The organism is Nocardiopsis salina YIM 90010, assembly GCF_000341025.1.
Classification (GTDB): domain Bacteria; phylum Actinomycetota; class Actinomycetes; order Streptosporangiales; family Streptosporangiaceae; genus Nocardiopsis; species Nocardiopsis salina.
In genome coordinates, this window is the sequence record NZ_ANBF01000034.1 from 1 (window position 1) to 56,656 (window position 56,656).

General features: G+C 68.5%; 54 protein-coding genes and 1 pseudogene (1 of these 55 cut by a window edge). 23 read left to right on the forward strand and 32 right to left on the reverse strand.

Annotated features, from left to right (window positions below):
* The 3 genes from D474_RS27520 to D474_RS0103585 form a co-directional block, all read left to right on the forward strand.
* Positions 1–1,483 (forward strand): AAA domain-containing protein (locus D474_RS27520; RefSeq protein WP_017612226.1); only part of this gene is annotated, 1,483 nt, incomplete at its 5' end.
* A 76-nt stretch (positions 1,484–1,559) separates the two neighbouring features.
* Positions 1,560–2,444, forward strand: coding sequence for an Fpg/Nei family DNA glycosylase (locus D474_RS0103575; protein WP_017612227.1), 885 nt, complete (start codon positions 1,560–1,562; stop codon positions 2,442–2,444).
* A gap of 493 nt (positions 2,445–2,937) precedes the next feature.
* Complete coding sequence (locus tag D474_RS0103585; RefSeq protein WP_017612229.1) at positions 2,938–3,141, forward strand: cold-shock protein; 204 nt, start codon at positions 2,938–2,940, stop codon at positions 3,139–3,141.
* Positions 3,142–3,225: 84 nt separating this feature from the next.
* On the opposite strand, the gene D474_RS0103590 is transcribed toward D474_RS0103585, so the two are convergent.
* The 6 genes and pseudogenes from D474_RS0103590 to D474_RS27525 form a co-directional block, all read right to left on the reverse strand.
* Positions 3,226–3,978 (reverse strand): MIP/aquaporin family protein, encoded by a 753-nt coding sequence (locus D474_RS0103590; RefSeq protein WP_017612230.1) that lies wholly within the window; start codon positions 3,976–3,978, stop codon positions 3,226–3,228.
* Positions 3,979–4,082: 104 nt separating this feature from the next.
* Positions 4,083–5,597, reverse strand: a complete 1,515-nt coding sequence (gene glpK / locus D474_RS0103595) for a glycerol kinase GlpK (protein ID WP_017612231.1) — start codon at positions 5,595–5,597, stop codon at positions 4,083–4,085.
* Between the two features lie 249 nt (positions 5,598–5,846).
* Positions 5,847–6,602: an IclR family transcriptional regulator gene (locus D474_RS0103600; protein ID WP_017612232.1), complete on the reverse strand. Its 756-nt coding sequence runs from the start codon at positions 6,600–6,602 to the stop codon at positions 5,847–5,849.
* Between the two features lie 56 nt (positions 6,603–6,658).
* Entirely contained in the window at positions 6,659–7,669 is a 1,011-nt protein-coding gene (locus D474_RS0103605; RefSeq protein WP_017612233.1) for a threonine aldolase family protein, read from the reverse strand.
* Between the two features lie 110 nt (positions 7,670–7,779).
* Entirely contained in the window at positions 7,780–8,241 is a 462-nt protein-coding gene (locus D474_RS0103610; protein WP_017612234.1) for a MarR family winged helix-turn-helix transcriptional regulator, read from the reverse strand.
* A pseudogene (locus D474_RS27525) lies at positions 8,238–8,869 on the reverse strand (DJ-1/PfpI family protein). The gene D474_RS0103610 and the pseudogene D474_RS27525 overlap by 4 nt, the downstream one beginning before the upstream one ends.
* Before the next feature lie 514 nt (positions 8,870–9,383).
* Between D474_RS27525 and D474_RS0103625 the strand changes: the two are divergent.
* Positions 9,384–10,766, forward strand: coding sequence for a GntP family permease (locus D474_RS0103625; RefSeq protein WP_017612237.1), 1,383 nt, complete (start codon positions 9,384–9,386; stop codon positions 10,764–10,766).
* Positions 10,767–10,790: 24 nt separating this feature from the next.
* Here D474_RS0103625 and D474_RS0103630 read toward each other — a convergent pair whose 3' ends face one another.
* Positions 10,791–11,525 (reverse strand): FadR/GntR family transcriptional regulator, encoded by a 735-nt coding sequence (locus D474_RS0103630; protein WP_017612238.1) that lies wholly within the window; start codon positions 11,523–11,525, stop codon positions 10,791–10,793.
* A gap of 140 nt (positions 11,526–11,665) precedes the next feature.
* Here D474_RS0103630 and D474_RS0103635 point away from each other — a divergent pair, with 140 nt between their 5' ends.
* From D474_RS0103635 to D474_RS0103665, 7 genes are all read left to right on the forward strand, one after another.
* A complete protein-coding gene (locus D474_RS0103635) occupies positions 11,666–12,181 on the forward strand; it encodes a gluconokinase (RefSeq protein WP_017612239.1) in 516 nt (171 codons plus the stop codon).
* Positions 12,182–12,226: 45 nt separating this feature from the next.
* Positions 12,227–12,742 carry a hypothetical protein gene (locus D474_RS27530; protein ID WP_026118135.1) on the forward strand — a complete coding sequence of 172 codons (516 nt, stop codon included), beginning with the start codon at positions 12,227–12,229 and terminating at the stop codon, positions 12,740–12,742.
* Between the two features lie 423 nt (positions 12,743–13,165).
* A complete protein-coding gene (locus tag D474_RS0103645) occupies positions 13,166–14,833 on the forward strand; it encodes an ABC transporter substrate-binding protein (protein WP_017612241.1) in 1,668 nt (555 codons plus the stop codon).
* A 100-nt stretch (positions 14,834–14,933) separates the two neighbouring features.
* A complete protein-coding gene (locus tag D474_RS0103650) occupies positions 14,934–15,938 on the forward strand; it encodes an ABC transporter permease (RefSeq protein WP_017612242.1) in 1,005 nt (334 codons plus the stop codon).
* Entirely contained in the window at positions 15,938–16,927 is a 990-nt protein-coding gene (locus D474_RS0103655; protein WP_040703032.1) for an ABC transporter permease, read from the forward strand. Before D474_RS0103650 ends, D474_RS0103655 begins: the two co-directional genes overlap by 1 nt.
* Before the next feature lie 2 nt (positions 16,928–16,929).
* Positions 16,930–17,994, forward strand: coding sequence for an ABC transporter ATP-binding protein (locus tag D474_RS0103660; RefSeq protein ID WP_017612244.1), 1,065 nt, complete (start codon positions 16,930–16,932; stop codon positions 17,992–17,994).
* Entirely contained in the window at positions 17,991–19,094 is a 1,104-nt protein-coding gene (locus D474_RS0103665) for an ABC transporter ATP-binding protein (protein WP_017612245.1), read from the forward strand. Before D474_RS0103660 ends, D474_RS0103665 begins: the two co-directional genes overlap by 4 nt.
* 66 nt (positions 19,095–19,160) lie before the next feature.
* On the opposite strand, the gene D474_RS0103670 is transcribed toward D474_RS0103665, so the two are convergent.
* On the reverse strand, positions 19,161–20,591 hold the full coding sequence (locus D474_RS0103670; RefSeq protein WP_017612246.1) for a PQQ-binding-like beta-propeller repeat protein: 1,431 nt from the start codon (positions 20,589–20,591) through the stop codon (positions 19,161–19,163).
* Between the two features lie 120 nt (positions 20,592–20,711).
* A complete protein-coding gene (locus D474_RS0103675) occupies positions 20,712–21,179 on the reverse strand; it encodes a hypothetical protein (protein WP_017612247.1) in 468 nt (155 codons plus the stop codon).
* 135 nt (positions 21,180–21,314) lie between these two features.
* Here D474_RS0103675 and D474_RS0103680 point away from each other — a divergent pair, with 135 nt between their 5' ends.
* Positions 21,315–22,955 (forward strand): serine hydrolase domain-containing protein, encoded by a 1,641-nt coding sequence (locus D474_RS0103680; RefSeq protein WP_017612248.1) that lies wholly within the window; start codon positions 21,315–21,317, stop codon positions 22,953–22,955.
* A 53-nt stretch (positions 22,956–23,008) separates the two neighbouring features.
* Here D474_RS0103680 and D474_RS0103685 read toward each other — a convergent pair whose 3' ends face one another.
* Positions 23,009–23,683, reverse strand: coding sequence for a response regulator (locus D474_RS0103685; protein WP_017612249.1), 675 nt, complete (start codon positions 23,681–23,683; stop codon positions 23,009–23,011).
* On the reverse strand, positions 23,680–24,948 hold the full coding sequence (locus D474_RS0103690; RefSeq protein WP_152476623.1) for a sensor histidine kinase: 1,269 nt from the start codon (positions 24,946–24,948) through the stop codon (positions 23,680–23,682). Before D474_RS0103690 ends, D474_RS0103685 begins: the two co-directional genes overlap by 4 nt.
* A gap of 167 nt (positions 24,949–25,115) precedes the next feature.
* Here D474_RS0103690 and D474_RS0103695 point away from each other — a divergent pair, with 167 nt between their 5' ends.
* Positions 25,116–25,628 carry an SdpI family protein gene (locus tag D474_RS0103695; protein WP_051050912.1) on the forward strand — a complete coding sequence of 171 codons (513 nt, stop codon included), beginning with the start codon at positions 25,116–25,118 and terminating at the stop codon, positions 25,626–25,628.
* A complete protein-coding gene (locus D474_RS0103700; protein ID WP_017612252.1) occupies positions 25,625–25,993 on the forward strand; it encodes a hypothetical protein in 369 nt (122 codons plus the stop codon). The genes D474_RS0103695 and D474_RS0103700 overlap by 4 nt, the downstream gene beginning before the upstream one ends.
* 984 nt (positions 25,994–26,977) lie before the next feature.
* Here D474_RS0103700 and D474_RS30340 read toward each other — a convergent pair.
* The 5 genes from D474_RS30340 to D474_RS27540 form a co-directional block, all read right to left on the reverse strand.
* Positions 26,978–28,948, reverse strand: coding sequence for an HNH endonuclease signature motif containing protein (locus D474_RS30340; protein WP_020480269.1), 1,971 nt, complete (start codon positions 28,946–28,948; stop codon positions 26,978–26,980).
* A gap of 799 nt (positions 28,949–29,747) precedes the next feature.
* Positions 29,748–30,332, reverse strand: coding sequence for a type I-E CRISPR-associated protein Cas6/Cse3/CasE (locus D474_RS0103710; protein WP_017612253.1), 585 nt, complete (start codon positions 30,330–30,332; stop codon positions 29,748–29,750).
* A gap of 154 nt (positions 30,333–30,486) precedes the next feature.
* A complete protein-coding gene (locus D474_RS0103715) occupies positions 30,487–31,638 on the reverse strand; it encodes an outer membrane protein assembly factor BamB family protein (RefSeq protein WP_040703029.1) in 1,152 nt (383 codons plus the stop codon).
* Between the two features lie 410 nt (positions 31,639–32,048).
* Positions 32,049–32,177 (reverse strand): DUF397 domain-containing protein, encoded by a 129-nt coding sequence (locus tag D474_RS33140; RefSeq protein WP_338045266.1) that lies wholly within the window; start codon positions 32,175–32,177, stop codon positions 32,049–32,051.
* Positions 32,137–33,054 carry a helix-turn-helix domain-containing protein gene (locus D474_RS27540; protein WP_338045267.1) on the reverse strand — a complete coding sequence of 306 codons (918 nt, stop codon included), beginning with the start codon at positions 33,052–33,054 and terminating at the stop codon, positions 32,137–32,139. The genes D474_RS33140 and D474_RS27540 overlap by 41 nt, the downstream gene beginning before the upstream one ends.
* 110 nt (positions 33,055–33,164) lie before the next feature.
* Here D474_RS27540 and D474_RS31625 point away from each other — a divergent pair, with 110 nt between their 5' ends.
* The 4 genes from D474_RS31625 to D474_RS30345 all read left to right on the forward strand — a co-directional run bounded on the left by D474_RS31625 (position 33,165) and on the right by D474_RS30345 (position 35,094).
* Positions 33,165–33,500, forward strand: coding sequence for a hypothetical protein (locus D474_RS31625; RefSeq protein ID WP_152476625.1), 336 nt, complete (start codon positions 33,165–33,167; stop codon positions 33,498–33,500).
* Positions 33,501–33,529: 29 nt separating this feature from the next.
* Positions 33,530–33,655, forward strand: a complete 126-nt coding sequence (locus tag D474_RS33820) for a hypothetical protein (protein WP_017612257.1) — start codon at positions 33,530–33,532, stop codon at positions 33,653–33,655.
* A gap of 185 nt (positions 33,656–33,840) precedes the next feature.
* Positions 33,841–34,212: a hypothetical protein gene (locus D474_RS31630; RefSeq protein ID WP_152476627.1), complete on the forward strand. Its 372-nt coding sequence runs from the start codon at positions 33,841–33,843 to the stop codon at positions 34,210–34,212.
* Positions 34,213–34,464: 252 nt separating this feature from the next.
* Positions 34,465–35,094, forward strand: a complete 630-nt coding sequence (locus D474_RS30345) for a hypothetical protein (protein WP_017612259.1) — start codon at positions 34,465–34,467, stop codon at positions 35,092–35,094.
* 57 nt (positions 35,095–35,151) lie between these two features.
* On the opposite strand, the gene D474_RS0103745 is transcribed toward D474_RS30345, so the two are convergent.
* The 13 genes from D474_RS0103745 to D474_RS0103805 all read right to left on the reverse strand — a co-directional run bounded on the left by D474_RS0103745 (position 35,152) and on the right by D474_RS0103805 (position 45,728).
* Entirely contained in the window at positions 35,152–35,853 is a 702-nt protein-coding gene (locus tag D474_RS0103745) for a hypothetical protein (RefSeq protein ID WP_017612260.1), read from the reverse strand.
* Between the two features lie 109 nt (positions 35,854–35,962).
* Entirely contained in the window at positions 35,963–36,319 is a 357-nt protein-coding gene (locus tag D474_RS0103750) for a hypothetical protein (protein ID WP_152476629.1), read from the reverse strand.
* A gap of 58 nt (positions 36,320–36,377) precedes the next feature.
* Entirely contained in the window at positions 36,378–36,899 is a 522-nt protein-coding gene (locus D474_RS27550) for a hypothetical protein (RefSeq protein ID WP_017612262.1), read from the reverse strand.
* Between the two features lie 105 nt (positions 36,900–37,004).
* Positions 37,005–37,304 carry a hypothetical protein gene (locus D474_RS33145; RefSeq protein ID WP_017612263.1) on the reverse strand — a complete coding sequence of 100 codons (300 nt, stop codon included), beginning with the start codon at positions 37,302–37,304 and terminating at the stop codon, positions 37,005–37,007.
* Positions 37,305–38,082: 778 nt separating this feature from the next.
* Positions 38,083–39,096 carry an ECF transporter S component gene (locus D474_RS0103770; RefSeq protein WP_017612265.1) on the reverse strand — a complete coding sequence of 338 codons (1,014 nt, stop codon included), beginning with the start codon at positions 39,094–39,096 and terminating at the stop codon, positions 38,083–38,085.
* Between the two features lie 140 nt (positions 39,097–39,236).
* Positions 39,237–40,265 (reverse strand): hypothetical protein, encoded by a 1,029-nt coding sequence (locus D474_RS0103775; protein WP_017612266.1) that lies wholly within the window; start codon positions 40,263–40,265, stop codon positions 39,237–39,239.
* Positions 40,266–40,345: 80 nt separating this feature from the next.
* Positions 40,346–40,726 (reverse strand): hypothetical protein, encoded by a 381-nt coding sequence (locus D474_RS0103780; RefSeq protein ID WP_017612267.1) that lies wholly within the window; start codon positions 40,724–40,726, stop codon positions 40,346–40,348.
* Between the two features lie 162 nt (positions 40,727–40,888).
* Positions 40,889–41,824: a hypothetical protein gene (locus D474_RS0103785; protein ID WP_017612268.1), complete on the reverse strand. Its 936-nt coding sequence runs from the start codon at positions 41,822–41,824 to the stop codon at positions 40,889–40,891.
* A 123-nt stretch (positions 41,825–41,947) separates the two neighbouring features.
* Positions 41,948–42,340 (reverse strand): hypothetical protein, encoded by a 393-nt coding sequence (locus D474_RS0103790; RefSeq protein WP_017612269.1) that lies wholly within the window; start codon positions 42,338–42,340, stop codon positions 41,948–41,950.
* Positions 42,341–42,575: 235 nt separating this feature from the next.
* Positions 42,576–43,142 carry a hypothetical protein gene (locus tag D474_RS0103795; RefSeq protein WP_017612270.1) on the reverse strand — a complete coding sequence of 189 codons (567 nt, stop codon included), beginning with the start codon at positions 43,140–43,142 and terminating at the stop codon, positions 42,576–42,578.
* A 45-nt stretch (positions 43,143–43,187) separates the two neighbouring features.
* Entirely contained in the window at positions 43,188–43,679 is a 492-nt protein-coding gene (locus D474_RS30830) for a hypothetical protein (RefSeq protein ID WP_083931727.1), read from the reverse strand.
* Between the two features lie 7 nt (positions 43,680–43,686).
* A complete protein-coding gene (locus D474_RS0103800; RefSeq protein ID WP_040703041.1) occupies positions 43,687–45,369 on the reverse strand; it encodes an alpha/beta hydrolase in 1,683 nt (560 codons plus the stop codon).
* A 35-nt stretch (positions 45,370–45,404) separates the two neighbouring features.
* Positions 45,405–45,728, reverse strand: a complete 324-nt coding sequence (locus D474_RS0103805; protein ID WP_017612272.1) for a hypothetical protein — start codon at positions 45,726–45,728, stop codon at positions 45,405–45,407.
* Between the two features lie 267 nt (positions 45,729–45,995).
* Here D474_RS0103805 and D474_RS0103810 point away from each other — a divergent pair, with 267 nt between their 5' ends.
* A complete protein-coding gene (locus D474_RS0103810) occupies positions 45,996–46,820 on the forward strand; it encodes a VanZ family protein (protein WP_017612273.1) in 825 nt (274 codons plus the stop codon).
* Positions 46,821–46,824: 4 nt separating this feature from the next.
* On the opposite strand, the gene D474_RS0103815 is transcribed toward D474_RS0103810, so the two are convergent.
* The 3 genes from D474_RS0103815 to D474_RS0103825 form a co-directional block, all read right to left on the reverse strand.
* Positions 46,825–47,682: a hypothetical protein gene (locus D474_RS0103815; protein WP_017612274.1), complete on the reverse strand. Its 858-nt coding sequence runs from the start codon at positions 47,680–47,682 to the stop codon at positions 46,825–46,827.
* Positions 47,683–47,731: 49 nt separating this feature from the next.
* Entirely contained in the window at positions 47,732–49,519 is a 1,788-nt protein-coding gene (locus D474_RS0103820) for a hypothetical protein (protein ID WP_017612275.1), read from the reverse strand.
* Positions 49,520–49,722: 203 nt separating this feature from the next.
* A complete protein-coding gene (locus D474_RS0103825; RefSeq protein ID WP_017612276.1) occupies positions 49,723–50,778 on the reverse strand; it encodes a trypsin-like serine peptidase in 1,056 nt (351 codons plus the stop codon).
* Between the two features lie 128 nt (positions 50,779–50,906).
* Here D474_RS0103825 and dxr point away from each other — a divergent pair, with 128 nt between their 5' ends.
* The 4 genes from dxr to D474_RS27560 form a co-directional block, all read left to right on the forward strand.
* Positions 50,907–52,151, forward strand: a complete 1,245-nt coding sequence (gene dxr, locus D474_RS0103830; RefSeq protein ID WP_017612277.1) for a 1-deoxy-D-xylulose-5-phosphate reductoisomerase — start codon at positions 50,907–50,909, stop codon at positions 52,149–52,151.
* Between the two features lie 68 nt (positions 52,152–52,219).
* Positions 52,220–53,593: a M50 family metallopeptidase gene (locus D474_RS0103835; protein WP_017612278.1), complete on the forward strand. Its 1,374-nt coding sequence runs from the start codon at positions 52,220–52,222 to the stop codon at positions 53,591–53,593.
* A 225-nt stretch (positions 53,594–53,818) separates the two neighbouring features.
* Positions 53,819–54,973, forward strand: coding sequence for a flavodoxin-dependent (E)-4-hydroxy-3-methylbut-2-enyl-diphosphate synthase (gene ispG, locus D474_RS0103840; protein ID WP_017612279.1), 1,155 nt, complete (start codon positions 53,819–53,821; stop codon positions 54,971–54,973).
* Positions 54,974–55,594: 621 nt separating this feature from the next.
* Positions 55,595–56,656 carry the 5' portion of an amino acid permease gene (locus D474_RS27560; protein ID WP_239646995.1) on the forward strand. The gene runs 387 nt beyond the window's last position, so only the first 1,062 of its 1,449 coding nucleotides appear in the window; its start codon is at positions 55,595–55,597; the stop codon falls past the right edge of the window.

A 56,656-nucleotide genomic window follows, 5' to 3' on the forward strand; every position in this document is an offset into this window, starting at 1 on the left:
CCGCAACCTCGTCCGGCGCGAACTCGGCGTCCGAACCGACCCCGAGTCCCTCGCCCAACTGCGTGAGGTGGCGCTGCTGGAGAGCCGGTGGCGCACGGCCGTCGACCGCCGTACCCGCTGCGCGCCCCTGGGAGAACTCTCCACGGCGCTCACCGAGGCTCTCGACCAGCACCGCCGCGCCGGCACCGACTGCCTGACCACCGTCTCCGAGGCACGCCTGCGCCGCGGCCGTGCCGCCGTGGAGAACCGGTTGGAGACCCTCAACTGGCACCGCGGCGACGGCCGGCCCGGACTCTCCGCGCTCATGGACACCCTGCCCGCCTGGGCCTGCCGCACCGACCAAGTGCGGTCCCTGCCGTTGCGGGCCGGGCTGTTCGACCTGGTGATCGTGCTGGGCGGAGAACGCACCCGCGTGGGCGAGATGGTCCCGGCGCTCTACCGGGCCACGCGCGCCGTCGTGCTCGGCGACCCCGCCCACGCCGGCCCGCCCTCCGCACTCGAGCCGGAGGAGGAACGCCGTGCCCTCACCGTGGCCGGACTCCTCGGCGACCAGCTCGACGAACGCGGCCTGCGCTACGGCGAGGGTTCGGCCCTGACCGCCGCCTTGCGTGCCGCCCCGTCGCCGATGTGGCTGTCCGAACACGACGGTGCACCGCCCCGGCTGGCCCGCATCGCCTCACGCCACTGCTACGCCGGGCACCTGTCCCCCCGCACTGTGCCCGACCCCGACCGCGGTCCGTGTTTCGAGTGGCGCGACGCTCCCGGGACCTGCGAGGCGGCACCCGGGGCCTCCTACGTCAACCGGGAGGAGGCCTACCGGGTCGCGGTGGTGGTCAGCGAGATCGATGCCGAACTTCCGCCGGGCGAGGGGATCACCGTCGTCGCACCCACCCAGCCCCAGGTCGTGCTGTTGCGACGTCTGCTCCTACGCCGTCCGGCCCGGCGTGAGATCCGCGTGGGCGGCCCCGACCTGTTGAACGCGCACGGGGCCGACGTCACCGTGCTCTCACCGATCCTTGCCGACGGTGCCCCGGGTATCGCCGAACGCCGTGTACGCCGCACGACCCACCTGTGGTCGTCGGTGCTCACCCGCACCCGGAGCCGCCTCGTCGTCGTGGGTGACCGCCATCACTGGGCCGCGGGGGAGGGGCCCCTGAGCGAGCTCGCCGCCGACGGCACCGGCACACCTGTGGTGCCCGATGCTGCACTGACCGCGCTCGCCGACACCCTGCGCGCCGCCGGAACCCGTGTGACACTGCACCGGGAACCCGACGTCTGGAGCGCCGACCTTGTGGTGCGCTTCGGGGCCCGCCGCCTGCGCCTGCTCCTCGACCGCGAACCGGACGGCGTTGCCCTGCGCCACCTCATGGTCCGCGGTGAGCACCTCAACCGCACCAGCGGCGATCCCGTCGTGGTCGTGCCTGCCTGGCGCTGCCTCGCCGACCGCCGCGCCCTGGTGTCGGAGATCCTCTCCGCCCACTGACCGGCCCGCCCGGTGTCCCCTTTACCCTGGATGTCCCCGGTGTGCGCCGATCCGGGACGGGACGAGAGGAGAACGGGTGCCTGAGGGCCACACGCTGCACCGACTCGCGGCGCACTTCGACAAGACCTTCGGCGGGGGAGCGGTCCGCGTCTCCAGCCCGCAGGGCCGTTTCGCCGACGGTGCCTCGCTCCTCGACGGACGTGTGCTGACCGAGAGCGAGGCGCACGGCAAACACCTCTTCCTGGGCTTCGACTCCGGCGCGTGGCTGCGGGTGCACCTGGGCCTCTACGGCGCCTGGACCTTCGGTGACGCCGACGGGGAACGCCACCTGGGCGCTCCTCGTGCCGCGGGAGCCACCAGCGTGGAGCTGGACCGGGACCCCGACGGTTTCGTCGTGCCCCCGAAACCCGTGGGCGCGGTGCGGGCACGCCTGGTCAACACCTCCGGCTGGACCGACCTGCGCGGGCCATCGGCCTGCGAGGTCGTCACCGAGGACGAGAAACTCGCCGTGCAGGACAAGCTCGGTCCCGACCCCCTGCGCGCCGACGCCGAGCCCGACCGCGCGTGGGCACGGCTGAGCCGGTCGCGCACCACCATTGCCGCCCTGCTCATGCGTCAGGACATCGTGGCAGGCATCGGCAACATCTACCGGGCCGAGTCCCTGTTCAGGGCCGGGATCGACCCGATGACCCCGGGCCGCGAGCTCACCCGCGCCCAGTGGGACGCCCTCTGGGACGACCTGGGCGGACTCCTGCGCGACGGTGTCCGCGACGGCTACATCATCACCACCCGCTCCGAACACCGCCCCGACCCCGACGCCCACCCGGTGCCCAGGCCCGACACCCTCTACGTCTGTTACCGCACCGGCGACCCCTGCCGGGTGTGCTCCTCCCCGATCTCCGCCACCGAGCTGGCCGGTCGCACCCTCTACTGGTGCCCGGGGTGCCAGCCCGCGCGCTGACCCGCACGAAGGCCGGTGCGTAGGAGCCCCGACACCCCTACAGCCGCCACCTGCTCTCGTGTGTGCTCCGGCCCCACCGGGACCTGGGCCGAGATCGACGCCGACCCGGCCCGTGAACGCCCCGATCCCGTGATGCCGCCGACGCCCGCAGGGGAAGGCGGTCCGCTGCCCGTGATCGAGGTCGCGGGAGGGCATTTCGTCGGTGCCGACCAAGGCTGAACGGGCCTTCGCGGTGACCGCGTCCGAGCTGGTCAGCGCGGTTCGGGACGGGGTGCCGGATATTCCCCCGGACACCGTGCGCGTCCCCACACCGAAACCCCGGTCAGACCCTGATCCCTGTGGTAGGTTCGGAGAAGATTGTTAGTCGTTGAATTTCGCAGTTGGTGACACGCCCGCGGAGTTTGTGACCGGCGGGCGGTTCGGTATGGGCCGGCTCGCGGCAATTGGCGGGTGTGAGTGACGCGCCCGCGCCCGAAGAGCTGAAGGAGAGAACATGGCTCAGGGAACTGTGAAGTGGTTCAACGGCGAGAAGGGCTTCGGCTTCATCTCCCCCGACGACGGCGGCCCGGACGCCTTCGTCCACTACAGCGCGATCCAGGGGACGGGCTTCCGTAACCTCGAGGAGAACCAGCGCGTGGAGTTCGAGATCGTCCAGGGCTCGCGTGGCCCGCAGGCGGACAACGTCATCGGCATCTAAGACGCCGTCGCGTTCGACGCGAACTCGAAGCGCCCCCGGTAGGACCGTTGGTCCCGCCGGGGGCGCTTTCATGTGCGGGGGCGCTCAGCCGCCGAAGCCGGTGAGCTTCCAGATCCAGGCGCCGATGACACCGCCGACGATCGGGCCCACGACCGGGATCCACGAGTAGCCCCAGTCCGAGGACCCCTTGCCCGGGATGGGGAGCAGCGCGTGTGCGATGCGCGGGCCCAGGTCACGGGCCGGGTTGATCGCGTACCCGGTGGGGCCACCGAGCGAGAGGCCGATCGCGAAGACCAGCAGACCGGCCAGCAGCGGCGCGATGCCGTTGGCGAACAGGTGGGCCAGCTCGACCCCGCCGTCGGCAGAGACCGCTCCTTCGTTCGCGCCGATGCCGAGCAGACCCAGGACCAGCAGGGCCGTGGCGATGATCTCGGTGGTGAGGTTGGCGAAGGGGCGGCGCACGCCGGGAGCGGTGCTGAAGACACCGAGCTTGGCGTCGGGGTCGTCGGTCTGGTCCCAGTGCGCGAAGTAGGCCAGGTAGACCACGATCGCACCGGTGAAGGCGCCGGCCATCTGCGCGGCGATGTAACCGGGCACCAGGGACCACTCGAAGTCGCCGATGCTCGCCATACCGATGGTCACGGCCGGGTTGATGTGGGCGCCGCTGATGGCGCCCACCACGTAGGCAGCCATCGCCACACCCATGCCCCAACCGAAGGTGACGACGATCCAGCCTGCCTCCTTGGCCTTGGACCTGGCCAACGAGACGCCGGCGACGACACCGCCACCGAGCAGGACCAGGATCGCGGTACCGATGAACTCTGCCAGATACACCATGGGGACCTCCGCCCCGAGCGGGGCCGTGTGTCGGGTCGGGGCGCCCTACGGCGCTCCGGGGGGTTGTCTCCCGGGCACACGCGCGGTGTGGGCCCGGGAGCGGATCAGACCTTGTCGTCGTGGTCGGCGTCCTCGTGCTCGACCCAGTCGAGCGTGCGGCGCACGGCCTTCTTCCAGTTGCGGTACTCGTGCTCGCGCTGGCCGGCGTCCATCTCCGGGTTCCACTCGGCCGCCTTGTGCCAGTTGGCCCGGAGAGTCTCGACGTCGGGCCAGTACCCGACAGCGAGGCCGGCGGCGTAGGCGGCGCCCAGGCACGTGGTCTCGGCGACCATCGGGCGCACAACCTCGGCGTCGAGCACGTCGGACAGGATCTGCATGAGCAGGTTGTCCGCGGTCATGCCGCCGTCGACCTTGAGCGTGGTCAGGTCGATGTGCGAGTCGGCGTTCATCGCGTCGACGACCTCGCGGGTCTGCCACGCGGTCGCCTCCAGCACGGCGCGGGCGATGTGGCCCTTGGTGACGTAACCGGTCAGACCGGCCATGACACCGCGGGCGTCGCTGCGCCAGTGGGGGGCGAAGAGGCCGGAGAAGGCCGGCACGATGTAACACCCGCCGTTGTCGTCGACCGTGCGCGCCAGGGTCTCGATCTCCGGGGCGGAGGAGATGAGGCCGAGGTTGTCGCGCAGCCACTGCACCAGTGACCCGGTCACGGCGACGGAGCCTTCGAGGGCGTAGACGGCGTCCTGGTCGCCCAGCTTGTAACCCAGCGTAGTGAGCAGGCCGTTCTGGGACGGGATGGCCTCGGTCCCGGTGTTCATCACCAGGAACGTGCCGGTGCCGTAGGTGCCCTTGACGTCGCCCGGGTCGAAGCAGGTCTGGCCGAACAGTGCGGCGTGCTGATCGCCCAGGGCCGAGGCGACCGGGGTCCCGGCGAGGTAACCGCGGGCCTCACCGTAGACCTCGGAGGAGGAGCGGATCTCCGGGAGGATCGCGCGCGGCACGCCCAGCGCCTCGAGCACCACGTCGTCCCACTCGAGGGTGTGGACGTTCATGAGCATGGTGCGGCTGGCGTTGGTCACGTCGGTGACGTGCTCGCCGGTCAGCTGCCAGATGACCCAGGTGTCGATGGTGCCGAACAGCACCTCGCCCCGCTCGGCGCGCTCGCGGAGGCCGTCGACGTTGTCGAGGAGCCACCGGATCTTGGGCCCGGAGAAGTAGGTGGCGAGCGGAAGCCCGCAGATGTGGCGGAATCGGTCCTGGCCCTCGTCGGCGGCGAGCTCGCGCACGATGTCGTCGGTGCGGGTGTCCTGCCAGACGATGGCGTTGTAGACCGGCTCGCCAGTCTCCTTGTCCCAGACGACCGTGGTCTCACGCTGGTTGGTGATGCCGATGGCTGCGACCTGGTCGGGCGTGATCTCGTTCTTCTGGAGGGACCTTTGGAGGACGACCTCGACGTTGGCCCACAGCTCCTTCGGGTCGTGCTCGACCCACCCCGGCTTGGGGAAGATCTGCCTGTGTTCGCGTTGGTCGACGGAGACGATGCGTCCGTCCCGGTCGAAGAGAATGCAGCGGCTCGACGTGGTGCCCTGGTCGATCGCGGCGATGTACTGCTGACTCATCGGTGCTCGCCTTCAGGTGTGACGATGGGGGTGCGGACGCCTGCGCATTTCTTCAGTTGTCCCCGAACGTTGTACGGCATTGACGCATGAGTGGCGTCAGTTTCGTCCCAGTTCAGTTCCCATGTCAAGGCCGCGTGACGCTGTCGTGTCACGCGGATCACACACGGTCCGCACCCGACCATCGTCGGTCGTCGGCCACCGAAAGGCCCGAGGAGGGCGAGCCGGTGTGTCGCGTCCGGGAGGCCGTGCTCAGAACGGGGTGGCCCCGAGCTCTCTGGAGATCGCCCGGGCGGCGTCGCGCACGTAGGAGACCTTCTCACGATCGGGGCCGTCGCCGTCACCGCGGAGGCGTTCGACGGCACCGCGTACCCCGATCGCCCCGACCGTAATGCCGCGGCGGTCCTGGATGGGTGCCGACACCGACATCTCGCCCTCCACGAGTTCGTCGGTCTCCCACGCCCACCCCGCCTCGCGGACCGCCTCCGCGCGTTCGCACAGGGTGTCCGGCGACGTGATGGTGTGACGTGTGAAGGCCGGGAGGTCGCAGGTGGAGGCGATCGGGTCGAAGGCCAGCAGGACCTGTCCCAGAGACGTCGCGTGTAGGGGCAGGAGGGTCCCCACGTCCAAGGCCTGGCGGCTGGAATCGGGGCGGAACACGTGGTGGACCACCAGCACCTGGTGCTCGTGCAGGGTTCCGATGCGCACGCTCTCCCGGCTGAGCGAGGCCAGGCTGTCGGCCCAGTTCAGTGCTCTGGTACGGAGTTCGTTGCCGTCGAGGTAACGGCTGCCGAGGCTGAGCAGGCCCCCGCCCAGGCGGTAGTGGCCCGTCTCGGTTCCCTGCTCGACGAAACCCACGTGTTGCAGGGTCCGCAGGAGCCCCAGGGCCGTCCCCTTCGGCAGGCCCGATGAGCGCGAGATCTCGCCGAGGCTCAGCCCCTGCGGCGCCCCGGAGAGGAGGCGCAGGAGGGCCGCGGCGCGTTCGATGGACTGGATGTGTCCCGGCATTGGCGCTGCGTCACTCTCTTGTGCGGCAGTGTCGCACGGGCAAGGTTACTACGAGATCACAGATCAGCACTGGCCTTCTCGATCGCCAGGGCCGCCGCGTCGACGTCCTCGGACCGGATCTCCTGGCGCAGCACCATACGCACGCGGTCGCCGCCGCCCAGCGCACGGACCCCGTGACGGGCGAAGGCCTCGGCGTAGGCGGCACCCAGGCCCTCCGGTGTGCTCACCAGAACCATGTTCGTACGGGCCGTGGCGCTGATCCCGGGGAGCCCGTCGATGCGTGCGGCCAGGTCTTCGGCGTGCGCGTGGTCCTCGGCCAGGCGTTCGCGGTGGTGGCGCAACGCGTGCAGCGCTCCCGCGGCCACGATCCCCGCCTGGCGCATACCCCCGCCCAGGAGTTTGCGGCCCCGCCGGGCCCGCAGCACCGTCCGGGCGTCGCCGGCCAGGGCCGAACCCACCGGGGCGCCGAGCCCCTTGGAGAAACAGACCGACACCGAGTCGAACCCCTGCGCCACCCGCGACGGGGCCGCTTCCAGGGCGATGGCGGCGTTCCACAACCGGGCCCCGTCCAGATGCGTACGCATCCCGTGCGCGCGGGCGAAGGAGGTGGCGCGGTCCTGTTCGGCCAGAGGCACGACCCGACCGCTGAAGGTGTTCTCCAGCCACAGGAGCGCGGGCTCGGCGCGGTGCACGTCTCCCTCGCGCGCGCCCGCGATCCAGGACTCCAACAGGGCGTCGGAGGGCCACGGATCACCCGAGTACAGCCGGGGCAGCACCCGCGAGAGCACGGCGGCCGCGCCCTGCTCGTCGCCGATGAGGTGGTGGTTCTCGTGTGCCCAGACCTCCTCGCCGCTCCGGGAGGCGACGAACAGACCGAGCTGGTTGGCCATGTGTCCTGACGGAACGTAGACGGCCGCCTCGGTCCCCAGCAGGCCCGCGACCTCCTCTTCCAGTTCCCGGACGGTGGGGTCCTCGGCGAACACGTCGTCGCCGACCTCGGCCCCGGCCATGGCTTCGCGCATTCGCGCGGTGGGGGCGGTCAGAGTGTCGGAGCGCAGGTCGATCACGGGGGTTGCTCCTCGGTGGTGCGCGGGTTCTGCGCTCAACCCTAGGGCCTGGCCGGCGAACGCCGATCACCTGCTGCGCGACGGAAGGCGTCCACCGAACAGGCCCTGGGTCAGCGCTCTTCCCAGCGGTCCACCGCCTCCGAGAGCGTGTGCAGGTGGTCCAGGGTCTGCCGGAGTTCGTCCTCGCCGAGCTCGGTCAACAGGGCCTCGGCCATCCGGGCGCGCTGGGGGTCGGGGCCGCGCAGCGCCTCGTGCCCGGCCTCGGTGGGTGTGAGCAGGCGGGCCCTGCTGTGCGCGGGGTTGGGGCGGTACTCGGCGACCCCGGCGTCCACGAGGGCGTCCGCGATGCGCTGCACGCTCTGGCGCCGGGTGCCCAGGTGGCGGGCGACGTCGGAGACCGTGCGGGGACCCTCGGCGACGGTTCCGAGGACCTGCCAGCGTGCGGCGGTCAGGCCGGAGGTTCGGGCCATGCGTTCGTGGGCGGACAGGAGCCGGGCGTGGAGACGGGCGACGGCCAGGGAGGCCTCGCCGAGCAGGGACTCCGCCGGTCGGGGGGTCCCGTCCACGGTCACGCCCCCTCCAGGAGGGCGTAGTAGGCGTCGGGGTCGTGCTCTGCGTGCAGCCGGTACCAGGCGTCGAGCACGCGGGGAGGGTAGACGCCGAGCTCGGAGAAGACCGCGCGCGCGAACTCCAGGTGGGCGGTGGGTCCCGCGGTGATGAGACCGTCGTCGACCACGGTGAGGGCGTCGCGGTGGCGGCCGGTGCCGCTGTAGCCGGTGGCCAGCAGGTACTCGGGGGCGGGGCTGGGGNGTCCCGGTGGTCGAGCAGGCCTTCGCGGGCCAGGCCGGCGGTGGCTCCGCAGATCGCGGCGACGGGCACGCCCGCGTCGAGGAAGATGCCGGCGGCCGAACCGAACGGGGCCAGGTACTCGGGCTCCTGGTCCCACCAGGAGGAGCCCGGGAGAACGAGCATCGCGCTGGTGGAGGGCTTGAGCTGGGGGAGCGTGATGTCGGGCAGGACGGTCAGTCCGCCCATCGTGGTCACGGGCGCGCCGGTGAGACCGACGGTGACGACGTCGAAGCGCCCGGGGCGGGGCTGCCACTGCCCGTTGCGCAGGTGGGCGGTGACGTGCCCGATCTGCCAGTCGGCGAGCTGGTCGTAGACGGCGAGGTGGACGGTCTTCCGGTACTCGTCATTCATGGCAGAAAGCTGTCACTCCGACAGGATGCTGTCAATGCTCTCGGGGAAATCCGGCGCCCGCGTCGAGTGTGCACGTGTGTGACGGGAGGGCTCTCGAGCGAGGGGGAGCGGGGGCGTTCCCGATGTCGGCGCGCTCGGAGTACGCACTGATCTATCCGGTGGCGGTGGCCGGGGCAAGGCCGATGTGGCGATAGGGGTCGTCCGGAACCGGGGGAGGGCAGCAGTGTCCGGCGGATCGGCCCCCAGGTGGGTGTTTCGCGCTTCTCAGGACGGCCGTGATTGGTCCGGGCCGTAACTCCAGGTCGCGAGGTCGGAACTGTACGGTTATGACTCCGTTTAGTGTGACCAGGGTCACTATTGACCCGGTTAACTTGTATGACTCCGTTCGTTCACAGAAGCTCACAAATGGTATTACCATTCTCAAAGTTCGTCCCAAGGGCAGGTCATGCCCTCACCCGTCGGGGCCGAGGGCGAGCTCGTCCCACCAAGACCCAGCCACCCGGAAGGCTCTGCCGTGGAGAACTTCGAACCCGTCTACGGGACGGGCCCCCTCCTGGGGATCGCCGCGGGCGCGATCGCCCTGTTGCTCTTCCTGATCATCCGCTTCAAGGTCCACGCGTTCATCGCGCTGGTCGCGGTCAGCGTGCTCACCGCCCTCGCTGCGGGCATCCCCGTGGATCAGGTGGTGCCCACCCTCCTCGACGGCTTCGGCGGCACCCTCGCCAACGTCGCCCTGCTCGTCGGTCTCGGCGTGATGATCGGCAGCATGCTCGAGATCACCGGCGGTGCCGCGGTGCTGGCCGGAGCGCTCATCAAGGTCTTCGGTGAGAAACGCGCACCCCTCGCGCTGGGTGTGGCCTCGCTGATCTTCGGCTTCCCGATCTTCTTCGACGTCGGCCTCATCGTCATGCTGCCGATCGTCTTCAGCGTCGCCCGCCGCGTCGGTGGATCCGTGCTCATGTACGCGTTGCCCACGGCCGGTGCCTTCGCGATCATGCACGCCTTCGTGCCCCCGCACCCTGGCCCGGTCACCGCGGCCGTCGAGATCGGCGCGGACATGGGTCTGACTCTGCTCATGGGCACCCTGCTGGCCGTCCCGACCTGGTACCTGTCGAGCTACCTCTTCGGCCTGTGGGCCGGAAAGCGCTGGGAGCTCCCGGTCCCCGACGACATCATGGGCGACGGGAAGGTCACCCACGAGAACCCGCCCCACCTGGTCACCGTGCTCAGCGTGCTCGTCCTGCCGATGCTGCTCATCTTCGGCAACACCGGCGTCAGTACCGCCGTCGAGACCGGGACCGTCTCCGACCAGGCTCTGTGGGGCCAGGTCCTCATGATGCTCGGTGAGGCACCCATCGCGCTGCTCATCACCGTCATCTACGCGATGGTCGTGCTCAGCGCCGGCCGTTACAGCCGCCAGAGGGTGGAGGAGATCGTCGGCGGGGGGCNTGCGCTCGGCCCCGTCTGCGGCATCATCCTCATCACCGGTGCCGGCGGCATGTTCGGTGGCGTCCTCCAGAGCAGTGGTATCGGCGAGGCTCTCGCCGGCACCCTCGAGAACACCGGCATGCCGGTCATGCTCGCCGCTTTCGTCATCGCCCTGGCCCTGCGTGTGGCCCAGGGTTCGGCCACGGTCGCCATCACCACCGCTTCGGGTCTCATCGCTCCGGCCGTGCAGGCCACCAGTGGCCTCAGCGGCATCGATCTGGCCCTGATCGTCATCGCGATCGCGTGCGGGTCCACAGCGCTCTCGCACGTCAACGACTCCGGGTTCTGGCTGGTCGGACGCTTCCTGCGCATGGACGTCAAGACCACGCTCAAGACCTGGACCGTGATGGAGACCCTCATCGGCTTCATCGGGTTCGGTCTCGCCTTCGGCCTCCACCTGGTGCTGTAGCGGGACACTGTGCAGCGCGCGATCTCAATGACCGTCGGGGGCGGCCTGCCCGCCGCCCTCGCGGTCGTCCTCCTGCAGGGCCGTGACCACCTCGGTCACGATCGACCGCATCGCAGCCTCGGCCACGTCCGGCAGTCCGTCCCGGATCGCCCGTGCCACAGCGCGGTGCAGGCGCAGCGCCTCGGGTCTGGGGTGGTGCGGCATGAGGTCGTAGGACGTGCGTCCCACCAGGACCTCGGTGATCACCTGGGTCAGGCCAACGAGCATCTCGTTGTCGGCCAGCTCCAGGATGCGTCGGTGGAAGGCCACGTCCAGGTCCAGGAACGTCTCCAGGTCGCCCGCGCGTCCGGTGCGTTCCATCTGGTCGGCCAGCACCACCAGCTGGGCACGCTCCTCCTGGCCGCCGCGCGCTGCAGCCAGGGCCGCGGCACCGGGTTCGACGGCCTCGCGCAGCTCGTTGAGGGTGCGCAGCTGCTCCATGCGCCCGCTGCCCGCCAGACGCCAGCGGATCAACTGGGGATCGAAGACGCTCCAGTCCTTACGCGGACGCACCCGGATCCCCGTCCTGGGGCGACTGACCACCAGCCGCATCGACTCCAGGACACGGACCGCCTCCCGGGCGACCGTCCGGGAGACCCCGAAATCGTGCTCCAGTCCCTGGAGCGTGAACGTGTGGCCGGGCGAGTACTCGCCGGCCGCGATCGCGGGTCCGAGCACCGCCAGCACTCGATTGTGCAGCGTGCGGTGGTCAGTGCCCATCGTGCTCCCCGTGCTCGACACTCCCTCGCCCCCGGCCCGGTTCCCGCCGGGGGACAGCTTGAAGCCTAATCGCACCATTCGATAGCACCATTGGGGTGGGGGAGCACGGGACCGGCCTCCCCACCCGACACGGAGTAACCATGCACTTTGTCTTCATGGGCGTCTCGGGCAGCGGCAAGACGACCGTGGCCGAGCACGTGGCCCAGCGGCTGGAGCTGCCCTTCGCCGAGGCGGACCTGTTCCACCCCGAGGCCAACATCGGCAAGATGTCGGCCGGAACACCCCTGACCGACGAGGACCGCCGTCCCTGGCTGCGTGAGCTGGCCTCCTGGATCGGCGAGCACGACGCACTGGGGGAGACAACGGTCATGGCCTGCTCCGCGCTCAAACGCGAGTACCGCGACCTGCTGCGCGAGGGCGCACCCGACGTGCACTTCCTCCACATGCACGGTCCGGCGGAGGTCATCTGGGAGCGCATCGAGGCGAGGCCCGACCACTTCATGCCCCCCGCGTTGCTCCGGTCACAGTTGGAGACGCTGGAGCGCCTGGATCCGGACGAGGCAGGGCGCGAGTTCGACGTGCGCGCAGACCTGGAGACGCTCAACGGCGGGGCCCTGCTCTATGTGGAGGACCACATCCGGCCAGCTGTTCCCTAGTGCTCCAGCTTGCGCCCCGCTCGTGCGCAGGCGACCCTGTTCGTCATGCAAGACACCGTTTCGTCCCCGACCTCGGCCGCCCCGCGGCCCTTCAGCGTGCTGCCGCCCCCGGCACGGAGCCTGACCGAAGGCCGGCGCCTGGGTGTGCAGCCGCCTCAGGACGTGCGGCACACCTGCACTCTGATGTTCGTGGCCGCGGCTGTGCTGGTCCTGGCATCGGTGCGGGCCGGTTGGATCCTCTACACAGGGGCCGCCCCCGGATCAGCCGTCCAGCTGTGGGTGCTGTCGGTTGCTGCGGTGCTGGCCGCCGGTGCCGTTGCCTGGCTGGCCGGGCCGGTGCGCCGGGCCGCCCCCACCCTGTGGCGCTGGTCCCAGGGAGGTGCCGCAGCCGCGCTGGCGGTCTCGGTGGGCTCGCTCTACGTGGCAGCCCGGCTCGCCGACACCCTGATGCTCGCCGCCGGGCTGGCCGGTGCGCTGCTGTCGATCGTGGTCAACATCGCCTTGTGGAGCACGTCCGTCATCGCCTGGTGCGACAGCGAGGGGGAGCACCGCCGGGCCTGACGCCCTGCCGCTCGAACCGGGTCCCGACACCGTCGGGGCCCGGTTTTCTGTGTCGGCAGTATCGGGATGGTGTCAGTGGTGCTTCTGTGGATCCAGGGAAAAAGAAGAAGTTTTGCCTGATGGAATCCCACTTTCTGTAGCTCGCCATCTGTTTGGGTATTATTCATGGGATGATTCCATCGCGGGGTGCATGGATTGCGGCCGCTGCCTGCGATGTTCCGGGTTCCGCCGAAAAGCGACAGAGGTCGGAACCGTCCCCGTGTTGGACATCTGTGCAGAAAAAACCGTTCTATGGATCACGGCACAGATATGAAACGGTTGTATTAATCCCGAGCTGTCTATCTTCCCACGTGGACGATGTCCGGTTTATGGTCCTGCCATCACCAACGGGCTCACCCCCACCGCCCCAGACAGAGGTGGACCATGTTCACGAAGTCTTCCCGCAAACCCCTCGGTCTCGTGGCCGCGGCGGCCGCCCTCGCCCTCGTGGCGAGCGCCTGTGCCGAGAGCGACCGCGACGCCTCGGGAATGGACGAGGACGAACCCTTCATCTTCGCCGGCGCCGGCGAGATCACCTCGCTCGATCCCTTCCTCACCAACGACGGAGAGACCTTCCGTTACGCACGGCAGGCCCTCGAACCCCTCCTCGACCACGAATCCGGCGGAACCGAGATCGTGGGCGGCCTGGCCGAGGACTGGGAGCAGTCCGAGGACGGTACGGAATGGACCTTCCACCTGCGGGAAGGCGCGGTTTTCCACGACGGCGACGCCGTGACCGCAGAAGCCGTGTGCGCGAACTACGACCGCTGGTACAACCTCGCCGGCGAGTTCCAGAACGCGAACAACTCCTACTACTGGCAGGCGATCTTCGGTGGTTTCGCGGAGAACGAGAGCGACGCGCTCCCCGAATCCCGCTACGCAGGCTGTGAGGCCGTCGACGAGACCACCGCCGTCATCGAGGTCACCGAGTACTCCTCCGTGCTCCCCGGCGGGTTCAGCCTCGCCGCGTTCAGCATCCTCAGCCCCAGCACGCTGGAGGCCATCGAGGACGAGGAGATCACCGGCGGCGACGGCGACTTCACCCTGCCCGAGTACACGCGCGACGCCTCCGCGATCGCCGGGACCGGGCCCTTCACCGTCGAGGACTGGGACCAGGACCAGAACTCGGTCACCCTGGAGCGCTTCGACGAGTACCACGGCGAGCCCGCCGGGTTCCAGACGATGATCCTGCGTGCCATCCCCGACGAGAACGCGCGCCTGCAGGCCCTGGAGGCCGGTGACATCCACGGGTACGACCTCGTGGCCCCCGCCGACATCGAGCAGTTGGAGGAGAACGACTTCCAGGTGCCCGTGCGCGACGTGTTCAACGTGCTCTACCTCGCCTACCAACAGGAGAGCCACGAGGCGCTCGGCGACCCCGAGGTCCGTGAGGCCCTGTCCCACGCCGTGAACCGCCAACGCATCGTCGACACGATCATGCCCGAGGGCAGCGAGGTGGCGACCCAGTTCCACCCCGACACCCTAGACGGCTGGTCCGAGGACGTGCGCACCATCGACCACGACCCCGACCTGGCCCGCGAGAAGCTCGAGGAGGCCGGGCACGAGGACCTCGAGCTCGAGTTCTGCTTCCCGGCCGAGGTCACCCGCCCCTACATGCCCGCCCCGCGCGACATCTTCGACGTGATCGCCGAGGACCTGCAGGAGGTCGGAGTCAGTGTCGAGGAGGTCTCCTACGAGTGGACCGAGTACACCGCGCAGTCCGAGAACGGCAACTGCGAGATGTACCTGCTCGGCTGGACCGGTGACTACAACGACGCCTACAACTTCATCGGCACCTGGTTCTCGACCCACAACGACGCCTGGGGCATGGACAACCAGGACCTCTTCGACGACATGGCCGAGGTCAGCAGCAACCCCGACGAGGCCGAGCGCATCGCCGGATACGAGGACCTGAACGAGCAGGTCATGGAGGAACTGCCCGGGCTGCCCATCTCCAGCTCCCCGCCCTCCATCGCCTTCGCCCCGGAGGTCGACCCGCCGAACGTCAGCCCGCTGACCCAGGAGCTCTTCGCCGAGGCCTCCTGGCAGTAGTCCCCACCCGACGGTCCCCGGGTCCGGTCGGCCCACACGGCCGGCCGGACCCGCAACGCGGGCGATCCCCGCACTCACCCGCTGGCGAAAGGCGGCGCACGTGCTGCGATTCATCGTCAGACGACTCCTGCAGCTGATCCCCACCCTCCTCGGGCTGTCGGTCCTGCTGTTCGTCTGGCTGCAACGGCTCCCGGGAGGTCCCGAGAACGCCCTCCTGCCCGACAACGCACCCCCCGAACAACGGGAGGCGCTGAGGGAATCACTGGGCCTGGACGAACCCTTCACCGTCCAGTACTTCTCGTTCCTCGGCCGGATCTTCCAGGGCGACCTCGGCACGAGCATCCACACCGGGCGCCCCGTCCTGGAGGAGTTCCTCACCCGCTTCCCGGCGACCTTCGAACTCGCCGTCACCGCGATCACCATCGCCGTCGCCGTCGGCCTGCCCCTGGGCTACCTCGCCGCCCGCAAACGCGGCAGCGCGCTCGACTTCGCAGCCGTCGGCGGGTCACTCCTGGGCATCTGCACGCCGGTGTTCTTCCTGGCCTTCATCCTCAAGGTGGTCTTCGCCGAACAGCTCGGGCTGTTCCCGTCCGCCTTCCGCATATCACCGGCCCTGAGTCGTACCGACATCACCGGGTTCGTCGTGCTCGACGGCATCATGACCCGCGAATGGGACGTGGTGTGGGACGCGCTCATGCACCTGGCTCTGCCCGGCCTCGCCCTGGCCTCCATCCCCCTCGCCGTCATCACCCGCATGACACGCGCCAGCGTCCTGGAGGTGATGGGCGAGGACTACGTACGCACCGCCAACGCCAAGGGCCTGCACCGAACCACCGTGCGCACCCGCCACGTGCTCCGCAACGCCCTCCTGCCCGTGGTCACCGCCGTCGGGCTGCTGTCCGGGAGCCTCTTCGCCGGGGCCGTGCTCACCGAGAGCGTCTTCGCCTTCCCCGGTATCGGATCATTCATCTACGAGGCCACACACGGCCGCGACTACCCCGTTCTGACCGGGTTCATCCTGCTCATCGCGGCCATGTACGTGCTGATCAACCTCCTGGTCGACATCTCCTACAGCCTCCTCGACCCGAGAGTGCGGGCCCAGTGATGCCTACTTCGCCGAGTTCACCCACACCCCTGCACAAACGCAAGGCCGAGAAGGTCGACCGCCTCGCCGAACTCATGGGCTCGCGTACCGACGAGGGCCGGGCATCGGGGATCTGGATCGACGCCTTCCGCCGCATGCGCACCAACCCCATGGCCATCACCGGCGCGGTCATCGTCGTGGTCTTCGTGGCCGTGGCGCTGTTCTCGCCGCTCATAGCGCACTACAGCCCCACCTCCCAGGCCTGGGGAGACGAGGTCTTCCCCAACCGGAACGAGTTCGTCGGTCCGCGCGCGGAGAACTGGCTCGGCCTGGACCACCTGGGCCGGGACCTCTACTCGCGCTTCATCATCGGGGCCCGCCAGACCCTCCTGGTCGGGGTCGTGGCCACCCTCGTCGGGTTCTGCTTCGGTGCCCTGCTCGGCGGGCTCGCCGGTGCCTGTGCCGTGCTCGGCGGACGCTGGGGACGCAGGGTCGACAACGTCATCATGCGCGTCATCGACATGATGCTCGCCCTGCCCACGCTGCTGCTCGCCGTCACCGTCGCCGCCCTCGTCGGCCCCAGCCTCACCACGGTCATGCTCGCCGTCGGTATCGCACAGATTCCCATCTTCGCCCGCCTGCTGCGCGGGGCCATGCTCGCCCAGGGCAACCGGGAGTACGTGCTCGCCGCGCAGTCCATGGGCGTGCGCCGGCACAAGATCGCGCTGACCCACATCCTGCCCAACTCCATGGGGCCGGTCATCGTGCAGTCCACCCTCACCCTGGCCACCGCCATCATCGACGCCGCCGCCCTGTCGTACCTGGGCCTGGGCAACCCCGACGCGTCCTTCCCCGAGTGGGGGACCATGCTCGCCGAGGCGCAACGGTTCCTGTCGACCGCGCCCGCCCTCGCCGTCTACCCCGCGCTCGGCATCATCATCACCGCGCTCGGCTTCACCCTGCTCGGTGAGTCCCTGCGCGAGGCGCTCGACCCGAAGCTGAGGAAATGACCATGGGAACCAACGCACCGCTGCTCGCGGTGGAGGAGCTGTCCGTCGCCTTCGGCGGACGCGGGCCCGCGCCCGTCAAAGCCGTCGACGGGGTGTCCTTCTCCCTGGAGGAAGGCAAGGTCACCGGGCTGGTCGGCGAGTCCGGGTGCGGCAAGAGCGTCACCTCCCTCGCCCTCATGGGACTGCTGCCCGACCGGGGCGTCGAGGTCGGCGGCCGCGCCCTCATGCAACTGCCCAAGGGTCCCGAGGACCTGCTCGTCCTGCCCCAGCGCCGCATGCGCGACCTGCGGGGATCCCAGCTCGCGATGATCTTCCAGGACCCGCTGAGCTCCCTCAACCCCGTCGTGCCCATCGGACGCCAGGTCACCGAGATCCTCAAACGCCACCGCGGCATGCGCGGCGAACCGGCACGCAAGGAGGCCGCCGACCTGCTCCACCGCGTCGGCATCCCCGACCCCACCCGGCGCCTGAGCGAGTACCCCCACCAGCTCTCCGGCGGCATGCGCCAACGCGCCCTCATCGCCATGGCCGTGGCCTGCCGGCCGCGGCTCATGATCGCCGACGAACCCACCACCGCCCTCGACGTCACCATCCAGGCGCAGATCCTCGAACTCCTCCGCGACCTGGTCACCGAGGAGGGCACCGCGATGCTCATGATCACCCACGACCTCGGCGTCGTCGCCGGCCTGTGCGACGACATCAACGTGCTCTACGCCGGACGCGCCGTCGAACACGCACCGCGCGCGCCCCTGTTCACCGAACCCACCCACCCCTACACCGTGGGCCTTCTCGGCTCGATCCCGCGCCTGAACGCACCCCGCGGCGAACCCCTCACCCCCGTGCGCGGATCCGTCAACGACGACATCGCCTGGACCGACGGGTGCGCCTTCGCGCCCCGCTGCGACCACTACACGATGGACTGCCTCCAGGGGCCGCCGTCCCTGGTCGAACGCGACTCCGACCCGGGCCACGTGCACCGCTGCGTCAACCCGATCGGCCACGCCGAGGTGGTCGACCGCGCCGTTCTGGACAGCCCCGCGGTCGTGGGCGAGGAGGAGGACCGGTGAGCCTGCTGCAGATCAAGGACCTCAAGGTCCACTTCCCCATCAAACGCGGTGTGCTGATCGACCGCACCGTCGGCCACGTGCGCGCCGTCGACGGGGTCAGCCTCAGCGTCGAAGAAGGGCAGACCTACGGGCTCGTGGGCGAGTCCGGTTGTGGGAAGACCACCCTCGGCCGTGCGGTGCTGCGCCTCAACCCCGTCACCGAGGGCGAGGTGTGGTTCGGCGGACGCGACCTGGCCGGTCTCGACGCCGAGAGCATGCGCCGCGAACGCAAGAACCTGCAGATGGTCTTCCAGGACCCGCTCGGCAGCCTCAACCCGCGCCAGAACATCGGCTCCATCCTCATGGAGGGCCTGCAGACCCACGGCATCGGCGACGGCGACGACCGCCGCCAGGTACAGCAGGACCGCCACAAGCGCGTCGTCGAGGCGCTCGAACGCGTGGGCCTGTCGGACCGGGCGCTCAAGCGCTACCCGCACGAGTTCTCCGGCGGCCAGCGCCAACGCATCGGCATCGCCCGCGCCCTGGTGCTGCGGCCCGACCTCATCATCTGCGACGAACCGGTCTCCGCTCTGGACGTGTCGATCCAGGCGCAGGTGCTCAACCTGCTGGAGGAACTGCAGGACGAGCTCGGCCTGACCTACCTGGTCATCGCGCACGACCTCGCCGTGGTGCGGCACGTCAGCGACGTCGTCGGTGTCATGTATCTGGGCTCGCTGGTGGAGGAGGCCTCCAGCGACGACATCTACGCCACCCCGCTGCACCCCTACACCCGCACCCTCATGTCTGCGGTGCCCGTGCCCGACCCGTCGGTGGAGGACACCCGCGAGCGCATCCTCCTCGCGGGCGACCTGCCCTCACCCGCGGATCCCCCGGCCGGGTGCCGCTTCCACACCCGATGCCCGTGGCGGCAGAAGGAACGCTGCGACACCGAGCGCCCCGAGCTGCGCCCCCTGCGCGACGCCGCCTCCGGCAGCACGCACCGGGTGGCCTGCCACTACGCCGAGGAGATCCTGTCCGGGCAGATCCAGCCGAGCGAGGAGCGCGCCGAGCGCATCGTCACCGGCGGCGCCGCGGACGGCGGAGGCGGCCCGGGCCACTAGACCGCGCGGGCGGCCACACGTCGTGTCCCCCAGTGGCTGCCCGCGCGCCCTGTTCCCTGTGGTGGGTCAGGGGACAACGCCGACGAGCGTGTCCGTCGGAGACCCGTCCTCGTCACGTTCACCTTGTACGACCAAGGAGCCGGGGGCGAGCGTCATGGCTTCGGGATCCGGGAACATGGAATGGGGCGGGGTTCCGTCATGTCCCCGGTCTTCCTCGACCATGAGACCTTCCAGGTCCAGTGTTTCAGTGTTCCCGTTCGACTTATCGGTGACGACGATCTGTGCTGGATCCCAGGAAAAATCGTCCTGCTGGTTGACGTCCAGCCAGGCCAGGCCGTCCGCGAGTGGAACAATAAAGGTGTCGTTGAGGCGTCGTGCCGTGGGCGCCTCGACGGAGAAAAGATCCCGGGTGTCGCCGGAGAGGTCTTCGTAGGCGTACTGGACCTCGTCCTCATCTTCGCCTTCGTGGACCGTGACGATCTGGTTGTCGATCGCGCCGATGATGTCCCCGTCGTGCCCGGAGATGAAGTCGGTGTCGGTCGCCAGTTCGCCGGTCTCTGATTTCAGGGCCCACTCTTGTTCGTGGGCCGTGAAATCAACGGAAGCGAATGCATGGTGGCCTTCTTGGTCAAGTGCGGCGCTGATGAGTGGGTAATCCACCTGATTCTCGCCAGTGGCCTCTTCCTGCCATGGAACGAATCCTCCTTCAGGGTCCACTCCGACCAGGGCGAATGTGTAGTCGCGCGGGTTGTCCGGGGAGGCAGCGCCTTCTCCCTCCTGGTCGGTGAAGAGGAGTGAGAGGATCAACGTGTCTTGGGCAGGGAATCCGTGGCTGAGGACGGGCTCTGCGTGTTCTGGTCCCTGTTCGACCTCGGGGGAGAGGCGCCAGAGCTCTTCGCCTCCCTCGAGCGCGTAGGCCACGATGTCGCCGTGTTCACCGCCATCGGATTCCTGGATGACACGTGCTTCATCGGTGATGATCCCGGGGTCATGGCCGTTTTCACGGTGGATGTTGCCATCGAGGCCGCCGCCGGAGCGGGGGGTGAATTCGGCTGTGTGTTCGTTGATGAGGTCGCCGGTGGCGGCGTCGAGGAGGACGATGTCGTTCTGTGCGGGGGATTCGTCTTCGTCTTCTTCGTCGGTGTGGCCTCCGGCGTAGGAGAGCATGACTTTGCTGCCGTCGGGGGTGACGGCGGCGGAGCTGATGGGTTCCTCCGGTCGGCGGTAGTGCCACTGCTCTTCACCGGTGTCGCCGGCGAGTGAGACGACGCCATCATCGACCATCGCTGCGACCCCGTGCTGGGTGGGGCTGACGTGCGTGATGCTTGTTTTGTCGGGTGGTTGCCAGTCCCAGCCCACGGAGGTGACTGACGTGGGGACGTCCAGCTCCTGCGGCGGGTTATCGAGGGTGGCGTGCTCCTCGGAGGGCTCCAGGGGGGTGCAGGCGGACAGCAGGGGCAGGAGCGCCGCTGCGCAGAGCGCTCGCTTGGTGGGCATGGTTAGTCCTCATGGTTCTTCACCGGCATCCGGCACGCGGTTCCTAGTGGTGCCCGGAGGAAGATACCGACACGGTCGTGGACGGCGGGATCCGGCCCCTGTTGGGAAACCGCGCGGGGGTCAGGTGCCGTCGCGCGCTTCGTCCACGCGGCGGGCGAGGTCCTCGGCGTCGGGCACGACCACGGTGCAGACCCGGCCGTCGTCCGCGGTGACCCGGACCCCGGTCCCGCTGCGCATGAGCACGCCCAGGTCCCCGGAGGAGTTGAACCGCAGGCCCACCCCGCTGAAGTCGGCGAACGCGCTCACCGGGACGGTCTCGACCGACGTGATCCGGTCGACCGGGACACGCCGGCGCCACAGCGGCCACAGCGCGATGGTCAGGGTGGCGCCGGCGAGCCGGACCCGCACGTGGAACGTGGCGATGAGCAGGGGCATCACGATCGCCAGCGCGACGACCATCCACAGCGCCACGGTCTCGTCGGGCTGGTCCCGGGCGGCGGCGTAGAGGATGCCGCACCCGCCGAGAGCCATGAGGACCATCGCGCCGATGAGCGCGGGGTGGGCGGGGACGCGGCGTTCGTAGGTCACGGGGGATGTCCTGTGGGGTGGTGGTTGTCGTCGGGTCGAGCGTAGCCCGGGCCCCCACCGCATGACGGCTGTCATGGGCGCGGCCGTGACACCGGTGACTGGCGTGCGGACCCGGTTCCCGCCCAGACTGCCGGTATGAACCCTGACGACATCCCCCGTGACCCCACGCCCGCACCGGAACCCGGCTCCGAACCGGAAGCCGCGCCCGCCCCCAAGCGCCCCCGGGTCCCGCGCGCGGCGCAGGCGCCCGGCCGCGTGTGGCTGGCGGCGCTGGGTGCGGCCGTGGCGGCGGCGCTGCTGGCCCTGCTCCTGTTCCCGCACGAGTCCATGCCGGACGCGGCCTTCGAGGGCGACGACGCCCTGGTCAGCGACCTGGAGGCCTCCGTGGACGAGGACTTCGTCCAGGGCATGGCGGTGGCCCGGTTCCCCGTCGACGACACCGGCGAGGTGGAGTGGGCGTTCGCCGGCACGTCCGAGGGCAGCACGCCCGTCGACGCCGACACCTGGTTCGAGACGGCGTCGGTGTTCAAGACCTTCACGGCGATGACGTTGGCCGACATGGTCGAGAACGGCGAGACCTCCCTCGAACGCACGTTGGGTGAGGTGTTCCCCGACACCGACTTCGCCGACGATCGGATCGCCGACGCCACGCTCGAGCAGGTCGCCAACCACCACGCCGGCCTCAGCCCGGGGGCACCGGGTGCGCCGGACAGGTTCGTGCGCGGCCTCGTCTTCGGTGACGCCTACCGCCACGCCCTGTCCCCGCAGGAGTACCTGCCGCAGACCACCGCGACCGCGCAGGACAGCTACGTGTACTCCAACATCGGGTACGCGGTCCTGGCCGAGGCCCTGGCGCAGGAGAGCGGAACCCCGTACGAGGACCTCGTGCGCGAGCGTGTGCTCGACCCCCTGGGCATGGACGACACGGTGATCTCCGAGGGCATCCCCGAAGGCGGCGCACCGCCGTACGTGGAACCGGGCGCGCGGTCCGAGGAGTGGGTCAACACCGACTACGCGGGCGCGGGCATCACCACATGGAGCACGACCGCCGACCTCACCCGGTTCATGACCGCGGTGGCCGACGGCACGGCCCCGGGCATGGGCGCACTGGAGGTCCAGCGCGAGAACGTCGAGGTGACCGGTCTGTCCGACGACGCCGAGGAGAGCGAGGGCATCGGCGGCAACCTGAACATGGGTCTGGGCTGGCACATCCTCGACGTGCCCGACGCGGGTTCGGTGAGCTGGCACAGTGGCGGATCGCTCGGAACCCGCACCATGGTCGCGGTCGGCGAGGACGAGGCGGTCGTCATCATGGCCAACTCGTTCATGGTGGAGACGGTGCCGCTCGGCTTCGAACTGCTCTCTGACGACCCCGAGCCGATCCCGGGCCTGCCCGCGCCGGTCCTGATCGCGCAGACGGTGGTCATGTCCCTGGTCCCGGCGCTGATGCTGCTCGCGTTCGTGGCCCGCCGCCGCACGCTGGTGACGCAGCGCCACCTGGACCGCCTGCGCCTCGTCTCGTTCCCGCTGGGTGCGTTGGCGTGGCTGCTGGCGGCGCTGAAGTTCGGGGCGTGGTCGGTCACCCCGCACACGGTCGCGGCGGTGGCGGCCGGTGCGATCGCAGCGGCGGTCACGGTCGGGGTGTGGCACTGGAAGCGCGTACCGGGTGAGGCGGCCCGGTGGCGGTGGCTACACATCACCGTGTTCGTGCTGTCGCTGCTGTTCTCGCTGGCCCTCGGCGGCTTCTCGGCGTACGGCCTGATCGTCGTGCGCTGACCCCGATGCGCGGACGGACCCGGATGAGGGGGCGGTCAGGACGGGGCCGCCCCTCACCCGCGCTCGCGTGTGTACCAGAGCGCGAGCTGCGTACGGTCGCGCAGGTCGAGCTTGCGCAGCGCGTTCGTGACGTGGTTGCGCACGGTGCCCTCGGTGACGAAGAGGCGTTCTGCGATCTCCCGGTTCGCGGCGCCCTCGCTGATGAGCTGGGCGACCTCGGTCTCGCGCTCCGAGAGCGGACCCGCAGCCTGCAACCCCGCGGGAGCAGCGGGTTCCGGCGCGGGCGGGGCGTCCAGGGCCCCGACCAACCGGTCGGCGACGGCCCCCGTCAGCACCCGCTCGCCCCGCGCGGCACGGCGCAGCACGTCGGCGACCTCGTCGGGCTCGGCGTCCTTGAGCAGGTACCCCCGGGCGCCCGCGCGCAGCCCGTCGAAGAGGTACTCGTCCTCCTGGAAGGTCGTCAGGATCACCGTGGCCACGCGCGGGTACGTCTCGCCGAGCCGCTTGATGAGGGTGATCCCGTCCATGACCGGCATCCGGATGTCGACCAGCGCCACCTGCGGGTGCTGCTCCTCGGGCAGCCCGGCCAGGAGCGCGAGCGCCTCCTCGCCGTCGCCGACCTCGCCCATGACCTCGATGCCGTCCTCGGTGGCCAGGAGCCGGGCCAGGCCGCGGCGCATGAGGGCCTGGTCGTCCACCACCAGGACTCGGACGGGCGGCGTGCTCACCGGACACTCTCCATACTCGGGTCGAATTCGCGGGGCACGCGCGCGGTGAGCACGTACCCGCCCTCGGGACGGTTGTGGCCGACCAGCGACCCGCCCAGGGCCGACAGGCGTTCCTCCAGGGTGGTGAGGCCGAAACCTTGGTCCGTGGCCCCGTCACCCGCGCCGGTGCCGTTGTCGGCGATCTCCACGGCCACGTCCCCGCCGTCGACGTACACGGTCACGTCGATGTGGTCGGCGCGGGAGTGGCGGAGCGCGTTGGTCAGCCCTTCCTGCGCCGCACGGTAGGCGGCCAGCTCGGCCTCGCCGTCCATGGTGTCGGGCCAGACCCCCTCCAGCCGGAACCGGGTGGAGGCGCCGGTGTCGGCAAAGCTCTGCACGAGCGCTCCGATCGCCTCCGCGCCGTTGCGGCCCTCCAGGTTGAGGGGTTTGAGCGCGCGCACCCACCGGCGGGTCTCCTCCAGCGCCTGCTTGGCCAGCCGGCGCGCCTCGCCGATGTCCTCGCGCACCTGGTCGGGCACGGGGCCGCCGCGTTCGGCGTTGGCCAGGCACACGTTGATGGCGGTGAGGTGGTGGCCGGTGCTGTCGTGCATCTCGCGGGCCATGCGGGAACGTTCCTCGGCCACGGCGAGCTCGCGCGTGCGGGCGGTGTAGTGGCGGAGCTTGCGGTGGGTCTCCTCCAGGTCGGTGAGCAGGTCGCGGGTGTGCTGGGCCCGGTGCGCGGCGGCCGCGAGCCCGGCGACGACGAAGCAGATGATCAGTCCGGTGACGGTGATCAAGGCGCTGTTGAAGAGGGCCTGGCCGTCCGTGAACGGCGGGACCATGTACTGGACGGCGAAATTGACCCCGCCGAACAGGAATGCGGGGAGCACCCCGACTCGCGGCCCGTACGCGCACGTCGTCTGCGCCACCGCGACAGCCATGAGCAGGTGGTGCCCGAAGTCGGCGACCGCGTAGACCGCCAGGGTCGACACCACGAAACCGACGGTGGCCAGGGTCTGGCGGCGTGAGGACGACGGGCTCCACGGCAGCAGGGGCCACAGGACCACGGTCGGCGCCAGGAAGGCCAGCAGGGCCATGTACAGCACGGGGGTCTCGTCGAACGGCGGGGGGACGAAACCGTCCAGTTGGTGGCTGTTGAAACCGCGCACGAGCACGATGAGCGCGACGGTTCCCCAGAAGAGCACGCGGGCGGCGGCGGGGGCAGTGCGGCCGCGGGGGTCCCAACGGAGGGGGTCGAATCTGTGGGGGAGTGGACGTCGGGTCACAGCTGCCAGCCTAGACGGTGGGGGATTCATGACGGTTGTCACGGGTCGGTGCCCCGGTTCCGGTACCCGGGTCATGTACGGGGTTCCGACCTGTGTGGGATGGTTCGCCGCCGACCGGGTTGCCTAAGCTGTGCCCCGACCGAACGAGAACGGAAGAGGCTTCGGACATGCTCCCATCAGGGGTCCTTGCGGCGGTGGCCGAGGACGGCTCGATCGGAGGGCTCTCCCTGGCGTGGCTGGCCTTCGTGGTCGGGGCGTCGGCGATCGCGATGGTGGCGTGCGGGGTGATGAGCGCCCGCCGGACCCTGCACCCGAACGTGCTCGTCGGGATCCGGACGTCGTTCACCCTCGACGGGGACCGGAACTGGTACGCCGTGCACGACCGCGCGGCGCCGGTGTTCACCGGGAGCGGGCTGCTCTACGCGCTCTCCATCGTGCCGCTGTTCCTGCTCGACGGGGTCGGCCCGCAGGCCACGGGGCTGTTGATTCTGATCGGTGTGGGAACCGTGGTGCTGTGCGTCGGGACGATCCGTGCCCAGCGTGCGGCCAAGGCGGCGCTCGCGGAGGAGGACGCGCGCGAGGCTGATGGATGGGGACCGGAGGAGGGCGCCTCGGACCCGGGCTTCCCCGAGGAGGAGGCGCCGGGGGACGGCTCGTCCGGGGGAGGGGCGGACCGATGACCGCCGTCTGGTTGTTCGTCGCGTTCGTCTGTGCGGTGCTGGCCGGGTTCCTGCTGTGGTCGGCCGGGCGCCCGGTGGCCGAGGACGAACACGGGCGGCTGCGTACGTTCGTGCAGTTGCCTCCCGGGATCGAAACGCTGGAGCAGGCGGAGGCTTATCGGTCGCGGTTGCATCCGCATCTTGCGGTGGCCTCGCACGTGCTGTCCGTTGCGGCGCTGGGGATGGCGGCGTGGGCTCTGCTCATCGATGATCCCGGCGACCCGGTTTTTGCGGTGCTCGGGGCTTCGCTCACGGTCGTGGTGATCGTTGGGACGGGAGCGGTGCGGGCCTCGTTGTACGGCCCAGATCGGCCGCCGTCGTCGTAGGCGGGACGCGGGATGGGGTCTGGGAGTGGGGCCGGGTGCTGGGGCTGGGTGCTGGTGGGGCTGTGCTCGTGGTATGGGGCCTGGTGTGAGTCGCGGGGTTCCTGGTGTGGGGTCTTGGGTGTTCTGTGGTGTTGCCTCGGGGGTGGGGGCTCGTCGGGGCTGGGATCGTAGCCCGGCCGGGCCCTCACGCAACCCACGTCGGCGCCACCCCCGATCGCTGACCTGGGTTGAATGCTTTGGCGTCTGCGGGGTTGCTCAGGGCGCCTCGGGGTGTGCGCTCCGGCCCTGTTCCCGGGCTGACCCGACCCACCTCGACGAACCCGTCTCCACCCCCGAGGCCCCTGGCAGCCCAAAGGAACGGTGGCACTACGGGCGCCTTCGGCGCGGTGACCCCCTGGGGTGGCCCCATTGCGACCAACGGTCGAGGTGGGGGGCGGTGGCTCACTCCTGCGACAGCAACAGCACAAGCACGCCCCGCGCACTCCCGGTCGCGCATTGAGTCTCAGGGGTGGCACGTGTGCGGATGTCCTCTCGGCCCCGGGTGCTCCCAGTGGGGCATTGAGTCTCAGGGGTGGCACTTGTGCGGGTTCCTCCTGCCGAGGACGCTTCTTGCTACCAGAGCAGGGGGGGCAGCGCTGAACCTGCTCTGGTAGCAAGGTCGGCCGGTGGCGGGCCGGCCACCCCCGGCTGCGGGCGGACACGGTGTCCGATGGGTCGGATGGACCGGAGGTCCGGTTCGGTGCGGTTGTTAGTGCTTACAACAGCACTGAGAACGTTTTCAGGTGCTCATAACAGCGCTAACAACGACCGGCGGCCGGCGACGACGGTTCGGGCACCGATCCGGCCATCGGCCTGGAGCCCGACCTGGGCCCGTGCGGGTCAGGGCCGCGTAGACGGCCACGCCCGATCACGCTCGATCACGCCGGGTGGGACCAGGCCCGGCCGCCGCGCACATGCGAGCGGCGGACATCCGGGGTACCTGCCTTAGCCGGTAGCGCCAGTGCCGTCAGCCCCGCCGTCGTCAGGGCCGGGGTCGGCTCCGGTGCCCTCGGCACCGTCGGCACCGCCGTTGGCGCCGTTGCCGTTGGGGGTGTTTTCGGTGCGGGTGCGGCGGTACTTGAGGCGGTTGTGCTTGGAGCACAACGGCTGCAGGTTGGCTGCGGTGGTGGTGCCGCCGTGGGAGAACTCGGTGATGTGGTCGGCCTCGCACTGCGAGACCGGGACGTCGCACCCGTCGGGCCAGGCGCAGGTGGTGTGGCCCATGAAGGCGGCCGAGCGCAGGTAGCCCGGCGCCAGGCGGTGGGCGCGGCCCAAATCGAGGGGCAGGCCGGTGCGGTCGTCGAAGATCAACCGGCGGATCTGCGCGGTAGGGGCCATGGCGCGCACGGCGGACAGGGCGAGCACGGTGCCGTCCTCGGTCACCGCCAACCCGGACGACAAAGGCACACCGGTGGAGCCGGGCGGGCCGGAGGAACCGGGGGTGGCGGTGGAGTCGGGCGCACAGGTGGAGCCGGACGGGCCGGTGTTGGTGTTGGTGCCACCTGCGGTGGCGGTACCGGTGGCATCGCCACCGCCGCCGGGGTCGGGGCCCGACCCTGCGCCCGAACCGGGGACCGGGCCGGTCGCCCCGGTCGCGCCGCCGGGGGCGGTTGCCCCGGTGGTGTTGGTATTGCCGTTGGCACCTGCGGTGGTGGCACCTGCGCCGCCGACGCCGTTGGCGTTGGTGTCGGTGTCGTTCTTGAAGGCGAAGCCGAAGCCGAGCAGCGCCGAGAGGGGCACGGTGATGTTGATGACCGCCTTGGTGCCCGGCGGCTGCAAGCAGCCACCGCCCGAGGCGGAACCGTCCGCGTCAGCGGCAGAGCCGTCATCGGCGCCAGCGCCAGCAGCATCAGCGTGGGCACCAGAGCCAGAGGCGAAGTCGTCGTCGGCGGTGACATCCGCACCGCCGGAGGCGAAGCCGTCGGGGCCAGCGGCAGGGCCGCCAGCGGCGGGGGCACCTGCGGTGCCAGCGCCCTCGGCGGTGCCTGCACCCTTGGCGTTGCCGTTGGTGTGGCCGTGGTGGCCGTGGGCGAAGCCCATCGCGGAGATGAAGGCGTCGTAGGTGCGGCCGTAGCGCGTGGTCACGGCCTCGCCCGGGGGGATGACGTCGAACTCGGAGCCACCGGCGTTGCCGGCGCCACCGGAAGCGGTGGCACCATCGGCGTTGGTCTTCTCGGTGGTGCCGTAGGGGGCCATGAACGAAGCCAGCGCCGCCTTCATGCGCTCACCGTCCGAGACCGGTCCCCAGGCCTCGAACGAGAAACCAGCGAAGGAGGTGGTCAGGCGGGCGCCGCGTTCGGCGAACTGGGCCTGCTCGTTCTTCTCGGGGCGGTCGGGGTTGAGGTCAAAGCCCAGGGCGTTGGCGGCCCGGTCGAACTTCTTCACCGACATCGACGCCTTGTGGCCCTTGAACCCCATCATCCCGGTGTCCATCTTCGCGCGGTACTCATCCGCGTCCGGGTGCTGCTTGGTATCGCGCTTTTTGACCTCGCGCTCCACCCCGGCTGCGACCGCGGCGGCCTCGCCGACGGTCAGGGCGCCCGCTTCGATCGCCACGGCGGTCTTGGGGATAGTGCCGTGGTGCAAGTTCTGCGCCAACTCCATCAACCGCTCGGCCTCGTTGGGGCCGATCCCCCAGGCGTGCGTCACATACGCCTTGATGGTTTTCTCCCCGCCCTCGGCCAGCAATTCCCCCGAGGCCTCCATCTGCGCCAAAGGGTCCAGCATCGCAAAAACGAGCTTGTCGATCTCCTCACGCACCACCTTCATGCGCTCCAGCACCGTTCCGGCCGTACCGAAAGGCACATCACCGAGGGTGTTGATGAACACCGCCACCGCGGCCATCAGCGCGGACACGGCCGGGTCCAGGCCGGAGCCCGGGGCCGAGTGCGCGTGATCCGTGGTGTCGTTCGCCATAATTCAACAATACGCGCGGGAGCCAGATGGCGGTAGTCGCCCAAAGGGAACAGAACCCTTACCCATTACGGCCAGATGGCCACCACCCACACCCATTTCCGGGCGCCCGCATTCACCACAAAATAGGCCTGTGGATAACTCCACGAGGGCTTTTTTCTCAGGTATTCCGAATCCGTTCCAGGGAGTCTTCGGGATCTTGCTACTTGAGCAGACTTCGCCGCTGAAGTCTGCTCTGGTAGCAAGATCCTCGGCGGGAGGATGTGCGCACAGGTGCCACCCCTGAGACTCAATGCGCGACCGGGAGTGCGCGGGGCGTGCTTGTGCTGTTGCTGTCGCAGGAGTGAGCCACGGCCCTCACACCTCGACCGTTGGTCGCAATGGGGCCACCCCAGGGGGTCACCGCGCCGAAGGCGCCCGTAGTGCCACCGTTCCTTTGGGCTGCCAGGGGCCTCGGGGGTGGAGACGGGTTCGTCGAGGTGGGTCGGGTCAGCCCGGGAACAGGGCCGGAGCGCACACCCCGAGGCGCCCTGAGCAACCCCGCAGACGCCAAAGCATTCAACCCAGGTCAGCGATCGGGGGTGGCGCCGACGTGGGTTGCGTGAGGGCCCGGCCGGGCTACGATCCCGGCCCCGACGAGCCCCCACCCCCGAGGCAACACCACAGAGATCTCTGTCCCCTCGGAACAGGTCCTGCGCATCGGCGTCGAGTCTCGGTGCGTTCCGCGAGTCCACGCTCACCACGTGTACCGTGCCCGGCACTCCGGGCTTACCGCTCACCGCCTACGTCTGACGGCCACTGCTCATCGCGGGTCGAGGGGGCTCGTCAGCAGCAGCCCAGCGCCGGTCGCGATGCCGCCGCCGATGCCGTCGAGCTCCAGGTCCTGCAGCGCCTCGCTGTCCTCCACGATGGCTGTTCCCGTGAAGTGATAGCGCGCGGGCCGGCCGCCCAGCCGCTTCCACGAGACGTCCTCGATCTGGAGCGCGCCCTCGAACTTGTGGTCGAGCCAGTCGTCGAAGCCGGACTCCGGAACGGAGACCTTCTTGCCGCGCGGACGCGGGTTCTCGTTCTCGTCCTCGGCGGTCGTTTCGGCCTTCTTCTGCTTCTGTTCCGTCGGAGCGGTGATGAGCTCCCAGCGCACGGTCTCGCCCTCCTGGTAGCGGGGGAGGGGGAGGTAGGTGACCGAGAGCGCCCCGGGGATCTTGCCCCAAGCGGGGGCGGTGTCGGAGCTGACCACGAGGATGGTGGGGGAGAGGCGTGCCCACAGGACACGGGCGTCGGAGTCGGGGTCCGGGTCGACGGCCTTGCGCACGGCTCGGCCCATCACCGCCCACTGCTCCATTCCGGTGGTGCGCTCGGGGTCGAGGCTGATGCGGCTCAGGTACAAGGCGGTCCGTGTCCGTTCTGCGGTCTGGGTCTTGGATCGTGCGTCGTGGTGACGTCTTCACCGTACGAGCAAAGAGCCCCTGGTCGGTCCCGGTCCCATGCCACTTCGCGCATCCTGAGCCCAGGTCCGCCGCTCCTACTCGACGCCTTCGTTGTCACTGAAGCCCCATGACCCCGCTCTCGCCATCGATGCTGTACGAGGCCACCACGGCCCCGGGGACACTGCGCGCGCTGTGAATGCTCATGCTTTCCTCGTCGTCCCAGGTGATGTTTGTGGAACCGTCGAACCCGTCGAATCGGGCGAACCCGTTGCCGGTCGACGGGTCATCGGCCCGGTCCTCGAGGTGCAGGACCCCGTCCTCGAGTCCGACCTGGAAGCCTTCGGTGACGATGTCCTCGTTCATCGAGGCTGCTTCAGGGGTCATGGATCGTTCGACCGCCCCGGAGCGGTCCTGGATCTCGTATGCGCCGGTCTCGTGGTCCCACAACCCGAGCCGCTCCCCGTCGGGCGAGGTCCACAGGAGCTCTCGGGTTCCGAGGTGGGTAGCTTCCTCGGCCTCGACATCAAGAAGTGAGTGACCCAGGTCCGGCGAGTCCAGGTAGGAGATCCTGACCAGGCCGCCGGGCAGAACAGTGGTCTCCCGCTGGATGGACTCCCCGGGCATCTCGCCGACGGAATGTTCGACCCGCCAGAGTTCATCTCCGTTGTCAGGATCGAGCCCGACCACCTCGGAGGTGAAATCCCAGCCGAGGACCCAGGAAACGTCATCGCGGTCCTCGGGCTGTTCGTAACAGGTCGTGGCGGCCACGATCACATCGTTCTGCACGCTCATCCCGACGGTCTGTGCTTCGTCAGGGCAGTTCGCCACGTCGGAGGCCTCCCACAATTGGTCCCCGGTGGACAGGTCGTACGAGGCCACGGAGTCCTTCATCGGGGCGACCCAGGCCTCACCGGTGACGCCGCTCAAGGGGCCAAGGGCAGGTTCGGCCTGTTCCCGGTAGCTGTGGTTCACCTCGGAGAGGTCGAAGGTGTATTCGTGCGCGACCTGACCCGTCTCGCGCTCCAGGAGCGTGATCTCGGAGATGTCTTCGTCGTACAGAGCGACGTACTCACCGTTGTCGGTGACGTCGACATCCAGAGTGCGGTCGTTGTCGTAGTGGGACCAGAGTTCTTCCCCGGTCTCGCCGGACAGTGCAATAGCACCGCCCTCGAACAGGACGAGTGGGCCTTCGTCCATGTGGCGAACAACCATGGGACCGCCGTCTCGTGGAGGTTCCCAGGTCCAGGCGACCTCATCGACCGCCACGGGGCGTTCCGGGGGCTCGCCCGGCTCATGGGTGCTGTGGGGACCACCGATGACTGAGCAGCCCGAAACGAGGATCGCGAGAGCAGCAGCCGAAGCCTGGCTGCGCACACATGTGCCACCCGCGGACGTCAAAGTCCCTCCATCGCCATGCTTGCCTTTGCGCATCTTGGTGGACGGTCGAGTGGAAGCGCAACTGAGTTCGAGACGGGGAGCCTGCCACGGCGGTGTCGCGAGACCCCGAGGGGAAAGGCGTCTCTGTCCCGGGAGCTCCATCGCCCCCTGACGAGACGGGTGAACGTGTCCTGAAAGACCTCAAGAGACCCGCTGTTCTACCTGGGAACAGCGGGCCTCTGTTTTTACTCCGTCGCGTTCACCTCACGGGCGCGTGAACAGGTCGCGCGGCCCGAGGTCTAACGCCGGCGGCGCTTGAGCTCGTGGAGGAGGGTGGACCACTCGGTGGTGCTGAAGCTGAGGTGGCCGAGGTGGCGGTGCTGGGTGTCACGCACGTTCACCGTCTGCGGGGCCTCCTGGACCTCCACGCAGTGGCCCCCGTCCCCATTGCTGTAGCTCGACTTGTGCCAGTTTCGTGTGTCCATCGACCTTTCCTCGGACTTCCTTGAGGAACTCTCGTGTTTCGTTCGGGGGGAGTGCCACGCTCTGGAGGCTGCCGAATTTCAAGGACATCCACTCCACCATTCCGGAGTCGGTGACCATGGAACCGGAGACAGGTCCTTCGGCGTAGAGCACTTCTTGCCGGTTCGGCAGTGAGAGCAGGGAGAAGGCCCCATCGAGGCCAGGATGCTCACGGAAGCGGACTGTAGCAGGCACGACCTGGAGCCGAACTCGCCCCCGGTCCATCAGCTCGATGAGGTGGTCCACCTGGGTGGTCAGAATGTCCGGGTCGCCTTCGAGGTCACGAATGACACCTTCGGTGATGATGGTCCAGATGACCGGTGAACTGGACCGATGAACCACCTCTTGGCGCGCGATGCGCTTTTCGACCAGGTCGAGGGCAAAGTCCTCGGTCTCCATCGGGTTGCTGGCCTTGATGAGGGCATAGGCGTAGTCCCGTGTCTGGAGCAGGCCCGGGACCAACAGCGGGTGATAGTCCCGCAGGAGCGAGGCCTGGGGAACGGCCTCCATGAAAGTCCCCGCGTACTCCGGGTAACTGCTGCGCAGGACCTCCGGCCACAACGCGACCAGGCTCCCGTCCGCGTCCAACACCTCGTCGGCACGCTCGACCCACCCCTTGTTCGGGTTGCGCTCGGCGCGCTCGTAATGACCGATCAACGAACCGGACACGCTGGTCTCGCGTCCGAGGGCTCTCTGCGAAAGACCGGACATAGTTCGCAGGCGAGCCAATTCACGGCCGAACCTGCGCATGGCCGGATTGTCATGAGGGGATTTCTGGCCCATGGCAACCAGTCAAACACAGGCTGACTACATATCACCACCGGTTGCCACCATTTCTATGCCCTGCTGCTGGATTCATGGATTCGGGGCGTGCGGGCTGGCACCTTCGTCCCATGGCCGAAAAAGACGTGGCGGCAGCCGGTCCTGATAACTCCGGGGCCACCTTCTGTGTCGCACTCGGTGCGTTGGAAGTGCTGCGCGAAGGGCTGGTGCAACGCCAGGTCTCGGCCGAGGTGCGCCTTCCGGAGGAAGCCCCTGGGGAAGGCCCTCCGGAGCTGCACGCCTCCATCCCCGGCGCCCGACGTCCTGTTGTGGTCACCGTTGTGGGGGACCGCTTCCGCTGGTGGCGCGGCAGCGCGGCGCCCGGGGGTGGGGGAGGGGCGTCCTGCCCGATCACGTGTCCGTCCCGAGCGGTGGACATGGTGATCCAGGCGGTGAACACCTCATGAGAGTTGCCAGAGAAAGCGCAGGTGAAGCGATGGTCCGTACCTACGACGCCGACGACCCCGAGGCCGATCTCCCGCTCACCGAGGCGGAGAGGGAAGCCGAAGAGGAAGCCGACCGGTTGCGCGAGGCCCGAAAGGCCCGAAAACCGCGGGGGTGAAGCAAGGCGACACGAACGCGTCCAGGCGAGGGGTTTCGGGTCCGAATCGGACTTGGTGGTGCCTTCGTGGCACTGGCCGAAAATGAGGCCACTGTTTCTGTCCGAGAAGAATCGGGGACCGGCTCTCCCGTGGCATTCACCAGTGCCTGCAGGGGGAGACACGTCATGGGGGCGGTGAACACCTGGTGAGCGAGACTGTCAGAGACGACAGTGGAAGCAGCAGCGACGGGGGAACCGGGAGCGGCAGCGGCATTGGCAGCGGTAGCGGCAGCTCCGGTGCAGGCGAGCACCTCGCCCGACTCCACTCCGCCCTCGCCGAGCGGCACGTGCCCGGCCTGAAGCTGGAACCGGCTCTGTCCGGTGGTCCCGTGTCCGGCAACTCCGGCAACCCCGTCGTGTACACAGCCGGCACCTGCACCCGCGTGCACGCCGGCTGTTTCCTCATCCACAGGGTCTCCGTGCACGGTCAGGTGCTGGAGGCGGTCTCCCTGGGGGTCGGGCGTCAGGACACGGCGGTGGCCCTCATCGCGGTGATGTCGGGCGCGCTCACACTGTGAACCGTCGACGAGGACGCGCGATCCGCAAAAGCGACAATACGCCGATTCCGTAGAATCCGCAGAACTCGGGCAGACGTGAAAGTCCCTCATGTAATTCGTGTCCGAAGTTTCGCCGGAACGGTTCCGCGGCCCTCGGGGATCGTCTACTCTGGCTTCATCCACAACTGAAAACTCGGTGACCCCGCGACGGTTTAGTCCGCCCGGGGTCGCGGCCAGCAACCCAAACACCTTGAAGACAAGGAAATTGCCAGCATGCCCAAGTGTATCGCTGTCGTGTACGCCGCTGCCCTGAGCCTCCTCGGAGTGCTCTCCGCGGCGCTCTTCGCCCAGTCCAAGGGCCGACACCGGCACCGCCCCGTGCGCCGCCGCGCTCGACGGGTCCGTCCCTACGCCCGGCCCCTGCCCGCGGTCCTGCCGCCGGCACAGACGGCCCGGCCCGACACCTCCTCAGGCGCGCGACCTGCAGTTCCTCAGCGTTCCGCCCCGACCGGCACGCTCGCACGGCCGACGCTGAACCCGCCCTCCGAACCGGTGCCCGCCGACGAGGTCGCCCTCGTCCGCCCCTACTACGCGGCCCACGAACACGACCTCGCCCAACAGCGCGCCCTGGTCCGGCTCCGCGCCTGGGGCGCCGATCTGCCCGACCCCGCCGAGGCCCGCACGCACACCACCCGCGCCTACACCCTCGACGAGTACGCGGCAGCCTTCGACGGGCGTTCCGCAGTGGCCGACACCTTCCACGTCCCGGCCCCACGTGCCCACGCGCCGCGCATGTCCGCCCGCGTCGACGAACTCCCGCACCTGTCTCGCCTGCGCCGAGCTCAGCAAGAACGCCGTTCCGGGTCCTTCGGGGCCTCCGGAGTCTCCCGGGTGACCGTGTGACGGTTTGGGCGTGGGACCGCTCTTGCCGCCCCGGTCGCCGGTGTTCCGGTGCTCCGGTCAGCGGTTGGAGTCGACCTCGGCGAGGATCTCCTCGGCCACCCCCACAGTCAGCTCGAGGAGCTCGTCCTCCTCGAGATAGGCCTCACCGGTGTAGTCACCCTCGCCGTCGCCGACCACCTCCGTGGTGTCGTACTGGACCTCCACCAGCACCTGCCCGTCGACCGCAGTGATCTCGGCTGTCGAGCCGTCCTCGGAGATTTCCGAGACCGCCTGGTCGCCGAGGTCCAGGGACGGGTCGTCCTCGCCTTCCTCCAACGGTGGCATGTGCTCGTCGTCCATGTGGTGCTCCTCGCTGATGTCCAGCGAGTAGGTGAGGCTGTGGGTCCGCGTCGGGTCGATCTCGTTGGAGACGGTGATGCAGCTCATCCGGAGCTCACCGCTGTTCTCCAGGGTGCTTTCGTCGGGTCGGCCCGAATCGCCGTCCTGATTCCCCGCGTAACTGCCGTCCTCGGCAACGAGATCGGAGAGGGTCTCATCGGACAGCACCTCACACAGATTGTCCGGCGCGAGCTGCATGGGGTCGACGAGTTCGATGTCCTGCTCTTCCTGCTGCTCCTGCTCGCCATCGGCCTCGGCGGCCGCGGTGTCCGGCTCCTGTTCGGCTTCGTCGCCACCACCGCACGCCGACAGCAACAGGGCGAGAGCGAGACCGCCGGCGACAGTCGGGAGGGTGGGCAGGGGGTCGAGGGCACGCGTCATGGGGGAAGGTCCTTCCTGGTGGATCGAGAGCGGCGACACCTTATCGCCCGTCGGGATCGTGGTTTTTTGTGGGTCTGGATCTGGGGCTGCGGGGTTCAGTGCACCGGGCTCACCCGCCGAAACCCGCACCCATGAACAGCAACATCGGAATACCGGCGATCGCCCACGCCGAGGCCAGCGTTCCCGCCACTTCCTTCCCCCGACGGATCTGCCGGACCCCGAGCGTGAGCGGGAGCAGGAGGCCCACCACCAGCCCACCGAGCGAAGTGAACGCGAGCGTATTCATCAACGCGAAGTTGCAGATCGTCTGATCCATCGAAGGGTCGCCGCAATTCGCAGTCCCCATGGTCATGATGGGGATCAACAACAGCCACCACAGGAATCCGAGCACCATCGCGACCGCGGTCAGTACGATCCCGCCGATTCGGGCCCGGGTGCTTGCTCGCTGGCTCTCCGTGGGCGTCATGATGCGTTCTCCCTCCATGGTGATGTGGTTTTCCTGTATTCCTGAATCCGGGTCGGGGTCACCGGAAAAAGTCGAGCCAGAAGGTCACGCCCACGACCAGAAGGACTACCCCGAGAATCGCCCCGAGAGCTAATACGAAACCCTTTCGGTCCGTTCCCAGTTCTGCGCCGATCGAGAACACAAAAATGCCGATAAGCGAGATCACCAAACCCACCAGGGGCAGCGGGAGGATCAATTCCACGTGCATGAATATCGGGAACAGCATGACGAAGATGCTCGCCACCATCGCCGTGCTCAGAATGGTCGGGAACTGCCAGGGGTGGGGCTCGTCGCGGCCTTCCAAGACATACTGAATCCAGAAGTGCACGCCGCCGATCAGTGCGGGGGCGACGAGCACGAAGAGCGCCGCGTAGCTCGTGTCGTTGTACAGAAGCCCGAACAGCGCGAAGAAGCTGATGACCATGAGGGCTGTGCCGCCGACGAGTGGGTACAGGGCGACGAACCAGAACTTCGGGCCGTCGGCGCTCTTGGGGTTCTCGGAGGGTTCGGTCTTCTCGGGCGTCTGCGGGGGAGTGCTCATACTTGGACGCTACGGATCGGACCCGGCCGGGCACCTGAGCCCGTGTACTCATATCCGGGGCCTGAGTTGGCGTGGGGGCCTGTGTGCGTGGCGAGGCCGGGCTCGTCAGTGCGCGTCCCCCACGATCTCCTCGGCCTCGCCCGGCTCCGCGGCCCGGATTTGTTCCGCCACCGAGACGATGTCGATGTCGGGGAAATCCATGGTCGGTGCTCCTTGGTGGTCCCTCGGTAGTTCCGTCCAGAGCTGGGCCATGAGGCCGTCGGTGAACTCCGTGCGGGCCTCGTACTCCTCCAGGGAGGCTGAGGACCGGTCGACGTGGACGATGTCCCCGTGCTCCTCGCACTCGTGTTCACCACCCTCCGACCCGCAGCGGTCGTGCAGGGGGCGCTCGTCCGCAGGGTCCATGGGCTCGGTCTGCAGCCGGAGTTGGAACCCGCTGGTCTCGCGAGAGGCCTCGGCGGGCTCGTAGATGAGGGCTCCCAGTCGGGAGAGTCCAACACGGCGATCGGGTGCTGAAAGGCCGCGACCTCCTGCAGGAGTTCCTCCTTGCGCTCATCCTGCTTCCGCCCGTCGAGCCACAGGGTCACGCCGACGACCAGCAGGACCGCTCCGAGAATCGCCCCGATCGCGAATACGAGACGGTTCCTTTCCGTGCTCAGTTCCCCGCCAAGCGAGAACACGAAAGCGCCGAGCAGCGAGAGTCCCAAGCACACCAGAGGCAGCGGCATGAGGAAGTCGACGTTCATGAAGATCGGAAACAGCGTGACGAAGATGCCCGCAACCATTGCCGTGCTCAGGACGATCGGGAACTGCCAGGGACGGGGCTCGTCGCGCCCTTCCAAGACATACTGGAGCCAGAAGTGCGCGCCGCCGATCACCGCCGTGGCGCCGAGCACGAACAGCACGGCGTAGCTGGTCTCGTCGTACATCATCCCCATCAGGGCGAAGAAGCCGACGACCATGAGGGCTGTGCCGCCGATGAGCGGGTACAGGGCGACGAACCAGAACTTCGGCCCGTCGGCGCTCTTGGGGTTCTCGGTGCTCTCGGAGGTTTCGGGGGTCTTCGGGGGAGTGCTCATGGTTGGACGCTACGGTTCGGGCCCGGCCGGGCACCTGAGCCCGTGTACTCATATCCTTTATCTGCGGTGACCTGGAGGCTGTGTGCATGCTGGCGCCGGGCTCGTCAGTGCGCTTGGTCCACGATCTCCTCGGCCTCACCCGGCTCCGCGGCCCGGATCTGCGCGGCCAGTTCCACCATGTCGAAGTCGGGGGCCTCGGCCTGCGCATCGCCGCCCTCGTCCGTGGGCACGTCCGTCGAGAGCTCGGCGACATACCCGTCGGTGAACTCCGTGGCGGCTTCCTCGCTCCAGCCGGACCTGTCGGCGACGACGATGTCCCCGTGTTCCTCACAGCCGTTTTCATCGGGGTCCGACTCGCACTGGTCGTACAGCGAGCTGTCGTTCAGATCCTGCATGGATACGGTCTCCAACCGCAGTTGGAACCCGTCGGTCGCGCGCGAGGAATCGGCGAGCTCGTAGGCGATGGATACCCGGCTCGCCTCCTGGTCGACCCACATCTCGGCCGGCTCCCAGCCCGCGTCGTCCAACACGGCGATCGGATGCCCGAAGGCACTGACCTCCTGCGAGAGCTCTTCCTCGCGCTCATGCTGCTGCCATGCGGCGAGCAACCCGGCCATGCTCATGAGCAGCAGGACCACTCCGAGGATCGCCCCGAGAGCGAGTAGGAGGCGGTTCCGAACGGTGCCCAGTGCGAAGACGAGAGCGCCGAGTACTGAGAGCCCCGAGCACACCAAGGGCAGGGGGAGGATGATGCCCGTGCCCAAGGCGAACGTGAACCCCGTGACGAAGATGCCCGCCACCATGGCCGTGCTCAGGACGGTCGGGAACTGCCAGGGTCGCGGATCGTCACGGTCTTCCACGCTGCGCTTGATCCAGAGGTGCACGCCTGCGATCACCAGGAGGGCGGCAGGAACGAAGAACACCGCGAACATCGCTACGCCCTCGGACAAGGTCGCCAGGGCCAAGAATCCCGCGACGAACATCAGGGCAGCGCCGGCGACAGGCGGGTACAGGGCGGCGAACCAGATCTTCGGACCGACGGAGCTCTTGGTCGTCGAGGGCGCGGTGCCGTCGTCGGGTGCTTGAGGGGTTGTGGGGGTTTCCGGGGGAATGCTCATGGTTGGACGCTACGGTCCGGACTCAGAGGGGTGCCTGAGCCTCAGTACTCATATCCCGCGTTCCCCTTCGGGGCCGTCCCCCGCACGGCGACTGACGAGTGCGGGTGCGGCTCACGGAAGCGAGCGCAGGCCAGGGCTCATCAGGAGATGTCCTCGGCGACCTGCCCGGGCTCGCCCGGTTCGGCCGGCCGGATGCTCTCGGCCAGTTCGGCCATGTCAGCCCTGTCGATGTCGGGGAAGTCGATCTCCGGTTCGTCGTTCGCGTCGGTCGGCACCTTCGTCATGAGGTTGGCGGCGCCCCCGTCCGTGAACTCGGTACGGGCCTCGAAGCGCTCCCTGGTGTTGCTGGACATGTCCGCGACCACGACGTCCCCGTGTTCCTCGCACGGGTAGTCGCCGCCGTCCGAAGCGCACAGGGAGTAGAGCGGCGTCCACCCCGTCTCGGCCAGATCCTCCATGGATTCGCTCTGCAGGACGAGGGAGAACCCGTCGAACTCGGGGGAGGGATCGGTCGATTCGTACTCGATGGAGGCCGTGCCGAGATCCTCGCTCGCCCACATGGACGTCGGTTCCCATCCGGGTAGGTCGAGCACGGCGATCTCGTGGGGGAAGTCGGCGACGTCCTGGACGAGTTCCTCCGTGCGCTCCTCCTGTCTCCGACCGTCGAGCCACCAGGTCACGCCCACGATCAGCAGGACCGCTCCGAGGATCGACCCGAGGGCGAGGACGAGACGGTTCCGTTCGGTGCCCAGCGAGAACACAAAAGCGCCGAGCAGGCAGAGCCCCGAGCACAGAAGGGGCAGGGGAACGAGGAAGTTCACATTCATGAGCATCGGAAACGCCGTGACGGAGATGCCCGCCGCCATCGCTGTGCTCAGGACGATCGGGAACTGCCAGGGCCGGGGCTCGTCACGGCCTTCCAGGATCCACTGGAGCCAGAAGTGCGCGCCGCCGATCACCACGAGGGCGCCGAGCACGAAGAGCACGGCGTAGCCGGTCTCGTCGTACATCATCCCCATCAGGGCGAAGAATCCGGCGACCATGAGGGCAGTGCCGGCGACGAGCGGGTACAGAGCGACGAACCAGAGCTTCGGGCTGTCCGCGTTCTTGAGGCTCTCTGTGCTCTTGGTGCTCTCGGAGGGTTCGGGGGTCTGCGGGGGAGTACTCATGGTGTCTCGCGAACGAATAGAAATCTGATTGGGTGCGATTCCGGGGAAAGAGGGATGCGTCCTGCGGCGCTATTCGAGCATCAAGCAGAGCTCCAGCCCGCGCCAATGAATATCAGCATGGGGAGAGCGGCGATGGTCCACGCTGCGATCAGCGTCGGCGCCACACTCTTCTTTTTGTAGATACTCCATATCCCGAGGGTCAGCGGGAGTAGAAACCCCACAACCAGCCCCGCGAGGGAAGCGAGCGCGAGTGTGCTCATCAGGGTGTAGTTGCACATGAGTTCAGTCGAAGATTCGCTGCAGTTCGCCGTGCCCATGGTCATGACGGCGATCAGGGGCCTCCAGATAAGAAGGCCGAGCAACATCCCGATGGCGGTCAGCCCGATACCGGCGACAGCGCCGTGGCCGTCTCCGCTCCGCGTTCCTCTGAGCGACCCGTTGTCGGGGCCCGTATGTGTCACGTGGATTCCTTGCGTCGCAGGTCATGAGGGGCACTGTCGACGCTACCGATCGGGCTCAGGCGGGCGCCTGAGTCGCTGTACTCAAATCCCGCGTATGCGTCGGCGGGCAGCCCTCGCCTCGGCTCGCCCGCCAACCCCGGAGCCGGGGATGCATATCCGGGCTCATCCCGACGAGTCCTCGAAAATGTCTTCGGCCTCGCCCGGTTCGGCCGGGCGGATGTCCCCGGCCAGGTCCACCATGTCGATGTCGGGGAACTCAGCCTCGGAGCCGCCTTCGCCGTCCTTGGGCATGTTCCCGATGAGGTAGCCGGCGACCCCTTCGGTGAACTCGGTGCGAGCTTCGAAGGTGTGGTTGTAACCGTCAGACAGGTCCGCGAGGACCACGTCCCCGTGCTCCTCGCATGCCGTGCCCCCGCCGTCCAGGTCACACAGTTGGTACAACGGCTCCCACGGCTCGTCCTCCAGCGCTTCCATGGTCTTGGTGCGCAGGGTGAGGCTGAACCCGTCGGTCGGCGCGGAGGGCTCGGTGGGTTCGTAGTCGATGGAAACGCTGTCGGACGGGGCAGAGACCGAGATGTCCGTCGGTTCCCATTCCGGGGAGTCCAGTACCGCGATCTCGTGGGGGACGTCCGAGATCTCCTGTCGTTCTTGCTCCCTCTCTTCCGCCTGTTCTTGCACGACCGGCATCCACAAGAAGCCCACGATCGCCAAGGCCGCAGCGGTGACGGCGGTGAGCGCGCCGACGAAGCGGTGACGCCACCTGGTCACCGAGTACACGCCCGCGCCGAGCAAGGACAGCCCGCAGCACAGCAACGGCAGGGGCGGAGAGCTTTCGATGTTCAGGAAGAAGGGCAGGACCGACACAAGGACGGCGGCCGTCATCGCTGTGGTCAGGACTGTCGGGAAGTGCCAGGCCGGCTGTTGGACCCGCCCCTCCAGAATCGACTGGAGCCAGAGGTGGCTACCTCCGACCAACACGACGGCTGCACCGACGAACAGCACCGTGTAGCTCTCGTTCTCGGACAGGATGACGACCATTCCCAAGACCCACAGCGCGGTACCTGTCAGGAGCGGCACCATGGACGGGAACAGGACCATCGCCCATTCGTAAACCGCGTCCTTGCCTTTTTCTGGAGTCGCATCCTCGGAAGGGTTCTCTTGTGGAGGATCAGGGGAAATGTTCATGAGGTGGGGCACCGTGGTTCTGGGTCGGGGCAGGGTTCACAAATTATCGTCGGCGTGAACGCAGGGAGAATAGGCCGCGAGTGAAGGTCGGCCGTCTTGGTCGACGATCAGGTCCATACTGAAGTCATCGGCCCTGTTCCTCGCCTCGATGCGGGATCCTTCCGGGCGTTCGTCCTTCGTGACCTTCCAGTTCCCCGTGTTCCAATAGGAATAGAGGGATTCGGCTATGTCTTCGTTCTGTTCCTCGGGTATCCCGTCGACCCAGAAAATGTGGCGCACGTTCACCTTGTGATTTTCTTCGCCTGGTTCGCCCTCGCACGCGGGGAAGGCTGGCTCTCTCTCTGATGAGAGCTCGACGTCACCAGGGAGTTCGGCTGCCGCATGGTCGATGTATTCTTCTATTCTCTCCTCGGCCTGGGTCTGGTTCATGTTGCTCTCCGGCTCTGCCGTTTCTTGGTCGGCGCAAGAGGTAGAAAAAAGTGCCAGAGCGAGAGAGCTCGCTGTGACGAGTACGGTTCGGAACCCTGTGGGCGCGGGGGTCACGGCTCTCCTTCGGGTGGAGGGTCATGAGAGGCGTGATGGACGCTACCGACCGGTCTCGTCCGGCCGCCTGAGTCCTTGTACTCACATCCCGCGCCTGCACCGACTTGCAGGAGATGTGTCCCTACTCGGGAAAGGCGGGCGCCGAGACCTCTTGCAGGGCTTGTTGCTCACCCTGCGCTGTGGCGATCAGCCACGGGATGGCCGTGAGCAGCAGGGCCGCGAGGAGGACCCCCGTGAGCGCGGAGAGGAAGCGCTCTCGCCGTCGGACCAGCGAGTACGTGAACGTGCCGAGGAGGCAGAGCGCCAAGCACACCAGGGGTGTGGGTATGGGTTGGGGGACGCCGAGGTCCATGAGGACGGGTGCGCCAGAGACGCAGAGACCGGCCACCATCGCTGTGCTCTGGATGATCGGCAACTGCCGGGGATCGGGCTCGTCCCGCTTTTCCAGGATCCTCCGGAGCGAGACGTGCGCGCCGCCGATCAGCACGACGGTTGCGGCGACGAACAGCAGCGCGAACCCGGGATCGTCGTACAGCAGTCCGAACAGGGCCATGAACCCCACGGGCCCGAGAACGCTGCCGGCCAGGAGCGGGTACACGGTGGCGAACAGGAGCTTCGGCGTCGAAGCGCTCTTGGCCGCCGAACCCGCGGTGTGGTCGTCGGGGGTCGGTTCAGGGGGAGGGCTCATGGTGGAAGGGCTTTCTCGGATTTCTGCGTCGCGGCACAGTTGCGATCATGACGGTCCATCGGGATCGACGCAGGGTGAAGATGCTCCGAGGGAAAGGCTTCCTTTGTTGCTCGTTTCGACGGACACCCTGAAGGAGTCCTCTTCGTGCTCCATGGTCACAAAATTATCCTCCGGGCGTAGATCGTGGAGGGTTCGATAACCGTTCTCGGTCCAGTATTCGTACATCAGGTCGATATTGGCCTCGTTGTCCTCGGCTGGAAGTCCACGGACCCAGAAGGTCTCGCTTGCCGTGACGCGATCCTTTGCCCCTCCGTCGGTCGGATCATCGCAGGAGGCGAAGAGGAGTCCTTCACGTGCCTCGAGCTCGGCGCCTTCCGGGAGGGCTGTGAGAGTTCCGTCGATGTGTTCCTGCACCTTTTCAGCTGCTTGGTCCCGGCTCATGTTCTCTGTCATATCCGTATCCCCTGAAATGAAACTGCACCCACTTGCCAGCAGGGAGGTGGCGACAAAATAGATGCAGAAGGCTGATTTTCTCATGCTGTGGCTAGTTCTCCCCCGCAATGATTCGCCCCATCCCCCTGAGGGAGAGTGTGCCTTGATCGAAATACTCGGAGTGCGCGGCGCCGAAGGGGAAATCGCCCACCTTCCAATCGCTCCCCGACGATGAAGTGAATGTTGTTGCTCCGAATTCGGAAGAATCTGGGGTGGGTCCGTGGATGCCTTCTGGCGTCACGCTATTAATTGTATCGTTTTCTGCTGTGGATGCATGGACGTTCTCGCCATGGAAGCCTAGTTCGCTCACATGGTCGGCCTTGACGCCGGGGCTTCCTACGAAAACGAGTTCGTCTGCGTTCAGTCCTTGATCGCTCATCGCAGTGTGGCCCAGAACGGTGCTCCCATAGCTGTGGCCGATCACGGTGTTGTGCGACGGTGTCGTGCCCTGATGGGTAGCGCGCAGGCCGCCGTTGAAGCTGCTGAGCCCACCAACGGCGTTCTCAGCCCTCTCTTCTTCAGCGGCCTCCGTCGTGGACGGGGCATCGTATCCAATCCAGCTGATGACAGCATGATCGGCGTCCCCCTCGTCCGCATTGGTGGCCGAAGTCCTGAGTTCGGAGGCCCGGTCCGCTTGGCCATTCACGCTTTCCCACGTGGTGCCTGTCCCTGGGACGAGGGTGGCCACGTTGTCGGCCGTGTCGGGGTTCCCCTGGGAGACGATTGCGCGGCCGTTTTCCCCCTCTTCCCTGTCGAAAGCCAGCAGGTACTGGTCGCTAGCGCCGGCGCTGTCCCCGAGATCATCGCGCAATTCTGCCATGATCTCTTCTTGTTCCTCCAGTTCACGGATTTCCTGGCTCAGGCTCGTCCGTTCTATCGAGCCGCCAGGTCCGTTCTGAGTTTCTTCGAGCTCGTCCCGGAGTTCGTCCAACTCGTCCTGGACTGCTTCGTGGTCGTCCTTCAGGTGATCCCGGTTGAGCTGGTCACGCACGTTCGAAGGTATGCCGTCGAGGTCGCGAAGCAGGTCCGGGTCGTCGGCCATCGCCTGCTCGCGTTCGTCCTCCGACAGGGAATCCCACCATGCGTTCACGAGATGGGGCGGCTCACTGCCGTCGATCTCGTCGGGCACCATCCCGGGGTAGTGGTCACCGTAGGTGGCGATCTGGCCGGCCGTGAGCAGGCCGGCCTCGACCATGCGTTCCATGGTCTCCTGGCTCGGCCCTGTACGCAGGTCGATCTTGGTCTGCTCGGCCTGGTCCATGAGCGTGCCCCAGATGCCGGCGTGCTCGGAGCGGAGTTCCTCGCGGGTCGCCTCGAGCGCTGCGACCTCAGTGTTCTCGCCGCCGAGCCACTCGGTCACGGCCTGACCGATCGCGTATCCGCCTCCGCCTTGCATCCGAAGATCGCGCATCTCCTGTTTGGCCGTTTCCCACCGGCTTTCGATGGAGGCGCGGTCCGTCATGTAGGTGTCGATGTCCTCGGCCCACAGCCGCAACACGCCTCCGCCGTAGGTGAGGGCCTTGGAAGCTTCTTCCCAGGCCATGAGGTCATCGGCCGAGGCCGAGCTGATGTCCCAGCCGATGCGGTCGGTGAACTGGTCTGCGGAGGAACGCATTTGGCTGTCGGTGTCGCCGGACTGGCCGAGCATGTCGTTGTGCAGCTCGTCGAGGTCGTCGGCGCCGTCTCGGATTTTTCCCGGCTCTGCCTCGATGGGGTCGGGCAGGTCCAGGGACATGTCGTCGATACTCACGGGGGTCGCTCGCTCGGGGGTCAGAAGTTGACGGGGATGTCCAGTTCCTCGAGCCCTTCTCGGAACTCGTCGGCGTTGTCCGTGTCGGTTGCGGCGATCTCCAGCACCGACCCTTGTACGTTCTGCGCCAGGGCGATCCCACTGCGGGCCGTCGTCTGGATGTCCTCCAGGGAGTTGTCCTCGTAGGTGGAAAGGCCCGACGTCACGTACGAGGACACCGGCCCGTGCAGGTTCTCCATGATCTCTTCGAACCTGCCGCCGAGGAGGGCCATTGTCTCCGCGAGTAGTTCGGCGGCCTCCGCTTCGGGGAGGGCGTCGACGTTCACTCCGGTCTCATCGGACATAAAGGGTCCAAGGGTTGGGGGCAAGGTGGGGCAGGGCGGACGCTACCAATCGGGAGTGAAGGAATACCGAGGCCGGTGTGCTCACATCGTCGCTCTGCGCTGCATGATCAGGACTTTGGTCCCATAGCAAGGCCGTGGCCACATGCGGCCACGGGGAACTCGTGCGCAGCTCCGTGACCCCGCGCCGTGTTGAGCCAGTGTGTCCGCGCCCGCCACGATGGGCGGGCCCCAACCCCAGCCCCGCCCCGACCCCCTGAAGAGGCTCCGATGTGGCAGATCCTGTTCCACGTGACCCCGGTGACCGTGGCGCTCGCGTCGGCGGCGCTGGCCGTGTTCGCGTTGGTCACGGCGCGCGCGTACGTGCGCGACCCGCAGGGCGCGAGGCGGTTCTGTCGGCGCCTGCTCGCGGTCGCCTCTGGTGTCTATCTGCTCGTTCTTGCGAGCCCGGTCCTCTCGTGGGGCCAAGTGGGCGAGAGCGGTCGGCACATCACGTGGAACCCGCTGGCCTGGGTCGAGGAGTGGCGCGAGGCCAACCAACCGGAGCAGGAATTCGGCCAACAGCTCAGCGACGGAACGTCGGCGCACTACTCCGTCGAGCCCCTCACCGACTCAGAACGCGAGGAGATCCATAGCTACGGGGACGGTTACGACTACTTCCTGCACGAGGACGAGCACCTTGACCTCGTGGTCCTGGACGCCGAGGGTGATCCGGCAAGCGACGCCGAGGCCCTGGTGGTCCGCCAGGAGATGGGCCCTGCGGTCGCCGACTTCATGGAGTACCGGGACGCCGACAGCCAATCGCTGATCGTGGAGGAGAAGGTCGTCAACGTCCTGCTCTTCGTCCCGATCGGCATCGTCGCGTTCTTCGCGATCGCCCACCCCGCGGGCAAACTCGCCGTCGGTCCGCTGCTGTCGCTCGCGGTGGAAACCACGCAGTGGGCGCTGGCCGCGGGCGCTTCCGCCGACGCGGCCGACCTCGCGGCGAACTCGATCGGGTCACTCACGGGCACGGCACTGGCCGGCGCATCACTCCTGGTGGCGCTCCGGTTCCGAAAGCCGCAGGAAGCCCCCGAGCCCGCGTCGGCGGTCTGAACCCTCAGCCGCGCAGCACCGCGATCGCGTCCAGCAACCGCGCGCGCAGCACACCGCCGCGCTCGGCGAAGTCGCGCTGGTACTCCATGTAGTCCGCCTTGCCCTCGGCGGTCTCGATGCGCACCGGCTCGTACCCCCACTCGCGCAGGTCGTACGGCGAGGCGCGCATGTCCAGGGTCCGGATCTCGCGGGACAGCTCGAAGCAGTCCACGACCAGCTCTGACGGCACCGCGGGCAGCAGCTTGTACGCCCACTTGTACAGGTCCATGTTGGCGTGCAGGCACCCCGGCTGGTCCAGCTCCACCTGCCGGTCGCGGGTGGGCTGCAGGGTGTTGCGCGGGCGCGCTTCCTCGGTGAAGAACCGGAACGCGTCGAAGTGCGAGCACTGCACCCGGTGCGACTCCACGACCCGGTCGGTGCCCTCGTGCCCCAGCCGCAGCGGCACCTGCCCGTGGCGCACCTCGGAGGTGCGGTAGACCATCGCCCACTCGTGCAGCCCGAAACACCCCAGGTGGGCGGGGCGCGAGGCGACACCGCCCAGCAGGCGCTCGACGAAGTCCACGACCCGCCGCGCCTCCAGGAACGCCGCGCGGTCCAGGGCCACACCCCCGTCGGCCTCGGTGTAGAACCGCTGCTCCAGGAACTCGTTCGCCCCGTCGCCCAGCAGCACCGTGCCCGCTCCGGGATGCCAGCGCCGCAGCTGGGCGGGCTTGAGGTTGTAGTACGTGAACAGGAAGTCCTCGACGGGGTGGCGCTCGCCGGCGGCGCGGCGGCGACGGTGGTCGGCGGTGAGCGCGTCCACGCGGGCGGCGTGCTGCTCGGCCCGCTCGCGCCACTGGTCCTCGCGCAGCTCCCCGCGCATCACACCCGTTTCCGTCACGGGCTCCAGGGTACGCACGCGCGCTGTCCGGTCAGTTCGACTGCTGCACGGGAAGGTGGCGGCCCAGGTAGCCGACGTAGATGCGGTTGGTGGTCCCGTCGCCCAGGTGGGGATAGAAGTACAGCCGCGGACAGATGCCGTGCTCGGTGTCGAGCTTGATGTGGGCGTACATCGGCACACGCCCGCTCGGGTCGACCTCCTCGGGCACCCGGAACAGGCGTTTGTCGTTGAGCTTGCCGCGGTTGCGCACGTAGTCCGACTCCTGCGAGGCCAACCGCTTGACGGGGATGACCCGGTACCCGTCGGGGCTCCGCCGCAGGTACGAGTGGAAGCCCAGCCCGGAACCGGGGTGCTCGAACTGGTACCGCGCGTAGTCGTCCAGCGCCAGCATCGCCTGCCACGCCCGCGTCACCCACAGGCTCTCCTTGTGGCTGGCCACCAGCTCCTCGACGGTGTGGTTGTCGATGGTGAAGAACAGGTGCGGCAGGGCGGTGCCGTCGGTGATGCGTTCCAGCAGTTCGCGCACGTTGTTGGGCGGACGCGGGCTGGGGTCGGGCGGCGGTGCGGTCGCCGCGAGGCGGTACAGGCCGGCCTCGCGCACACGGTCGCGCAGCCACCCCACCTCGTGTCGGGCAGCTCGCGCCTGGTCATCGGCGGCCCCGGCCTCCTCGGTGAGGTCTGCGGTCCCTGCGAGCAGCTCCTGGCGTTCGTCGGTGAGCTCCTCGACCCGGGCGTTGAGGCGTTTGACCTCGTCACGCAGGCGCTGGAGCTGCTGTTCCTGCTGTTCGAGCTCTGCCGCAGACACCCAGCCCTCACCCGGGTGCGCGGCCCGCGACGTGTCGGACGGCCCGGCGTGGGGCGGTCGGGCCGGAACGGGGCGTTTCGGTGTGGCGCGCAGGTCGTCGGTCTCCTCGGAGAGCAGCGCGTCGATGGCGCGCAGCGGTTCGGGCAGGCGCAGGGCGAGGGCGTTGTCACGCACCTTGCGGGCCAGGGCCGCACCCACCCAGGCGCGCAGCCGGTCGCCGTCGCGGGCGGCGCCCAGGCCGGCGGGGCTCATACGGGGATGCTGCTCCGGGTCGGGCTCCTCGCCGTCGAACGGCAGAAGGGTGCGCACGCCCCCTCCCGGCACGTCCAGACCGTCCGGGAACAGGGCGTCGACGCGGGTGCGGGCGGCGGCATCGAGCACGTAGGAGCTGCACATGCCGGCACTGCGGTTGAGGGCCCCGCCGATCGCCTCGCGCCAGGCGGGCACGGTCACGTCGGGTGGAGTGCCGGTGGCGACCACGGCCAGACGGCGCTCGGGGTCCATGACGGTGGAGACGAAGGCGTCGACCGTCTCCTGGTCGCGGCCGCGCACGATCACGGGTGCCGAGGCCAGCAGGTGCCGGCCGTCGTGGGCGGGCACGGACTCCAGGAGCATGCGCGCGGCCTCGGGCGGCATGACATCCCACCGGGGCGGTTCGGACCCGTCCCTGAAGTGGTCGTTGCGCGGGTCGACCGACATGTCCAGCCACGCGTAGTGCCACGGGGCCAGGTCGGGGTCGGTGACCACGCTGACGGCGGTGCGCCAGGTTCCGTCCGGTTTGTCGGACTCCGTGGTCAGCCGCAGGAATGAGAGCCCCTCGTCGTCGTTGTCGTGTCGCACCACCAAGGCCCGCGACCTGTTGCTCAGCTCGTGGCAGCCCGAGACGTCGAAGGACACCTGAGCACCGGGGTTGCCGCGCTTGCCCAGCCAGCGGTGGAGGATCTGCGCGGCCGTGGTCACCAGGTCCTCGTCCCCCTGGGGGACGGTCACGAGTGTGCGGTAGACAAGCGGCAACGAACCACGCTCCGGCTCTCCCATCGGCGTCGCGGACCGAGGGACCGGCGGGAGATGCGGCGCGGGCGGCGCCCTCGGTCCCACCACTGTGGACGACGGCGCCGGATGCGTCGACCGGTCGGCCCAAGATCCTTTGTCCTGCTGTTTACCCAGCAGGCCGCGCACCCTACCGGGCCCCGTTCCGCCGGCGCCGTCCTCGTGAGTCAGAGCTGCTGGGCGTTGTCGAACAGCTGCTGTGCCTCCGAACCCAGGCGAGGGCCGTACTGGGTGCTGAGGTCGTCGGCGTACTTGAAGCTGATCACAGAGGAGACCGTGCCCTCGCCGGTGTCGGCGTCGAATCCGGTGAGCCAGGGGCCGCCGCTGGAACCCTGCGTCATGTCGCACCCCATCCCGCTCGCGGTGGTGCCGCCGGTGTCCGGGGTGGTGGTTCCGGCGCAGTAGTGCAGCTCGCGGCCGTCGAAGGGCGAGGCGGCGGGGTAGCCGAACGCGTGCACCTGCACGCCGGCCTCGGTCTGCTCCTCGCTCCAGGTGCTGAAGGAGATGTCCTGGGAGCCCACGCGGTCCTGCACGTCCTGGCCGTCGTCGGAGTTGACCACGGCCATAGCTACGTCGTAGCTGTCGTCGGCCTGCTCCGACCACTGGGGGCTCACGAGCAGGTCGCGGGCGGTGTAACGGCCGTAGGGGGCGTCGCCGTCGGAGTAGCCCGGAACGAAGGTCCAGTTCTCCGCCCACGAGCCCGTGCCGTCCTTGGCGCAGTGCCCGGCGGTGACCAGGGTGCTGGCGTTCTGCGAGTCCACGACCGAGGCCGAGCAGGTGAAGTCGCGGCCGTCCATGGTCAGGAACACCTTGCCGGTGGTGCGGGTGACCAGGCCCCCGCCCGTCCACGGGTCGCCGGTGCTGTCGGCCCCGGGGTCGGTCTGCGGTTCGATGTCGTCGTCGGGGGCGAGCAGGCCCTCCGCGCCATCGACGGTGTCGCCGACCAACCCGGCGATGGGTGTGGCGTCGGCCATGCGCTCGGGTGTCCAGTAGTCCAGGACCTCGCGCTCGCGGGCGGGGTCGGCGGCGGCCGTGCGGTGCTCGACACCTTCGTCGACGCTCACGGCCTGCGCGGAGGTGTCCTGTCCCGGGGCGGCCATGTGCACGGCCTGTTCGACGGCGTCGACGGGCCCGGGAAGGGAGTCGGTGGCGGCGAGCCCGGTCACGAGGAGGCCTGCGGCGGTGATCGGGGCGAGGATCGCATACGCGGTGGACGAGGTCATGGCCCCGATCCTTGCACACTTGGCGTAGCGATGTGACTACTTTAGGTTTGTGTCGGTCCGGAACCGGGAAAACGGACGTCCGCCTCCCGGGGCCAGACGCCTCCGCGCGGTGCCGCACAATTGGAGCCGTGCGAGAAGAACACCAGCGAACAGCAGTCGTCCTCGGCTCCACCGGCTCGATCGGCACCCAGGCCCTCGACATCGTCCGACGCAACCCCGACCGCTTCCGCGTGGTCGGGCTCGCCGCCGGGGGAGGCCGCCTCGACCTGCTCGCCGAGCAGGCCGCCGAACTCGGCGTGCCCGCGGTCGCCGTCGCCGACCCCGAACGCGCGCCGGAACTCACCCGCATGCTCGAGGTACGGGGCGCCAACGCCAAGGTCCTGGCGGGGGCCGAAGGCATCGCCGAACTCGCCGCCGTCGAGTGCGACGTCGTGCTCAACGGCATCACCGGCGCCCTCGGCCTGGAGTCGACCCTCGCCGCCCTGCGCGCCGGACGCCGCCTCGCCCTGGCCAACAAGGAATCCCTCATCATCGGCGGTCCGCTCGTGCGCGAGCTCGCCGAACCCGGACAGATCGTGCCCGTGGACTCCGAGCACTTCGCCATCGCACAGTGCTTCCCGTACCTGCCCGACGACGATCTCGCGAGCCCCGCGCAGGGCCTCGTGCGAGCCCATCGGAGCGAGGTGCGCCGCCTCGTCGTCACCGCCAGCGGCGGCCCGTTCCGCGGACGCACCCGCGCCGAGCTGGCCGGCGTCACCCCCGAGCAGGCGATGAACCACCCCACCTGGAGCATGGGGCCGGTCATCACCGTCAACTCCGCGACCCTGGTCAACAAGGGGCTGGAGGTCATCGAGGCCAACCTGCTCTTCGACGTGCCCTTCGACGACATCGAGGTGGTCGTCCACCCGCAGTCGATCGTTCACTCCATGGTCGAGTACGTGGACGGCTCCACCCTCGCCAAGGCCAGCCCGCCCAGCATGACCATCCCCATCGCCTGGGGGCTGGGCGCACCCGACCGGGTCCCGCACGCCGGGGGCTCCCTCGACTGGACCCGCGCGCAGAGCTGGACCTTCGAACCCCTCGACCACGAGGCCTTTCCCGCGGTGCGCCTGGCCGCCGAGGTCGGGCGTACCGGAGGCACCGCACCGGCCGTCTACAACGCGGTGAACGAAGAGGCCGTCGACGCCTTCCTGGGCGGAAAGCTCGCGTTCGTATCCATCATGGACACCGTCGCCCGGGTAGTCTCTGAGCATCAGCGGACCGACCACCCCGGGGGCGAACCCTCCGCCAAGGCTCTGACCTTGGACGACGTCTACTCCGCTGACACCTGGGCTCGCGCGCGGGCACGTGAACTGTTGACGAGCCGCCCCTGACGCCTCGGCCCCCTGTCCGGCGGGTCCCGGTGGCGCCGAGGAGCTGACTTCGGCTTGAGGAGAGGTACATGGTCGTTCTGCTGACCGTGGTCGGGATCATCCTGTTCGTCATCGGACTGCTGTTCTCGATCGCCTGGCACGAGCTGGGCCACCTCTCCACGGCCAAGATGTTCGGTATCAAGTGCACCGAATACATGGTCGGGTTCGGCAAGACCCTGTGGTCCTTCCGCCGGGGCGACACCGAGTACGGCGTCAAGGCCGTGCCGCTCGGCGGGTTCGTGCGCATGGTCGGCATGATCCCGCCGGCCGAGCGCACCGCCGCCGCGGCCGGCGACACCAGCGCCCGCAAGATCTCCCGGTGGCGGGCCATGGCCGAGGACTCCCGCGAGGCGTCCTACATCGAGCTCGAACCCGGCGACGAGGACCGGCAGTTCTACCAGCGCTCCCCCTGGAAACGCCTCATCGTCATGTTCGCCGGTCCCGGCATGAACGTGATCCTGGCGGCGATCCTGCTGGCCGTGCTCTTCATGGGCATCGGTATCCCCAAGGAGACCAACGCCGTCGGCGAGGTCAACGAGTGCATGGCCCCCGCAGACACCCAGATCGAGAGCTGCGAGGATCCCGGCGCCCAGCCCACCCCCGCCGCGGAGGCCGGGATCCTGCCGGGCGACCGCATCGTCTCCATCGACGGCGAGCCCACCCCCGAGTGGAACGACGCCAACCAGAAGATCCGCACCTCCCTGGGCAGCACGGCCTTCGAGGTCGAGCGCGACGGCGAGACCTTCAGCACCGACGTCGACATCGTCGAGAACGAGCTGCCCGCGCGCGACGCCGACGGCGAGATCCTCTACGAGACCGACGCCGAGGGCGACCACGTCTACGACGAGGACGGGCGCCGGGTCGTGCAGACCGAGACCGTCGGGTTCCTCGGCATCGTCTTCGAACAGGAACGCGCCCGCCTGGGCCCGGTCGACTCCGCCCAGGAGATGGGCACCATGCTCGTCGCCGTCGGTGAGGCGCTGGTGGCCCTGCCCAGCAAGGTGCCCGAGGTGTTCGGCGCCGCCTTCCTCGGCGAACAGCGCACCGAGGACTCGCCGGTCGGCATCGTCGGCATCTCGCGCATCGGGGGCGAGATCATGTCGCAGGGCCTGCCCGTGGCCGACACCGCCGCGATCATGCTGCAGATCCTGGCCGGGGTGAACCTCTTCCTGTTCGCCTTCAACATGCTGCCGATCCTGCCGCTGGACGGCGGACACATGGCCGGGGCGATCTGGGAGTCCATCAAGCGCAACATCGCCCGGCTGTTCAAGCGGCCCGACCCAGGACCGGTCGACGTCGCCCTCCTGACACCTGTGGCCTATGTCGTGGTGGCGTGTTTCCTCGTCTTCAGTGTGATCCTGCTCGTGGCCGACCTCATCAACCCCGTGCGCCTCTTCGGGTGACCTGCGCCTCGCCCCGCCTGTGGATTTGCGCATTCTGGGCAGGCACTGCGCCGAGTACAGGTAACCTTGAGGTCGCGTTCCGGGAACGGCAATGGTGCGGCGATCACGAGGTCGGACGCGGCAGAGGTCCCGGTCGCGGCGCCGAGCTGACAGCCGGGCGCCCTCTGACGCAACGGACGAATCCATGGGCCGCCCCCCTCCGGCGGCAGACGAGGTGAATCAAGCGTGACGAGCATCGATCTCGGCATCCCCGCAACCCCGCCGCGCCCGCTGGCGAACCGGCGCAAGACGCGGCAGATCATGGTCGGGAACGTCCCCGTGGGCGGGGACGCCCCGGTGTCCGTGCAGTCGATGACCACCACCAAGACCTCCGACATCAACTCCACCCTGCAGCAGATCGCCGAGCTGACCGCGTCGGGCTGCCAGATCGTGCGCGTCGCGGTACCCACCAACGACGACGCCGAGGCGCTGCCGATCATCGCGCAGAAGTCGAAGATCCCCGTGATCGCCGACATCCACTTCCAGCCCAAGTACGTCTTCCAGGCGATCGAGGCCGGCTGCGCCGCGGTGCGCGTCAACCCGGGCAACATCAAGAAGTTCGACGACAAGGTCGCCGAGATCGCCGAGGCGGCCTCCGACGCGGGCACCCCGATCCGCATCGGCGTCAACGCCGGCTCCCTCGACAAACGCCTGCTGGAGAAGCACGGCAAGGCCACCCCGGAGGCGCTGGCCGAGTCGGCGCTGTGGGAGTGCTCCTTGTTCGAGGAGCACGGGTTCCGCGACCTGAAGATCTCCGTCAAGCACAACGACCCGGTCGTGATGGTCAACGCCTACCGGCTGCTGGCCGAGAAGTGCGACTATCCGCTGCACCTGGGTGTGACCGAGGCCGGGCCCGCCTTCCAGGGCACCATCAAGTCCTCGGTGGCCTTCGGCGCCCTGCTCTCGGAGGGCATCGGCGACACCATCCGCGTCTCCCTGTCGGCCCCGCCGTCGGAGGAGGTCAAGGTCGGTGCGCAGATCCTGGAGTCGCTGGGTCTGCGCGAGCGCGGCCTTGAGATCGTCTCCTGCCCGAGCTGCGGCCGGGCCCAGGTCGACGTCTACAAGCTCGCCGACGAGGTGACGGCCGGGCTGGAGGGCATGGACGTGCCCCTGCGCGTGGCCGTCATGGGCTGCGTCGTCAACGGTCCCGGCGAGGCCCGCGACGCCGACCTCGGTGTGGCTTCCGGCAACGGCAAGGGCCAGATCTTCGTCAAGGGCGAGGTCATCAAGACCGTGCCCGAGTCGCAGATCGTGGAGACCCTCATCGAGGAGGCCATGCGCATCGCCGAGGAGATGGGCGAGGACGTCGGCGAGGGCGAGCCCTCCGTCGCAGTGGGCTGACACCCGAAGCGTAACGCTTCACGACGGCCGTCCCGGAACTCTCCGGGGCGGCCGTCGTCGTTTGTGTGGGGGCTGCTCGAACGGACCGCACCCCCGCGTGAGCTGTGACCTCAAGCACAGCGTTCACCCGATCGTTGCGCGCACACGCACGATCGCGGTGCCAAAAGGGTGTAAAGGCAATGGAACCTGGTGTTAAGTGCACAGAGCGCCCATTAATGTTGTCTGGGGCACATACAGGGCCAACGATTCAGAGATGGCCCGCCCCTCCCCCCTCCTCCCGTCAGGGCGGGACACGTGTGTCCGAAGGGACTCAAGGTCGAGGAGGTGACCTGTGGTCGACCAGCAAGCCCCCGAGCGCTCTACTCCTGTGCTCGGAGGCCGGCTCGCGCGCCGCAAGCCGGCCGAGAAGCTCGTCGGGGGGCGTCGACCCCCGTGCGCCCCTTCGGATCTGCGCGTCCGAACAGATCATGTCTGAGATCTGAGACAGCTCCCACGGCGTTTTCCCTGGTCATGCCGGATGTTTCCGTACGGGCGGAACAGAGGGCCCTTCAGGGGCACGTGGTGTGGCGCTACTCATACACACAATGGTGCGCAGCGCGAAGACCGGGTCTTCCCGCAGATCTGCCCACCGGATTCAACACCGAGGAGAAACCCCGTGGTCGACCAGAAGGCCCCCGAGCGCGCCACCCCTGCGCTCAGGGAACGGCTCCCCCNGAAGCAGGGGGCCTGCGGCGGCACCTCGGCTTCTGGCACCTGGCCATGATCGGTATCGGAGCGACCCTGGGAACGGGCATCTTCGTCGTCCTGGGCGAGGCCGTCCCCACCGCCGGGCCCGCGGTCATCCTGGCCTTCGTCCTGGCCGGCCTCACCGCGCTCTTCTCCGCGCTCGCCTACGCCGAGATGGCCGGTATGATCCCCGCTTCCGGGTCGGCCTACTCCTACAGCTACGCCACCATGGGCGAGTTCATGGCCTGGGTGTGCGGCTGGTGCCTGATGCTCACCTACGGCGTCTCGGTCGCGGCCATCGGTGTCGGCTGGGGCCAGTACATCAACGAGTTCCTCTACCTCACCGCGGGGCTCACCCTGCCCCAGGAGTTCCTGGCCGGGCCCATGGAGGGCGGCCTCGTCAACGTGCCGGCGGCCGTCGTCGTGCTGCTGGCGATGTTCGCCCTGCTCGCCGGGGTCCGCGAGAGCACCCGCGCCAACGCCGTCATGGTCGTGATCAAGGTCGCGATCCTGGTCATGTTCGTCGCGATCGCCGTCACCGCCGTGCAGGACGGGAACTTCGCGCCCTTCATGCCCATGGGGATGGCCGGGGTCAGCGCCGCCGGTGCCACCCTCTTCTTCTCCTACATCGGCTTCGACTCGGTCTCCACCGCCAGTGAGGAGGCCAAGAACCCGCAGCGCGACCTGCCCCGCGCCATCATGTTCTCGCTGATCCTGGTCACGGCCCTCTACTGCCTGGTGGCCTTCACCGCCGTCGGTGCCGTGGAATGGACCCGCTTCTCCGACGGCGAGACCACGCTGGCCGGCATCCTGACCGTGGTCACCGGCACCCCCGTCTGGGCGGTCGTCTTCGCCGGCGGCGCCGTCATCTCCCTGGCCAGCGTCGTGCTGGTCGTGCTCTACAGCCAGACGCGCATCCTGTACGCGATGTCGCGCGACGGCCTCATCCCCGGCATC

Bases quoted from the DNA above. Each gene is read 5' to 3' on its own strand.
- D474_RS0103585 (WP_017612229.1), top strand. From the start codon at position 2,938: ATGGCTCAGGGAACTGTGAAGTGGTTCAACGGCGAGAAGGGCTTCGGC.
- D474_RS0103590 (WP_017612230.1), bottom strand. From the start codon at position 3,978: ATGGTGTATCTGGCAGAGTTCATCGGTACCGCGATCCTGGTCCTGCTC.
- glpK (WP_017612231.1), bottom strand. From the start codon at position 5,597: ATGAGTCAGCAGTACATCGCCGCGATCGACCAGGGCACCACGTCGAGC.
- D474_RS0103600 (WP_017612232.1), bottom strand. From the start codon at position 6,602: ATGCCGGGACACATCCAGTCCATCGAACGCGCCGCGGCCCTCCTGCGC.
- D474_RS0103630 (WP_017612238.1), bottom strand. From the start codon at position 11,525: ATGGGCACTGACCACCGCACGCTGCACAATCGAGTGCTGGCGGTGCTC.
- D474_RS0103635 (WP_017612239.1), top strand. From the start codon at position 11,666: ATGCACTTTGTCTTCATGGGCGTCTCGGGCAGCGGCAAGACGACCGTG.
- D474_RS27530 (WP_026118135.1), top strand. From the start codon at position 12,227: ATGCAAGACACCGTTTCGTCCCCGACCTCGGCCGCCCCGCGGCCCTTC.
- D474_RS0103645 (WP_017612241.1), top strand. From the start codon at position 13,166: ATGTTCACGAAGTCTTCCCGCAAACCCCTCGGTCTCGTGGCCGCGGCG.
- D474_RS0103655 (WP_040703032.1), top strand. From the start codon at position 15,938: ATGCCTACTTCGCCGAGTTCACCCACACCCCTGCACAAACGCAAGGCC.
- D474_RS0103660 (WP_017612244.1), top strand. From the start codon at position 16,930: ATGGGAACCAACGCACCGCTGCTCGCGGTGGAGGAGCTGTCCGTCGCC.
- D474_RS0103670 (WP_017612246.1), bottom strand. From the start codon at position 20,591: ATGCCCACCAAGCGAGCGCTCTGCGCAGCGGCGCTCCTGCCCCTGCTG.
- D474_RS0103680 (WP_017612248.1), top strand. From the start codon at position 21,315: ATGAACCCTGACGACATCCCCCGTGACCCCACGCCCGCACCGGAACCC.
- D474_RS0103695 (WP_051050912.1), top strand. From the start codon at position 25,116: ATGCTCCCATCAGGGGTCCTTGCGGCGGTGGCCGAGGACGGCTCGATC.
- D474_RS0103700 (WP_017612252.1), top strand. From the start codon at position 25,625: ATGACCGCCGTCTGGTTGTTCGTCGCGTTCGTCTGTGCGGTGCTGGCC.
- D474_RS30340 (WP_020480269.1), bottom strand. From the start codon at position 28,948: ATGGCGAACGACACCACGGATCACGCGCACTCGGCCCCGGGCTCCGGC.
- D474_RS27540 (WP_338045267.1), bottom strand. From the start codon at position 33,054: ATGGGCCAGAAATCCCCTCATGACAATCCGGCCATGCGCAGGTTCGGC.
- D474_RS31625 (WP_152476625.1), top strand. From the start codon at position 33,165: ATGGCCGAAAAAGACGTGGCGGCAGCCGGTCCTGATAACTCCGGGGCC.
- D474_RS33820 (WP_017612257.1), top strand. From the start codon at position 33,530: ATGGTCCGTACCTACGACGCCGACGACCCCGAGGCCGATCTCCCGCTC.
- D474_RS30345 (WP_017612259.1), top strand. From the start codon at position 34,465: ATGCCCAAGTGTATCGCTGTCGTGTACGCCGCTGCCCTGAGCCTCCTC.
- D474_RS0103745 (WP_017612260.1), bottom strand. From the start codon at position 35,853: ATGACGCGTGCCCTCGACCCCCTGCCCACCCTCCCGACTGTCGCCGGC.
- D474_RS0103750 (WP_152476629.1), bottom strand. From the start codon at position 36,319: ATGACGCCCACGGAGAGCCAGCGAGCAAGCACCCGGGCCCGAATCGGC.
- D474_RS27550 (WP_017612262.1), bottom strand. From the start codon at position 36,899: ATGAGCACTCCCCCGCAGACGCCCGAGAAGACCGAACCCTCCGAGAAC.
- D474_RS33145 (WP_017612263.1), bottom strand. From the start codon at position 37,304: ATGGACCCTGCGGACGAGCGCCCCCTGCACGACCGCTGCGGGTCGGAG.
- D474_RS0103770 (WP_017612265.1), bottom strand. From the start codon at position 39,096: ATGAGCATTCCCCCGGAAACCCCCACAACCCCTCAAGCACCCGACGAC.
- D474_RS0103775 (WP_017612266.1), bottom strand. From the start codon at position 40,265: ATGAGTACTCCCCCGCAGACCCCCGAACCCTCCGAGAGCACCAAGAGC.
- D474_RS0103785 (WP_017612268.1), bottom strand. From the start codon at position 41,824: ATGGTCCTGTTCCCGTCCATGGTGCCGCTCCTGACAGGTACCGCGCTG.
- D474_RS0103790 (WP_017612269.1), bottom strand. From the start codon at position 42,340: ATGAACCAGACCCAGGCCGAGGAGAGAATAGAAGAATACATCGACCAT.
- D474_RS0103795 (WP_017612270.1), bottom strand. From the start codon at position 43,142: ATGAGCCCTCCCCCTGAACCGACCCCCGACGACCACACCGCGGGTTCG.
- D474_RS30830 (WP_083931727.1), bottom strand. From the start codon at position 43,679: ATGAGAAAATCAGCCTTCTGCATCTATTTTGTCGCCACCTCCCTGCTG.
- D474_RS0103800 (WP_040703041.1), bottom strand. From the start codon at position 45,369: ATGTCCCTGGACCTGCCCGACCCCATCGAGGCAGAGCCGGGAAAAATC.
- D474_RS0103805 (WP_017612272.1), bottom strand. From the start codon at position 45,728: ATGTCCGATGAGACCGGAGTGAACGTCGACGCCCTCCCCGAAGCGGAG.
- D474_RS0103810 (WP_017612273.1), top strand. From the start codon at position 45,996: ATGTGGCAGATCCTGTTCCACGTGACCCCGGTGACCGTGGCGCTCGCG.
- D474_RS0103815 (WP_017612274.1), bottom strand. From the start codon at position 47,682: ATGCGCGGGGAGCTGCGCGAGGACCAGTGGCGCGAGCGGGCCGAGCAG.
- D474_RS0103825 (WP_017612276.1), bottom strand. From the start codon at position 50,778: ATGACCTCGTCCACCGCGTATGCGATCCTCGCCCCGATCACCGCCGCA.
- D474_RS0103835 (WP_017612278.1), top strand. From the start codon at position 52,220: ATGGTCGTTCTGCTGACCGTGGTCGGGATCATCCTGTTCGTCATCGGA.